The sequence below is a fragment of the Bacillus sp. 22475 genome (assembly GCF_052044835.1).
GTDB lineage: Bacteria > Bacillota > Bacilli > Bacillales > Bacillaceae_G > Bacillus_A > Bacillus_A cereus.
On record NZ_JBQENW010000005.1, the window covers coordinates 1 to 48,600 of the forward strand.

The window sequence follows — 48,600 nt, forward strand, 5'->3', positions numbered from 1 at the left end:
TTATCCGGTATTAGCCCCGGTTTCCCGGAGTTATCCCAGTCTTATGGGCAGGTTACCCACGTGTTACTCACCCGTCCGCCGCTAACTTCATAAGAGCAAGCTCTTAATCCATTCGCTCGACTTGCATGTATTAGGCACGCCGCCAGCGTTCATCCTGAGCCAGGATCAAACTCTCCAATAAAGTTAGTTTGTCTAGCATCTAAAAATAAAAATTGACGTTTCACGTTGTTTGTTTCGTTCAGTTTTCAAAGAACTACATTGTCGCTCAGAAGCGACTTTATCAATATAACATTTTGTTATATTTTCGTCAACAACTTTTTTCAATAAGTTGTTTTTCGTTTGTTTTGCTTGTTACCTTTCGTGGCAACGAATATAAATATACCAGTTTGATTATTAAAATGCAATAGTTTTTCTAATAAAATTTTTAACTTAGTAAAAAAGTATAAAAACAGCACATTTCTTCTATATAAATATAATTTCTCGCACCATCAAGATCTATTATACCCACACAACTCATACTCAAATAAAAAAGCTTTGGAGAAATCTCCAAAGCTTAGTCTTGTTTATGGCGCATAGCAGGGAATAATAATACATCACGAATAGATGGTGCATTTGTTAATAACATAACTAAACGATCAATACCGATTCCTAATCCGCCCGTAGGAGGCATACCGTATTCAAGAGCTTCGATATAATCATCATCCATCATGTGAGCTTCGTCATTACCTTGCTCACGCTCTTTTAATTGAGCTTCAAAACGTTCTTTTTGATCAATTGGGTCGTTTAACTCAGTGAATGCATTTGCATGTTCACGTGCAACGATAAATAACTCGAAACGATCTGTGAATCGTGGATCTTCGTCATTCTTTTTCGCAAGTGGCGAAATTTCTACCGGATGACCGTAAATAAATGTTGGTTGGATTAATTTATCTTCTACTTTTTGCTCGAAGAACTCATTAATGATATGACCAACTTCCATTGTATCCTTAATTTCTACATTATGTTCTTTTGCAAGCTCACGCGCTTCTTCTACACTCATCGGAGTCCAGAAATCCGCTCCAGAGTGTTGCTTAATTGCATCTACCATATGAAGACGTGTCCATTCTGGTTCTAGATTAATTTCATAATCACCATATTGGATCGTTGTTGTACCCAATACTTTTTTCGCAATATGAGCAACCATATTTTCTGTTAGTTTCATAATATCATTATAATCAGCGTACGCTTCATATAATTCAATCATCGTAAACTCAGGGTTATGACGAGTTGATACACCCTCATTACGGAATACACGGCCGATCTCATAAACTTTTTCTAATCCGCCCACAATAAGACGTTTTAAATGAAGTTCAATTGCGATACGCATATATAATTCCATATCTAACGCATTATGATGCGTAGTGAAAGGACGAGCAGATGCTCCACCCGCAATCGCGTGCATCATAGGCGTTTCTACTTCAAGATAACCGTTGTCATCTAAATATCTTCTCATTTCACGAATGATTTTACTACGAGTAACAAATGTTTCACGACTTTCCATACTTGTAATTAAGTCTAAGTAACGTTGACGGTATCGTTGTTCAACATCTTTTAATCCATGGTATTTATCCGGTAATGGACGAAGAGATTTCGTTAAAAGCGTAAATCCTGTTGCTTTTACTGAAAGTTCTCCAACGTTTGTTTTGAACACTTTACCTTCAATACCTACTAAGTCACCTAAATCTGCTGTCGTAAATAACTCGTACTCTTCATCTCCAACAGTATCTTTACGAACGTAAATTTGAACTTGGCCGTGTAAATCTTGAATGTGCGCGAATCCAGCTTTTCCTTTACCGCGTTTTGTCATAATACGACCAGCGATAGAAACCGTGATTTCTTTCTCTTCTAATTCTTCTTTAGAGAATTCTCCATATAGACTTACTAAGTCGGTTGTTGAATTTGTGCGTTCAAATCGTTTACCGAACGGATCGATTCCTTGCTCACGTAAATTATGTAGCTTTTCACGACGAACAAGCAATTGGTCGTTTAATTCTTCGTGGTTCATGTTATCCATGATATTGATATCACTCCAGCTCTATTAATTTTTACAATATATACAGTATAGCATTTTCTACTCAACTAGAAAAACTGCCAGCAACTAACTGGCAGTTCTTCTTTCTTTCACGTAATTATAGGAAGTGCGTAGAAGAATGTCAATCTTCTCCTTCCTCCTTATTAACCAACGTGAATTGTTTGTTGTTTCGCCTCTACTTCTTCTACAAATGCACCTAATACATTCGCAAGGTCTTCACGCGTGTTGCAAGTATTGATGCCATTACGCACACTCGCATTACCACGAACACCTTTTAAATACCAAGCCGCATGCTTTCTCATCTCTCTTACAGCAACATTTTCGTTCTTTAAATCGATAAGACGATCTAGATGCAACATACATACATCAATTTTCTCACGGACTGTTGGTTCCGGCATTAATTCACCTGTCTCTAAATACTTTACCGTACGATAAATCATCCATGGATCCCCAAGAGCTGCACGACCAATCATAACACCATCTACACCAATCTCATCAAGCATACGCTTCGCATCTTGCGGTGTTTCGACATCACCATTTCCGATAACCGGGATATTCACAGCTTGCTTTACTTGTTTAATGATATCCCAATCCGCTTTCCCTTCATACATTTGCACTCGCGTACGTCCGTGAACCGCCACAGCTTGTCCACCAGCACGCTCAACAGCTCTAGCATTTTCTATTGCGAAAATATGTTCTTCATCCCAACCGATACGCATTTTAACCGTAACCGGCTTTTCAACAGCATCTACAACCGCTGCTACCATTTCGTATATTTTATTTGGATCTAAAAGCCACCTTGCCCCCGCATCACATTTAACGATTTTCGGTACTGGGCAACCCATATTAATATCAATAATGTCTGCTGTCGTATATTTATCTACGTATTTCGCAGCATCTACAAGCGTTTTTTTCTCTCCACCGAAAATTTGTAAACTTAATGGTTTTTCTCTCTCATCGATATATAACATATCTAATGTTCTTTTGTTATTCAGTAATATTGCCTTATCACTTACCATTTCAGCACAAACTAAACCTGCACCAAATTCTTTCACTGTTAAACGGAATGCAGAGTTACACACTCCCGCCATCGGTGCTAATACAACCGGATTTTTCATCTCAATATTTGCAATCTTTAACAATCAACCTACTCCTTCCTGTACAATCACTTTGGCATTAATTCATCTATCGAAACATTTAATGCCTTAGCAACTTCTACTACAAAATCTTGAGAAGGCGATCTATTCCCTCTCTCAACCTCACCTAAAACAGATACAGATACCCCTAGTTCTTTAGCAAAACCTTCTTGTGTATAGCCTTTTAGCTTTCGAAAAGCACGAATGCGTCTTCCCCATTTTTCTGCTTCCATACCGTTACTCCCTCTCGCCTTTTCATTTCTTCTACTTGTGAACGTGAAATGTTTTGTTTTATGCCTTGATTAATCTCTAACAACGGAACGATAACAAAAGCTCTTTCAAACATCCGCGGATGCGGAACAATAAGATTCTCTGCTTCAATATTCTCTTGATTATAAAGTAAAATGTCAAGGTCGATAGTCCTCGGCCCCCACCTAATTTCCCTTTTTCTTCCTAGGTCATTTTCTACTTTTTGTGTTACTTTCAATAATTCTTGTGGTGATAAATTGGTAGAAATTTTTATAACTAAATTTAAAAAGCAACTTTGGTCAGTATAGCCAACTGGCTCAGTTTCATATACAGATGAAATATCATCAACCTGAATATAAGGATTTTTATTTAGAAACTGAATCGCTTCAGTTAGATACGTATAACGCTCTCCAATATTTGACCCTAATGCAATGTAAGCTATATTATTCATGGACGTTCTCTCGTAATTTCTACTGCTACAGCACGATAATGACCCGGTATCGGTGGATCCGGCTTAATTACCTTAATTGTACAGCGTGAAATACTTTCATATTGTTTTAATATATCTGCAGCAATATTTTCAGCGATACTCTCCACAAGCTTATACTTTCTATCCTCAACAACTTTTCTACATAATTCGAAAAGCTCTCCATAATTGACCGAATGCTCTAAGTCATCACTTTCCCCTGCACGCTTTAAATCCAACTCCACCGTTAAGTCAACTTTAAATCTCTGACCTAATTTATTCTCCTCTGGGAACACACCATGATAACCATAAAACTCCATATCATGGATATAAATTTTATCCAATTACCTTACCCCCTTACCAATCATCGCATCCATCATTTTAGCCATACGCGCCATTTCTTTCACATCATGGACACGAACAAACTCACAGCCCTTTTCAATACCAAGACAAACAGTAGCTCCTGTTCCCTCAAGGCGTTCCTCCACTGGCAAATCTAATACGTGCCCAATAAAGGACTTTCTCGAAGTACCTAAGAGAACCGGATAACCTAGCACATTTAACTGTTCTAAATTACGCATCGCCTCTAAGTTCTGCTCAGGTGTTTTAGCAAAACCGATACCTGGATCTAAAATAATATTCTCATCTCGAACACCAGCATTTTTAGCAATTTTAATACTGTCATACAAATCAGCAATCATATCCGCCATTAAATTACGATAATTCATATTATCGCGGTTATGCATTAAAATGATGGGTACATCATAATGGGCTGCGACTTCAGCAATTTTCGGCTCCGCCTTCGCTCCCCAAATATCATTAATAATATGAGCACCAGCCTCAATTGCTTGCTTTGCAACTTCAGCTTTATATGTATCGATAGATATAGGCAATTTTACTTCTTTTGAAACTGCTTGAATCATCGGGACAACTCGCTTTATTTCTTCTTCTACTGATACTTTAGCAAAACCTGGGCGAGTAGATTCGCCACCAATATCAATAATATGAGCACCTTCACCTTGCATTTCTTTTGCGTGACGTACCGCAGCATCTACCTCGTTGTAACTCCCACCATCAGAAAACGAATCTGGTGTTACATTTAAAATCCCCATAATTAATGTCTTTTCATTTAAATTCAATGTATATTCGCCGCAGCGTAAATCATAATCCCACTTCAAACTACACATCTCCTCTTCGTAATTCATTTCTGCTCCATAATTTCTCTCTTTGCATTCCATAAAGGTACATTAAACTTTTTGTAACCACTCCTACTTTACCCGGGAAATCCTGCGCTTCTATACGATAAAGCGGAACAATTTCTTGAATGGAGTTTGTTACGAAGACTTCATCTGCTGAAAGCAGCTCATCTTTTGTAAAGAAACCTTCCTTTACTTCTATATTTAATTCTTCAGCACTCTTTATAATAAACGCACGAGTGATACCATTTAAAATCCCTGTCTCTAACGAAGGTGTATATAAAACATCACCTTTCACAAAAAATAGATTCGAAACAATACCCTCTGCAACATAACCTGCTTCAGTAAGGAAAATACCTTCCTTGCTCACAACATTTCCAATTTCACGCTTCCCTAAAATATTATTTAAATAGTGATGAGACTTCAGGCGAAATGTCCCTTCCGGTGTATTTCGCACTTGTTTTAAAATAACACCTTCTTTTTCTACTACATCTTCTGGAGCTGTTAAAGGTTTTATAAAAACAATAACCGAAGGCTCTTCGTATATTTCCGTTTGTAATCCTATTTCATCTATACCCGCCGATACATTAAAACGTATATATGCATGCTTCAATTCATTCTTAGCGAGTAAATCTTTCAAAATAAGCATCACATCATTTTTTGTCATTGTCCATTTAATTTGCAATGTATCCAGCGCCTCTATTAAACGGTCATAATGATCATCCAATAAGAAAGGATGACCATTATAAATACGAAACGTTTCAAAAACTCCAAGACCATATAAATAACCATGATCATAAGGAGAAATTCTCGCTTCACTTGCTTCTACATACTGACCATTTACGTAAATTAACATAATGTCGCACTTGGACTGTATTTACGAATGAAATTCTGCAATAACTCTTTCCCATGAGAAGTCATAATAGATTCCGGATGGAATTGCACACCCTCTATCGGCAATGTCTTATGACGAAGTGCCATAATTTCCCCTTCCTCCGTCCAAGATGTTACCTCTAAGCAATCTGGTAACGTCTCTTTCTTAACAATAAGGGAATGATAGCGCGTCGCAGTAAACGGATTAGGAATATCCGAAAAAACCGTCTTTCCATCATGATGCATAAGCGAAGTTTTCCCATGCATTAATCGCTCTGCACGGACAACCTCTCCACCAAACACTTGTGCAATAGATTGATGCCCTAAACAAACTCCAAAAATCGGAATCTTCCCCGCGAAGTATTTAATAACTTCCATACTAATCCCCGCTTCATTAGGACTACATGGACCTGGAGAAATCATTAGAAAATCTGGTTTCATATTCTCAATATCTGAAATCGTCACTTCATCGTTACGTTTAACAACGAGCTCTTGTCCAAGTTCTCCAAGAAACTGCACTAAATTAAATGTAAAAGAATCATAATTATCAATCATTAATATCATTTCTCTCACCTAACCGTTTCTTCGCTACGTTCTTTTGCACGCCATAAAGCAATCGCCTTTTTTAACGACTCTTTATATTCATTTTCCGGATTTGAATCAATTACAATTCCCGCCCCCGCTTGTACATGAGCTTTTCCATCTTTAGCAAGAAGTGTTCTAATTACAATATTCAATTCTGTATCTCCAGAATAACCAATCCAACCGATTGAACCTGTATAAATCCCTCGGCGAACAGGTTCTAATTCCTCAATAATTTCCATTGTACGTATTTTCGGGGCACCAGTAATTGTTCCACCAGGGAATACAGCCTTCACTAAATCAAAAGCATCTTTATCTTCTTTCACCTCACCACGCACATTAGAAACAATATGCATAACATGTGAGTATTTCTCAATTACCATAAATTCATCTACTTCTACAGTGCCATATTTACAAACACGCCCTAAATCATTTCTTTCTAAATCCACAAGCATTACATGCTCTGCTCTTTCTTTTTCGTTCTCAATTAATTCTCTTGCTAATTCTTCATCCTCTTGCTCATCCGCGCCTCTAGATCTCGTTCCAGCAATTGGTCTTGTACTTACTTCAGTTCCTTGTTTCTTAATTAACAACTCTGGCGATCCACTAACAATTTGAAAATCCCCAAGCTCCAGGTAACCCATATATGGAGATGGATTAATTTCACGAAGACTTGTATAAATTTCTAGTGGATGCGTTTGTAAAGTTCTTTCTTGTCTCGTCGACAAGTTTACTTGGAACACATCACCCGCCCCAATATATTCTTGAATACATTCAACTGCCTTCATAAAGCCTGTTTCTGTAAAGGCAACCGCTTCATTTTTCTTTTTAGGACGTTCAAACGGCATAGTCACTTCAGGCACTTCTGCCACCCAAAGATCCTTCCATTCATTTAAACGTTCTTCCGCTTCTGCATGCTTATCTACATAATGTGTAATAATCCACAATACCTTTTCTTTTTGATCATAGACAAACACATCGTCAAATAATAAAAAGTATATATCGGGTATATTCAGATCATCCTCTGCAAGAGAAGGGAGTTTTTCGATATAACGGATACAATCATAACTAAAGTAGCCAATTGCACCACCTTGAAAAGGCGGGTACTCTGGATTGTAGTCTGTTTTCCATTTCTCCATATATTCTTGCATTAAATCTAATGGATTCCCTCTTTTTATTGTTTCCTTACCACTTTCACTTATATGTAACTTTTCACCCTTCCCTTGGATTACCGCTACCGGGTTTAAACCCACTATGTTATAACGACCGCCACGTCCACTTTCCAGCAAAATATGTTGCGGCTTATCCTGAGAAAGAAATTTATATTGCTTAAAGAAATCTAACTGATATGGAATAGAAAGCGCTAAAGATTTTCTTCGTTGCATATCAACACCCCGTCTTCTTTTATCCCACCCTCTTAGATGAACCAGCTCCAACTACATAAGTTATTTATATAGAGATTGATTATACTCGAAGGCTAGTGAAAATAATTTAATTATACTACCTCTTATTTTACATGAAGTTTTCTAGTCATTCACTCTTTTCCTATTTCCAATCCAAAAAGAAAAAGCATCCTTTTTCAAGGATGCTTTTTCAATCGCATTTAATTATGATTCAAATTGATAAAGTGGTGTACTTAAATAACGTTCACCGTTACTCGGGATAATAACAAGTACCTTTTTCCCTTTACCTAACTTTTTCGCAACTTCTGTTGCTGCATAAATAACTGCGCCTGAAGAGATACCAACTAAAATACCTTCCTCTTTAGCCACTCTTCTCGCATATTCAAATGCTTGCTCTGTTTTCACTTGAATAATTTCATCATATACTTCTACATCCAACGTCTCCGGAACAAATCCCGCCCCAATTCCTTGGATTTTATGTGGACCTGGTTTCCCACCAGATAATACTGGTGAATCTGCAGGTTCTACTGCATAAATTTTAATATCTTTATACGCTTCCTTCAGCACTTCACCAGCACCAGTAATCGTTCCACCTGTACCAATACCTGCAATAAACGCATCTAATTGGTCGCCCATTTGTTCAATAATTTCTGGACCTGTTGTTAAACGGTGAATTTCTGGATTCGATTGGTTTTTGAACTGTTGTGGTATAAAGTAGCCATGCTCTTTCGCTAATTCAGTCGCTTTACGAATTGCTCCACCCATCCCTTCAGGACCTGGAGTCAATACTAATTCAGCACCGTAAGCACGTAATAAATTACGACGCTCAATACTCATTGTTTCTGGCATTACTAAAATTGCATTATATCCTTTAGCAGCCGCTACCATCGCTAAACCAATCCCTGTGTTACCACTTGTTGGCTCAATGATTGTATCGCCCTCTTTTAACAATCCCTTTTTTTCAGCATCTTCAATCATAGCTAGTGCAATACGATCTTTAACGCTACTCCCTGGATTCATAAATTCTAGTTTTAAGTATATATCTGCGCTGTCTGATTCTACGATGCGGTTCAACTTAACGATCGGCGTTTTCCCGATTAATTCTGAAACTGATTGTGCCACTCGCATTCCTGTCACTCCTAACACCGAGTATTTTTATTGGTTTTATCTATATTTAGATTTTGTCAGAAAATTCCCTGTTTGTCAATCTATTCGGAGGGTTAATCCCCTTATTACAAATTCTCAATTAAATTTGTAATATCTTCTTTAGAGAACTTGTATCGTTCATTACAGAAATGACAATGAACTTCTGTTTCTTCTTCTTCTTCACGAATTTGCTCTAACTCTGTTTTACCTAAACTAATTAACACACTCTCAATACGTTCACGTGAGCACGTACAATTAAATTGAACATCCATTGTTTCTAATACTTTTACTTTATCTTCTCCAAGGACTGCATATAGTAGCTCTTCTGGAGAAAGACCTTGTTCGATCAATGTTGATACAGGCGGGATTTTTTGCAAACGATCTTCAATGAATGAAATTGTTTCTTCCTGTGCGCCCGGCATAATTTGAAGGATAAATCCACCCGCCGCTAATACGCTGTCATCTCCATTTACAAGTACACCGACACCAACAGAAGAAGGCGTCTGCTCAGAAACTGCGAAATAATACGTGAAATCTTCCCCTAGTTCTCCCGAAACGATTGGAGATTGACCGATAAACGGCTCACGCATACCAATATCTTTAATTACTGTTACAAACCCTTCTGTACCTACCGCTTGATATACACGTAATTTCCCTTGTTCCGTTCCTTCAAAATCAACATGTGGATTCGTTACGTAGCCACGTACATCCCCATTTGCATGAGCATCCACTAAGATAGGGCCAATCGGACCATTACCTTCTACCTTAATCGTTAACTTTTGATCACCTTTTAACATCGCACCCATCATTGTACCTGCAGTTAAAGAACGACCAAGTGCCGCCGAAGCTGTCCTCCATGTATCATGACGTCTTTGCGCCTCACTTACTGTATTTGTTGTACGTACACTATACGCACGTACTTCTCCATCAAACGCTAACGCTTTTACTAAATAATCTTTCATACTTATTTATTCACCTTTCTCATGCTGTAAATTTGCATTACGCTCATATAACATATACAAGCCTTTTAACGTTAAAAATGGATCTACAATATCAATTACATTCGATTCTTCTGAAATTAATTTCGCCAATCCACCTGTTGCAATAACTTTCGGTTCTTGTTTAGCTTCTTCTTTCATACGCTTAACAATACCTTCCACTTGTCCTACATAACCATACAGAATACCTGATTGCATCGCACTTACTGTATTCTTCCCAACAACACTGCTCGGTTTTGTAATTTCAATACGAGGAAGTTTTGCTGCCCTACTATATAAAGCCTCTGCTGAAATCATAATTCCTGGCGTAATAACTCCGCCCATATAATGCTTTTCTTCATTAATATAACAATATGTAGTAGCCGTACCAAAATCAACAATAATAAGTGGACTTCCATACAATTGGATTCCTGCTACTGCATTTACAATTCGATCTGCGCCTACTTCACGTGGATTTTCATATTTAATATTTAGCCCCGTTTTTATTCCAGGCCCTACTACAAGCGGTTTAATTTTAAAATATTTTTCACACATACGTTCTAAAGCGAACATAATTGGTGGTACGACTGAAGACACAATAATACCTTTCACATCTTCAAACGAAAGACCCTCATGATCAAGTAACTGTTTTACAAGCATTCCATATTCATCTTCTGTCTTATGACGATCTGTTTCCATGCGCCAATGCTGACGAAGTTCCCCCTCTTCAAACACGCCTAGTACAGCATTTGTGTTCCCTACATCCAATACAAAAATCATGTTCTCACCACTTATCTTATTTAATCTATATTTGTGTAGTATGTATAAAACTTATAAAAACATCATATCACACATACTTATATAATCAGCTTTCCTATCCTCATCATTTTACAAAAAGATTGCTCTCTATTTCAATTTTTAATACTAGTTTTACTTAAATTACTTTATCCACTAAGCTCTTAATAGTAATTAACAAAAATCTTAACAAACAAAAAAGGAGTGACGATAGTCACTCCTTCATTTCTTACTTATCTTCTTTATCTTCATCGTCTTTCTTCATATTGATGTTTACTTTCACATCATCTGAAGATGTTGGACGCTCAGGTAATCTGCCATAATCATATAAATGATTAATTTGCTCTGCGTCTAATGTTTCTACTTCAAGTAACGTTTTCGCGATAATATCAAGCTTATCTCGTTTTTCAGTAAGAATATGTTTCGCACGAGCATAACATTCTTTAATAATTGTTTGCATTTCCACATCAATTTCATGTGCGATTGCATCACTGTAGTTTTGTTCTGAATGGAAGTCTCTTCCTAAGAATACCTGACCACCTTGTGAGCTACCAAATTGCATCGGTCCAAGCTTATCACTCATACCGAATTCCGTAACCATACGTCTTGCAATACCAGTTGCACGTTGGAAATCGTTGTGAGCGCCTGTACTTGCTTCACCAAATACAATCTCCTCAGCTACTCGACCACCAAGTAAACCAGTGATTTTATCAAGCAACTCTGGCTTTGTCATGAAGTAACGATCTTCCTTCGGAAGCATTACCGCATATCCACCAGCTTGACCACGAGGGACAATTGTTACTTTATGAACGACATCAGCTTCATCAAGAACAACACCAATTACAGTATGGCCTGCTTCATGGAAAGCAACGATATTACGTTCTTTTTCAGAGATAACACGACTTTTCTTAGCTGGACCTGCAATAACACGATCCGTTGCTTCATCGATATCACTCATATCAATCTTCTTCTTATCTCGACGTGCAGCTACTAAAGCAGCTTCGTTTAATAAGTTTTCAAGATCCGCACCAGAGAATCCTGGTGTACGAGTCGCAATTGCTCTTAAATTAATATGCTCATCAAGCGGTTTATTACGCGCATGTACTTTCAGTACAGCTTCACGGCCATTTACATCTGGACGATCTACTGTAATTTGACGGTCAAAACGACCTGGACGTAATAACGCTGGGTCAAGAATGTCTGGACGGTTTGTCGCAGCAATGATAATAATACCTTCGTTTGCACCGAATCCATCCATTTCAACAAGTAACTGGTTCAATGTTTGCTCACGCTCATCATGACCACCACCAAGACCTGCGCCACGTTGACGACCTACTGCATCAATTTCATCAATGAAAATGATACAAGGAGCATTTTTCTTTGCATTTTCAAATAAATCACGTACACGTGATGCACCGACACCGACAAACATCTCTACAAAGTCAGAACCACTGATAGAGAAGAATGGAACGCCAGCCTCACCTGCAACAGCACGTGCTAATAAAGTTTTACCTGTACCTGGAGGTCCAACTAATAGGACACCCTTCGGAATACGGGCACCAACTTCAGAAAACTTACGAGGGTCTTTTAAGAATTCAACTACCTCGACAAGTTCTTGTTTCTCTTCATCCGCCCCAGCAACATCTCTGAAACGAACTTTTTTCTTTTCATCATTATATAACTTCGCCTTACTTTTCCCGAAGTTCATAACACGGCTACCGCCGCCTTGAGCTTGGTTTAATAAGAAGAAGAATAAAATGAAGATGATGACAAACGGAATGATTGAAGTAAAGAATGTTACCCAAGCACTTGTTTCTTCTGCTGGTTGATACTTAACTTCGGCACCTTTCGCTTTATCATTGATTTTCTTTTGTAATTCCTCAGTATTTGGTGCATAAGTAACAAATTGTTCTCCTTGGCTAGAGTTATTGAATTGTCCTTTTACCTCAAATACACCATTTTTCGGTTGAAGTTGCACATTACGCACTTCACCGCTTTCTAGTTTAGTAATGAATTTGTCGTAGCTAACTGATGTCGTTTTTTGTGTCGAACCATTAAAATAGCTCACGATTCCAATTACTACTAAGAATATCAGTAAATAAAAGATGGTATTACGGAAGATACGATTCATTCCTAACCTCCTCTCACGGCATAAACACTATAGTAAATCGTAACATAGAAAAACTTTCCTATACAATTGTAAAGCCTGTATTTAATTAATTTGAGTAAACGCTTGGTTTTAATACGCCTACATAAGGAAGATTACGGTACTGCTCTTTATAATCTAATCCATATCCTACTACAAATTCATGTGGAACAGTAAATCCAACATAATCCGCTTTCAGATCAACCTTACGGCCTGTTGGCTTATCTAATAATGTAACAATTTTTACAGACTTCGCTTTACGATATTTGAATAAGTCTACTAAGTAGCTTAGTGTAAGACCACTATCAATAATATCTTCGACGATTAAAATATCGCGCCCTTCTACAGAAGTATCAAGATCTTTTAAAATTTTCACTTCGCCTGTTGAAACTGTAGAGTGACCATAACTAGATACAGCCATAAAATCCATTTCAAGATATGTATCTGTTCTCTTTAATAAATCTGCCATAAATGGCATTGCGCCTTTTAATACACCAATTGCAAGAGGTACTGTGTTTTTATAATCCTCTGCAATAACTGCACCTAGTTCGCGCACCTTTTCTTGTATTTGTTCTTCAGAAATTAATACTTTTTCGATATCTTGATTCATCATTTCATTATCCTCCCGGAAGACTCCTTGCTTTTGTAGTGAATAATCATATATTTACCCTTCTTTGCCATCTCTTTCGAAATTGCAAATGCAGATCGCTTCAACAAGGGTACCCAAATAATGGTCCCACTTGCATCACAAACGACCGGCCATTCTTCTCTTTTTTCTTTTGGTACTTTCGCTTCGATAAAAATAGCTTTTATCTTTTTCGTGCCATCCATACCTTGTATTGACATGCGATCTCCATTTTCCCTAGAACGAATACGAAGTGGATAGGATATATCATTATACTTAGCAACAAATACTGTTTCATTCATGTTACTTGGTATATCTTCGCTCACCTCTGTTACAAATTCATCCCCGTTCAATAGTGTAATGGTCCCGGGTACTGATAAATCTTGCAAAAAAGGAGAGAAAGTTTCTTGTTTAAATCTAAAGCTACACTCCTCGTATGTGCGAACAATTTTCAAATCACCTGGAAAATCAAGTGAACCTGAAGGCTGTGTCCGCTTAAAAAACTCAATCACCTTGTCAATATGTATAGAAGAAAGAGAAGATGGAATCTTATATTCATAAAGATAGTTTAATATTAGTTGAATCCCTCTTCTTTGTAAAGGCATAGACATGGATTCAAAGGCAGGAATTGATAAGCTAATTTGTTTATCACTTTTTTTTGTAATTACTTTATTCATTTTCTCAAAAGCTAATTCCTGCAAATAAGCCTCATCCTCTTGCATCTGCACGCTAAATTTTTGGAATTTCTCATGCATTTGTGGATTTTCTTCTTTTAAGTGAGGAAGGACATATTTACGTAATCGATTCCTTGTATATACTTCCTTTTTATTACTCGGATCTATACGTGGAATTAAATTTAGCTTATTACAGTAATCAACAATTTCTTCCTTCGTTACCCCAAGTAACGGCCTAATTAAATATCCATTATGAAAAGGACGCTTCACTGCAATTCCTGCATATCCTTTCGGAGTACTCCCTCTTACAAGACGCATTAAAATCGTCTCTACTTGATCATCTCCATGATGTCCAAGAGCAACATATCTTGCATCATATTTCTTCATTATTCTTTCCAAAAATGCATATCTGCATTCTCTAGCAGCAACCTGTGCATTCATCCCATATTGCTGTTGATATTGTGATACATTAATCCTTATCGTTTCACAAATAATTCCCAGTTCTTCACAAAGGTCCTGCACAAACTGTAAATCCTCATGAGATTCATCACCTCTAAACATATGATCCACATGAGCTACTACAATTTCCAACTGTTTTTCCGCTCTTTTTTCTAATAAATAATATAAAAGGGCTAACGAGTCAGGACCACCAGAAACTCCCACAACAATTGTTGAATCATTCTTTAATACATCATGCTGCTTTACAAAGTCATCTACTTTTTCAACAAATGTATCTTTCAACTTCGCAATCACCTTTCATTAAACAAGAACAGCAACGTTAGTTACCTTGTCTATAATGGTACAACTTTTACAAACATTGTGCAAAAAAAAGATATACAAAAATTACATTTTTATCTTACATCCTCCGTGTATATTCATAAAATCAATAACATTACCTTTTCCCACAAAAAAACCTAGGTATTCACCTAGGTTTTTAAAATCAAATTATAGATAAATATTCCACTTACATTTTACTGCGCCTGCATTCCTACAATCGGAATCGTAGCCCACTTCGGCATATTTTTCTTCACTTTTGCCACTACAATAGTCATATCATCATTTATATAACCATCACAAGAGCGAATCACTTCTTCCATAATGATATCAGCAATTTCTTGCGGGTCTTCGGTTTGCAATTCTTTAATTTTCCGCTTCATCCACAATTCATGATTCTCTACATGCTGCGCCCCCTCAAAAATCCCATCGCTCATCATAATAAGGATATCGCCCGTTTTTAATTGTTCACCCACCACATCAACTTCAACATCTTCGATGATTCCCATCGGCAAATTACTTGCTTCAATTTTCAAAATATTATTTGCGCGTTTAACAAAACTCGGCGTTGATCCAATCTTCAAAAACCTAGCACTCGCATCCCGCAAATCTACCATAGCTAAATCTAATGTCGTAAACATCTCTTCTGTCGTTCTCAAAGAAAGAATTGAATTGATAGACTTAATAGCTATTTCTTCATCAATACCCGATTGGAGTATTTTTTGTAATAATTTCACCGTTTCCTTACTTTCCATATGAGCTCTTTGCCCATTACCCATACCATCACTAATCGCAAGTGCGTATTTACCAACACTTAAATCCATCATCGCATAAGAGTCACCCGAAACAAACCCACCGCCTTTGGCGGCTGTAGCCAATCCTGTATCAAGAGAATACGTCTTCGCCGAACCAAATGATATTAAACTATGGCCATTCGGATAAGAAGACTTTTCTTCATGTTTAACGACAATATTTTCTTTAAGGATATCCGAAAGCATCGGGGCAACTAACTTTTCACACTCACCATGTTCATTAGATGCAACTGGAATTAACATTTCAATATCAATACTTCCTCTATCTAAACAATAAATATCAACATGCTCTACTTCGACACCAAAATCACGGAACGCTTGCATAATCTGTTCTTCCTGCACTTGATGATTTTCACGCTCTCGTTGTATCTCCTTAGCAAAATCCTCCATAACCTTTGATACACCTAATAGTTGCTCGGCTACTATTCTACGATTTTCCTTCATTTGTTTTCGCAATTTTTGTCCCTCATAGAAGTGATCTAATTCACCCGCTACTAAATCCGTCACTTTTTTCCCTCTCACACAATGCTTGTCCCACTCACGAACTAATTTACGATTATGTTGCAGGGTTCCTTCTTCCGTTTCATTCATTATTTGTTTCATATAATCGTACGTTTTATCGAAATTCACTACCCAGCATTGATCCTTTTTAAAGCATGTTTGACATGTTTTCGCAGTAATTGTACTCAAAAACAAATCTGCTTCTGTCTCTTTATCTTCTTCCTCTACATACCCATATACAGAAAAGCTATTAGATAAAGCAGCAAATACATTTGCGAATTGGTTGATTTTGTTCGCTGTAACATCACGCATCCTTCTTAAATATTGTTGTTGATCTTGCGAATGCTCTTGTGTACCTGGCATAAATTTAGCAATACGATCCAAAACAAGCTTTGGCGTTAATAAGAAGATAGCAATCGCTACACCTGACTCAATTAAAGTTGTTACAATATTTGTCTGCTTGTCTACATATAATGTAATTAAGCTTGTCCCTATTAATAAACCTAAACTAACACCTAAACGCTTCCCTTCTTTTAACAACCCACCAAGCAATCCAGAAAAAGCAAGAAGGCTAAGCTGAGACAAACTAGAAACATTTGCTAAACTTAATATCAATCCTGTTACGACCCCCACTGTAGATCCTGTAGCAGCACCCGCAATAAATGCAAATACTAGTACTAAATACCTTGTAAAAATATGTTGAATAGAAGCATCATATACAAACCAATCTGTTGTACCCGTTAAAACAGATGCTAGTAATATAATCAAACAAACAATTTCTTCCGTCTCTAACGCCTGTTGTTTTCCTTTCCTTTCCACTAAAAGCGGGACACTTTGTAAAAATATCATAGTTAATACGAAACTAAGCCCAGCCTCAATGGTACTAACGAGTAAATCGTACATGGTGACAGTTTGTTGTGCAAAATATACAACAACTAAGTGTGCGGTTAATGCGGAGATAAATACTTGAAATGGAACAAGTCCAACGGTTTTACGTGTAAATCTACTAAAGAAGATATTATAAATGAAGAAAGTAAAGATAGATGCAAAAGTAAAAAACAAATTATCTATCGAGACTGAAAGAGCTCCTCCCATTAGAGCTAAAAATGCTAGCGGCATCTTATCCCGCTTCATAACATAAACAGCAGCAAAAAACGGTAGTGCAAACGGTAAAATATTTGTTAATATATATGCTCTTCCCAAAAGAAAACCAATAACAACAATAATAAATCCCCATCTAAAGAAAACTTGTTCAAATTTCATTCGCAACTTACTCGTCCACTTTATTCCTCCAAGCTGACCCTCATTCATTGCCAATGCACTTGTATTCATAGTATTCCTTCCTGCTTTAGGCATATTTTTAACACCACCTGCATAGTTTAATTACTGTCATTATAAAAGATGATTGTTGGGATTTTTGTCAAAACAACAGTTTTCACTTTTATAATCGTTCGACTTTTTATTCGAAATAACTCTACAGATATACACAGTATGTAAGTTATTCTTGATTTTTTAATTAAATATTCAGAAAATATAGGGTGATTTTGTAGAAGTGTTGTATGTCTTAATCCATTTAACAAAAAAAGATCATGCAAATTTGCATGATCTTTTTAGATGACCCGTACGGGATTCGAACCCGTGTTACCGCCGTGAAAGGGCGGTGTCTTAACCACTTGACCAACGGGCCGTTAAAATAAATATAGCGGCGGAGGGGATCGAACCCCCGACCTCACGGGTATGAACCGTACGCTCTAGCCAGCTGAGCTACACCGCCATGTCGTCGTATTTAACGGACAATTAGTATCTTACATCAGATCTTATTTAAAGTCAACACATCTTGAAAACTTTTTTAAAATATATTTTCACATATAAAAAAGCACCCCGAGCCATCACTCTGGGTACCTCTCTATATGTTAAAAACTAAACGGCCTTATTATCCGCGACGTGCGCCACGGCCACCACGTTTAGACTCTGTGTTACGCTTTAAAGAAGTTAAACGATCTTCGCTATCCTTTAAGAAGCGTGCCATCTTTTGCTCAAATGTTTCTTTTGGAGCTCGGTCGTTACCGCCACCGCGATTATCTCTGTTGAAAGAGCGATTATTACGTTGTGGACGTCCAGAACGTTGTTGATCACCACCGCGTTGGTATTCACCGCGTGGGCGATCTCCTTCTGTTTTTTCACGTTCTTTCGCTTTTTTGATAGATAAACCAATCTTTCCATCTTTTTCAACATTAATAACTTTTACTTCTACTTGGTCGCCCACTTTTAAGTGATCGTTAATATCTTTTACATAGTTATCAGCAACTTCACTAATATGAACAAGACCAGTTAAGCCTTCTGGCAGCTCCACAAAAGCCCCAAAATTTGTAATACCTGTTACTTTACCCTGTAACTTGCTGCCTACCTCGATTGACATAAAAAAAATGCTCCTCCTTAGTGGTTAAAAAGTCAAATTTTACTTTATTATATATAATCCTAAAATATAGTGTCAATAAGACATACTCTACTTCGAAACAGGAAAAATTATCTCCCCTTTACCAGAGAAGAAATAATCCCTTCTAGCAATCTTTAATACGTACTCTTCATCATTTAACTTTTGAACTTCGTCTTTTAGACTTTTTTCTTTATTCGTTAATGAATCCAGTTCTTTTTTCATGTCCTTAACTTTTGCTTCTTTTGCTTTAATGGAACTGTTTTGTTGATAAAACGTTACACTAATACTCGCAATAATTGTAAAAGTAAAGACAAGAAAAACCGCTAAACGGCGATAAAGTCGCTTCCTGTTCTCATCCGTTTGTATTATATGCTCTTTAACAGGATTTGGACTCTGTTTTTCGATTGTTCTTTGTCTCAGTTCCCTCATTTCCGAGGTCCCCCTAACTTCTTTTTTATACGCTCCCATATTTGGAAGATATGTCCCTTCAATTTTGCTATATATTGCAGGAACCCTATATGTTTCACTATAAAAAGTTTAACACGATTAGGGAGAAGTTTCCATATGAGCGAAGCAATAAATCGAACAGGCCAGAAAAAAACTTTCCATATGAAAAGTAATATCCAAATCACCATTTTCCATAACACATGTCCAATTGAAAGCAGTATACGAAATAAGAATAATATAAATGCAATAAATAGCTGCGCTATAATAATAACAGGTTTTATCATGAGTAGCTGTATAATTCGAACAAAAAAATATGTTGTTTGCATAAAAATATAGATGAGAAAATTTAACAGCTTCATGTATAGTGCTTTCAGTAAGCTTTGATATGCCGCAAAACCACATAATAATGCCAAAAACACATATATACGTAGTTCAGCTTCATTTACGAGAAGTAATACATAAAAGACGAATAATGCTTGGACAATCCAAAATAATATATCTTGTATAAATACAAGCCAACGTTTACGTTCTTGGCGCTTTAGAAAACGTTGATATGTATCTAAAGACGCTCCAATCCAAGCACCCATTCCAATCATTGAAAGCATTGTATACAACTGAATTGTTAGACTCATTTAAACAACTTACTAAAGAAACCTTTAGTTTTTTCCCCTTGATTTTCATCAATATACAACATCTCATTAACTTTCCCTTTAATCGACACAATACCTTTTTCTACATCTAAATTTTTCATTTGTAAATTTTGACCACGAATCGTTAAAAAACCCATTACGGTCTCTAGCAAAAACTCTTCGCTATCAAAACTCTCTACCTGCTTCACACCGGTAATATCAATTATACGCCTGCCACGCATAATAATGTCATGTTCTACAGAAACATTTTGTTGATTAGAAGACGTAGGTGAGTAACCATTATTCACGTAAATCCCCCCATAGGTTTTTACTAGCTAATAGTAATGTATGAAGGGATAAATGATTTTAGAACAAGCCTTCTTCCGCTTTTACTTTTTCTTCACGAACTAAGCTATACATATTTGCTGCATCTTCTTTTTTAGTTGTTTCTTTCAATTCATTTATTTTTACAGTCACTATTTTTTGACCAAAACGAATTGTTAATTCATCAGCTACTTTCACATCAGAACTCGCTTTTGCCACTTGACCATTAATAGATATTCTTCCTTGATCAGCTACTTCTTTCGCTAATGTTCTTCTTTTAATTAAACGTGACACTTTTAAAAACTTATCTAGACGCATATCAAATCCCCCTATTAACGCTCTGTTTGTTTCGCTTCTTCCCATAAAACATCTAACTGTTCTAATGATAAATCTTCCATCTCTTTATTCATTTCAGCTACTTTTGACTCCATGTATAAAAAACGACCAGTAAATTTCTCATTAGTTGAACGTAACGCCTCTTCTGGATCTATTTTGTAATGACGGGCTATATTAACAAATGCAAATAGTAAATCACCAAACTCACCTAGCATCTTTTCCTCATCCATGTTTGTAACTTCTTGTTGGAACTCTTGCCATTCTTCCAAAGCTTTCTCTATCATCGGCTGCACATCAACCCAATCAAATCCAACCTTACCAGCTTTCTTCTGAATTTCAAAGGCGCGTAGTAACTGCGGCAAACTTTTAGGAACGCCATTTAAAACAGATTCTTTCACGAATCCTTTTTCTTGTTTTTTAATTTCTTCCCAATTGGCAATCACTTCATCAGCATTGTTTACATCCGTATTTCCAAATACATGTGGATGGCGACGAACCATTTTTTCAGATAGAGTTCGAATGATATCATCTATAGAGAACCAACCTTCATCTTCTCCGATTTGAGCATGAAGCATAACTTGTAATAATATATCACCTAATTCTTCTACTAAGTGATCATCATCCTCTTCATCAATTGCTTCCAACACCTCATAAGCTTCCTCAATTAAATATTTCTTTAATGATTGATGCGTTTGCTTTTTATCCCACGGACAACCATTTGGACCACGCAGGTCTGCAATAATTTCTCTAAGAACATCAAACTGTTGATACAAGGACGCACGCTCCTGAACAGGTGGCACGTACACACTTGTTAAATTATTCAATTTCGTTTCATGATCTAACATGTACAACGGTACCTTCTTTACTTGTTCAAATGAAGTTCCTGCAGCTGTTACGATATACACTTCATAATCATCTGACAACATCTCCATTAATGTTAATTTCACATCAGATGCAACGAATGCATCATATACTTGGCAAAAGATTAAATGTTGACGTAATTCTAATTGCCCTCTTTCAAATGATGTAGCATCAAGTAATTGAAATCCTTCAATCGGATCAATTTTTAGGCTTGCAAACATAGGATCAAGGAAACTTTGTCCACCCTCAATTCGCACTTCAACATTTGAAACGTCTCCTTTTTCCAACAATAGCTGAACTGTTCTTTCTGCTACAAGTGGATGCCCCGGAACCGCATAGATAATTTCTGTACCTTCAGCTTGTTCTAGCAATTTATTCGCAATTGTTTCATATACAATTTCAAACGTATCATGTGCTTCATATACAGCATCAAAAGCCGTATATTGTATGCCTTCTTTCTCCAATTCTTCTATAACCGGATGTTCCTTCGTTCTAACAAACAGATGGTCTGCTTCTTTTATTTTTCGATATACACCCATCGTTAGCTGATCTAATTCACCAGCACCTAAACCTAAAACAGTAATGATTCCACTCACAACCTGTCACCTCTATCCACTCTTCTTCAATGAACCTTCTTTTTTCTCTTGCTTCATAACAGTTCCTAATTCTTTTTTTGTAAATACACGTAATTTTAAAATAAAAAACATATATGTCAATCCGCCGATGGCTACACCTAACAACGCTTCAAGCGTCGCGCTCGCTCTATGTTCCGTATCAATTACTAATCCAGACATCTGCAACACACGCGTGAACATCATTAATACAAACCCCATACAGATACCACTAATTACTACACCTAACATATTTCGCTTATTGATAAGTGACCCTGATACAGCTCTCATAAGCAACAAACTATTTAGTCCAGAAATTATGATTAACGCACATAAAGTCGCTAAGGCTGCCCCTTTCACACCAAAATAAGGCATGAATATATAATTTAACGCTAACTTTAAGCAACCTCCAAATACAACAAATAATGCTGGCTTAAATGTTTGTCCCAACCCTTGTAAAATAGAAGCCGTCGTAATTGACAATGAACTAAATAAAATAGATAAAGATAAAATAGATAAAACATCTGATCCATCACTATTTTCAAACAACATAATATTCGTAGGTTGAATAATACAAGTTAGTCCAATAGCTGCTGCAAATCCAATAACAAATGTTATTTTCATTGCTAACTTTACCTTTTCTTGAATAAAGGAAAGATCTCCTCTTTCCTTCGCCGCTGTAATAATTGGAATAAGTGATAACGAGAAAGAAGTCGTCACAACAGTACCTAATTGCATTAGCGGAATACTTCTATCATAAACACCCTTTAATACTTTTGCACTTTCAGCCTGTTCTCCCGCACCAATAAGTAAAGTGTACAAGGACATTGAATCAGCCATCTGTATAAAAATAAGCACTAAATTACTAACACAAATCGCTAACCCCTGCCAAAAAAGGATTTTAATTATCTTCCTTTTACCCTTAATTCTCGCTACACTTTTAAAAAATATGGAACGAAAATCTCGACGCATATACAACATAAGTACAATAATCCCAATAAGTCCACCCGCAATTGAGCCTAACATAGCCCCTGCACCAACTGTATATAAATCAAATCCGTGAGCAATTAGGAATAGCGATAAAAATACAATAATAGAAACTCGAATTGTTTGTTCTATTACTTGCGAAACAGCCGTTGGCATCATATTATTGAACCCTTGAAAATACCCTCTTGCTACAGACAAAAACGGCATCAATAAGAACGAAAATGAAATAACACGTAGCAACTTATCTAAGTGCATATCGCCCATAGCTATCGCGATTGTTTCGGCCCCAAAAAACAATGTAAAGAAACCTATAAAACCAATTCCTAATAAAAACCAAAAAGATACAGAAATAATTTCTTCTGCTTCTTTCTGTTTTCCCCACTCTAGTCGTTCTGCAACCATTTTTGAAATGATAACAGGAAACCCATAAGTAGCTAAAATTAAACAAAATCCATAAAACGGGTAAATTTGTTGGTAAATATAAAAACCAATATCCCCCGCTATATTTTGATATGGAATACGGTAAAAAGCGCTTAATACTTTTGTAACAAAACTTGCAATCGTTAATATAATAGCCCCACGCCAAAAGGCTTGATACTTCTTCGCTTCCATACAAGAAAACTCCTTTTTCTATTCTCACCTCTCGTATTATATCATAAAGAAAAGTACAAACTCCCTTACCACCACGGGTAATTATAGATCCCTACACGTTAAAAATATTCAACGAAAAAAGGTAGCAAAGCGCTACCTTCATTCAATATACATATATCTCCAAATAATTGATTTCTCAAAAAGAAAGATCATAATTAGGAAAGATTGCTACTTCTAAAATCAATATACCCTTACTGTTCCATTTGTTTCGCTAAGAAACTGGCAGCAGTATTAACCGCTTTATGCTCGATTTCGCTTATAATAGCTTCTTTTGAAAAAATAATGACAGCTCCAATTGGGTCTCCGTTTGCAACAATCGGTCCAACTGTATAAGAATGAACCTTTTCTGTTACACCATCGATAATGGAAATATCACTTTCGTCCGTCATAATAACAGACTTTCGTTCTTCCATCGTTTTTTCGATTAGATCGCCAACACTTTTATTTAAGTATTCTTTTTTCGATACGCCTGATACTGCGATGATAGAATCTCGGTCACAGACAAGCACATTATGTCCTAAGCTGTCATATAAAGCCTCAGCATATTCTTTTGCAAAATCACCTAGTTCACTAATTGGAGAATACTTCTTTAAAATTACTTCTCCATCGCGATCAACAAATATTTCTAGGGGGTCTCCTTCTCGAATACGTAAAGTTCTACGAATTTCCTTTGGGATTACTACCCTGCCTAAATCATCAATTCGACGTACGATTCCAGTTGCTTTCATTCTAATGCTGCCTCACTTTCTACTGATGATCAAAGTGGTGAATTTACCTGTTCATGTAAAAATCACCAACTGTTAGATATAGTATTTTACACATTAGTTCTTCTATGCACGTCGAATTGTATTTTTTTATCTTATTTTAGGCATTTATTACTTCTTTTTTCACATCTGGTAAGCCTTTTAATAAATTTTCAGCAATTGTTAACCACTTCGATGTCTCTAAGCCATTTGTTTTCATAACAATTTTCAATTGTGATCCTTCCATTCCTAGACCGATCATACGCCCAAAACCATTTCCGAGCATGAATAATTTTCCACCATCAATATTTTGACTTGCTTGTTCAGAAAACAGGAATGTTACTTCAAATTTATTCTGCTTAATTAACTCAATTTGTTCTTTCATTGCCAACACTTTAATATTTGCAATTTGTAATAAATAACCAACTTCTTGTGGGTAATCACCGAATCTATCGATCATTTCTTCCTGCAATTCTTCAATATCCTCAATTGCAGAAACACCTCTAAATTGTTTATACATCATAATTTTTTGCTTACTATCTGAAATATAAGCATCTGGTAAGTATGCATCTACCTCTAAGTCAATTTCAACATTAACTGTATTTTCAGCCCCATCTGTTCCTCTTCGCTGTTCAATTGCATCTTTTAACATTTGAGAATACAGATCAAATCCGACAGAATCAATAAACCCATGCTGTTCTGCCCCTAACAAATTACCTGCTCCACGAATAGATAAATCTCTCATCGCAATTTTGAAACCAGATCCAAGTTCCGTGAACTCTTTAATTGCTTGCAGACGCTTCTCTGCAACTTCTGACAGCACTTTGTCACGTTTATAGGCAAAGTATGCATATGCAACACGATTAGAACGTCCAACACGCCCACGAAGCTGGTACAACTGTGATAACCCCATACGATCTGCATCAAATACAATTAACGTATTTACGTTCGGAATATCTACACCCGTCTCAATAATTGTTGTACTTACAAGAACATCATGCTGTCCTTCTAAAAATGATAGCATAACAGACTCTAATTCACTTTCGTTCATTTTCCCATGTGCGTACGTTACGCGAGCATCTGGAACTAACATCGAAATTTCATCTGCTTTTCTTTCAATATCCTCTACACGGTTATATAGGAAGTAAATTTGACCGCCTCTTGCAAGCTCTCGCTCTATCGCCTCTCGCATTAATGCTGGATTATACTCTACTACATACGTTTGGACTGGGAAACGATTTTCTGGCGGTGTCTCAATAACAGATAAGTCGCGCACACCAAGCATAGACATATGAAGCGTCCGCGGAATCGGAGTTGCCGTTAATGTTAATACGTCAACATTCGCCTTCAATTGTTTAATTTTTTCTTTATGCGTCACACCAAATCTTTGTTCTTCATCAATAATAAGAAGCCCTAAATCTTTATAAGTGACATCTTTAGATAAAATACGATGTGTTCCGATTACAATATCTATTGTGCCATCCTTTAAGCCCTTAATCGTTTCATTTTGTTGTTTTCTCGTACGGAATCTACTTAATAATCCTATATTGATTGGATAATCTTGAAAACGCTCTCGAATTGTTTCATAGTGTTGCTGCGCAAGAATCGTTGTCGGTACTAAAATTGCAACTTGTTTTTCATCCATAATTGCTTTAAATGCCGCACGAATAGCCACTTCAGTCTTTCCATACCCTACATCACCACAAAGGAGCCTATCCATCGGGCGTCCGCGTTCCATATCTTTTTTAATCTCGTCAATAGAACGTAACTGATCCTCTGTCTCTTGATATGGGAAAGATGATTCGAACTCTTGTTGTTCTGCCGTATCTGGCGTATATGCATAGCCTTTTGAAGCTTCGCGCTCAGCATATAGTTTAATTAAGTCATCTGCAATGTCTTGTACAGATTTTTCAACTTTCGTTTTAACTTTTTTCCAATCATTCCCACCTAATTTGTAAACTTTCGGATCCTTACCTTCAGACCCTACATATTTTTGGACTTGATCAATTTGTTCGATTGGAACGTATAACTTATCATTACCTTGATATTTAATATTTAAATAATCTTTATGAACACCATTAATCTCTAATGTCTCAATACCTAAAAATTTACCTATACCATGATTTACGTGAACTACATAATCTCCAACTTTTAATTCCGAATAACTTTTAATACGTTCAGCATTCGATAACTTTTGTTTACGTTGTGATTTTTTAACTTTCTTATGGAAAAGTTCCTTTTCAGTAATGACAACAAACTTTTGCATCGGCATTTCAAATCCTGCATGTAAATCACCTACAGCAATTTGTAATCTTCCAGGCAGTAATATATCTGTACCTTCTACAATATCTGCCTCAATATCATAATCACTTAAAATATGTTGTAATTTTTTCACACGTTCATCATCTGTTCCAAGTACAACAGTCGTAAAATGCCCTTCATTCCATCTATCAATTTCTGTTTTTAACAAATTCATCTGTCCATGGAAATCTTGCATTGTTTTACATGTTACATTCACAATATTTTGCGGATGTGTGTGTGCGATATGACGCAAGAATAACGTTAAATATACAAAACTTCTTTTTTTATGATGAAGAAATCCCTCAAATGCGTGAGAGAAAGATAAATCTTGAATAATCGTTCCTTCACCAAGAAGTGATATATACCATTCCGCCTCTTCTGTTTCAAGATGTGATGCTGTTTCTTGAATACGTGAAATCTCATCTAAAATTACAACACCATCTTCTGGTAAATAATCTATCAGACTAGCAGGTTCTTTATAGAAAATAGATAAGTATTTAAACATCTGTTCTATACTTTGCCCGTTTTTCAACATCTCAATTTCATGACTTACCGTTTCAAGCACTGTAGTCTTTAATTTATCATCAGAAAGTTTTTGCATCGTCTTAGTCAAACCTTCTTCAAGATGCTGAATTCCTGATTTTAATTCTTCCTGCGAAAATAAAAACTCTGTCGCCGGACCAAACCTAACGCTTTCTTTTTTACCTTGAGAGCGCTGTTCATCCACATCAAATAATCGAATAGAATCGACTTCTGTATCGAAGAATTCAATACGAAATGGTAATTCTTCAGTTAAAGGATAAATATCTAATATTCCCCCGCGTAAACTGAACTCCCCTGGGGCTTCTACCATCGACTTACGTTCATAGCCAATATGATGTAAATTGTGCAAGAGCGCATCCAAATCAATCTCTTGCCCTAGATTGATTTCAACTTGCTTTTGCTTCCACAATTCTTTTATTGGTAAAAATCTACGCAATCCTGCCACTGGCGCTACAATGATTCCATTCTCTCCCGCAGCCAAGCGATTTAACACTTCTATACGTTGCGCCTTCAATTCTGGACTTGCAACCCCAATTTCCGATGCTATCAGTTCATTCACTGGATATAGCCACACATCTTTTTCACCAAGTAACGCCACTAAATCTTCATGTACTTTTTGTGCTTGGTATAAGTTATGTGTCACGATTAATTGTGATTTTTTTGTTTTTTTATATAAAGCCGCCATTAATAATGAACGAGAAGATGTTGCCATCCCTGATATAAGTTGTTCCTTTAACCCATCTTCTAATCCATTAATAACCGATTGTATCTCTTCATTTTTATAAAATTGCTCTAATAAACCTATCATTTTTAAAACTCCTCTCAACATAAAGAGCAAGTCATTCTATTTTATGCAAATATTTTGGAAAAGGAAAACAGAAAAATGCTTTGGACATGCCAAAGCGACAACATTTTATTGCAGAAATTTTTCATATTCATAATACTCAGGATAAGATGCGAGCGTTTCTTGACACGATTCACAAATTGTTTTTATATATATATTTCCATTCTCATGAAAATGAATCATCTCTACTACTTCTTGCTCTGTTAGTTGAAATAAAACGTCGCTATATACTTTTTCTGCGTTAATGGATCCTACATTACCTCCGCAGTGTCTGCAATAATAATACCCTTCCATACTAGCCTCCTAAAAATTCAATTACTACTAGTATGGGTAAAACAAAAGAGAAATATTCCCAATCTCATTTTTAACTATTGAAAGTATTCATGATTTGGAGAAAAGGCTTATTTAGCCACTCTTCACATGCATCCGCTGCTTTTTCAATAGAATGGTTAACATCCGGAACCTCTTCAGATGTAAAGCGTCCTAATACATAATCGACTACCTTCATTCCATTTTTCGGGCGATCAATTCCCATACGGATACGTTGAAATTCTTGTGTTCCTAGGTGCGAAATCGTTGACTTTACACCATTATGTCCACCAGCACTACCTTTCATGCGAAGACGCAATTTACCTACAGGAATGTCTAAATCGTCGTACATAACAACGAAGTCCTCAACATCAATTTTATAATAATCCATGAGTGGACGAATACTTTCCCCAGATAAATTCATATATGTTAGCGGCTTTAATAAGATTACCTTTTCTCCATTAACAAACCCTGCACCAAATACACCTTTAAATTTTTGTTCATTCAAAGAAATGTTCCAACGCTTCGCAAGTTCATCAATGGCCATAAATCCAATATTATGCCTTGTTAATTCATATTCTCTACCTGGGTTCCCAAGTCCTACTATCAATTTCATTCTTGTACCACTACTTTCTTTTTTCGATACGAAAAGACGTAACCAAAATTGGTTACGTCTCATTCTATCCAATTAATTGAATAATACACTCACAGATTCTTCTTCGTATACACGAATGATTGCTTCTCCAATTAATGGAGCAACTGAAAGTTCATGTACTTTGTCGATTTTCTTCTCTTCTGGTAATACGATAGAGTTCGTTACAACTAACTCTTTAATATTTGAATTTTGAATACGCTCAATTGCTGGGCCAGATAATACTGGGTGTGTACAGCAAGCATATACTTCAGAAGCGCCGTTCTCAACAAGAGCGTTTGCTGCTAATGTAATTGTACCAGCTGTATCAATGATGTCATCAATTAAAATCGCTGTTTTGCCTTCAATATTACCGATAATGTTCATTACCTCTGATACGTTCGGGCGAGGACGACGCTTATCAATAATAGCGATTGGCGCTTTTAGACGATCTGCCATTTTTCTTGCACGAGTTACACCACCATGGTCAGGAGACACGATTACGATATCTTTAAGACCTTTTGTTTCAAAGTAATCAGAAAGAATCGGTACACCCATTAAGTGGTCGATTGGGATATCAAAGAACCCTTGAATTTGTGGAGCATGTAAATCTAGAGTGATTACACGAGTTGCACCTGCTGTTTCAAGCAAGTTTGCTACAAGTTTCGATGTAATTGGTTCACGAGAACGCGCTTTACGGTCTTGACGCGCATAACCATAGTAAGGAATAACAATATTAATTGTTTTCGCAGATGCACGTTTTAATGCATCGATCATAATAAGTAATTCCATGATATGTTCGTTTACTGGGAAGCTTGTAGATTGAATAATGAATACATCGCAACCACGGATACTTTCTTCAATGTTAATTTGAACTTCTCCATCACTAAAACGATCAACAGAACATTTTCCTAGTCCTACTCCAATATGCTTTGCAATCTGCTCAGCAAGTTCCTTATTAGAGTTTAAAGAGAATACTTTCAAATTAGAATTTAGATATTGAGTCGACATCTAGATTAACCCTCCACATTATGATTTTTTCTTATTCAGCAATTGATCAACATAGTCTTCTTTGTTAACTTGACGTGCACGTGCTACCGATAATGCTTTTGATGGAACATTCTCTGTAATTGTAGAGCCTGCTGCCACATAAGCACCATCTTCAACTGTTACTGGAGCAACAAGGTTTGAATTACATCCAATAAATACCCCATTACCAATCACAGTTTTGAATTTATTCTTACCGTCATAGTTCACCGTAATTGAACCACAACCAAGATTCACGTCTTCTCCAACTTGTGCATCCCCGATATAACTCAAGTGTGAAGCTTTACTTCTATTACCAAAGACAGTTTTTTTGATTTCCACGAAGTTTCCAACGCGTACTTCGTCTCCAATAACTGAATCTGGGCGAATATGTGCAAATGGCCCAACCGATACTTCTGTACCAAGTTTACTATCATGTACAGTAGATTGACGAATTGTCGTACGATCTCCAATTTCACTATCGCGAATTACTGTATGCGGTCCAATTTCACAATCAGAACCAATTACAGTGTTCCCCTCAATAATTGTTCCTGGATGAAGAACTGTATCACTACCGATAATTGCATCAGCAGAAATATAAGTGTTACTTGGATCAATAATTGTAACACCATTTACCATGTTCTTTCGGTTGATACGGTTTTTCATAATAATTTCCGCTTGCGATAGAGCGACTCTGTCGTTAACACCTAACGTTTCATCGAACTGCTCTGTTTGATAAGCTGATACGATATGACCTTCATTTTTTAAAATCTCAATAACATCTGGAAGGTAATATTCACCTTGTACGTTATCATTTGAAACTTTAGAAAGTGAAGCAAATAAAGCCTTATTATCAAAACAATACGTACCTGTATTGATTTCTTTAATAGCTAATTCTTTCTCATTTGCATCTTTATGCTCAACAATCTTTTCAACATGACCATTCTCATTACGAACAATACGGCCATATCCAGCGGGTTCTTCTATGTACGCTGTTAGCACCGTCGCCATTGCTCCTGCTTCTTTATGTTGCTGAAGTAATGCTTCCATCGTTTCAGCAGTTATTAGCGGCGTATCACCACAAATAACTAAAGTTGTTCCTTCTTCATTTGCAAGTACACTTGCAGCTTGATCTACAGCATGTGCTGTACCAAGTTGTTCTGCTTGTAATGCAAACTCACTTACGTTTCCTAGCTGTTCTTGTACCATTTCAGCACCATGCCCAACAACCGTTACAAGTTTCTGCAATCCTAATTGAGATACTTGATCGACTACGTGTTGTACCATAGGTTTTCCACATACAGGATGCAGCACTTTGTATAGCTTAGACTTCATACGTGTGCCTTTACCTGCAGCTAGAATCACTGCAAATCTGTTTGACATATAGACCCTCCATCGCAACCTATTTATCCATTAAAGATATTATCCTAAATCATCATATATTTCAAGAAACACATTTTAACTATTAAATTTTACCATAATTCTTATAAGATGTTTTACTCTTTAGTATCTTTTTTAAGAAATAAGCTATACTATTTAAAATGATTTTGAAAAAATTAGTAGTTTCTTCTTTTTATGTTAATGAATTATGAAATTTTCAAATATAAAGCAAAAAAAAACAAACTCCTGTAAATGCTTACAGGAGTTTGCTACAAAATTATAAGGCTTTTCGTCAAAGCCCTTTTCATTCGAATTTTACGAAGCACCTGCTTCTTCAAACTCAACCTCTTCTAACTCGCCTAAACGATGATACTCTGTTAAAACCGCATCTTGAATTTTAGAGCGTGTACCAGAATTAATCGGATGTGCAATGTCACGGAACTCTCCATCTGGAGTACGTTTACTTGGCATTGCTACAAATAATCCATTATTACCATCAATTACACGAATATCATGAACAACAAATTCATGGTCCAAAGTAATAGAGGCAATTGCTCTCATGCGGCCTTCTGTGTTTACGCGGCGTAATCTTACGTCAGTCACTTCCATCTTGTGTTCACCACCCTTTTCTAAATAAGCGATATATTTGTATAAATTCCACAAATTTTCTATTTTCCCTTTAATTTTTTAAAAATTTTTAAGATAAAAATTTTTAATGTAGTTGAATATAGAGATTAGTGGAGGTTATCGCTTACAAAAGGTTACTTAACTAGGGCGATTACTTCAATTTCAACGGAAACATCTTTCGGTAATTTTGCTACTTGCACACAAGATCGAGCTGGTTTATGAGTAGAGAAATAAGAGCTATATACTTCATTCACAGCATTAAAATCATCCATGTCCTTTAAAAATACTGTTGTTTTTACGACTGTATCAAATGAAGCACCCGCTTCCTCTAATACCGCTTGTAAATTTTGAAATACTTGTTCTGTTTGTACTGTTACATCTCCTGTTACAAGCTCCCCATTTTCCGTTAATGGAATTTGTCCTGAGCTATAAAACATATTATTTACAATAATCCCTTGTGAGTAAGGTCCAATCGCTTGTGGTGCCTTGCTTGTTTGAACAACTTTCATACTTTTCACCCTTTTATTATTTATTTTACTCTTTAAAAATAGTGTACGAAAGGCAGTTTGTCCATCTATTTTATAATCTATAAATAAAATAAAAAAAGATAGAGCTATCTGCTCTATCTTTTATTCCGCCTCTACAAGCCCTTCATCAAATGGCGCAAGAGAATAATTCCCTTTTTCCACTTGAATCGTTTTTTCTTTCACATCAACTTCCGATAGACGAATTAATGATACAAAATTATTAATTAGTCGTTCTTCAATATCTGTGGATTCTACTAATACACCAATACCAACAACATTAGCCTTGAACTCTTCTAACATACTCATCATACCTTGAATTGTTCCGCCAGCTTTCATGAAGTCATCAATAATTAAAACATTAGACCCTTCTGGAAGACTGCGTTTTGCTAACGTCATTGTTTGAATTCGTTTAGAAGAACCCGACACATAGTTAATACTAACAGTCGGACCTTCTGTTACCTTATTATCTTTCCTTGCAATTACAACTGGTACATCTAAGTAATTTGCCACTGCATAAGCAAGTGGAATCCCCTTCGTTGCCACCGTCATAACTGCATCAATTGGTTGCCTAGCAAAAACAGAAGCAAACAAACGACCTGCGCCATTAATATGGCGAGGATTACTCAATAAATCTGTCATGTATAAGTAACCGCCAGGCAAAATACGATCTGGGTTTTCAAATAAGCCACAAAGCTCATCGATAATTAGATCTGCCTCTTCTTCACTTATATACGGTATATATTTCACTCCTCCTGCTGCTCCTGGTATCGTTTGCAATGTGCCGACCCCTTGTTGTTCAAACGTTTGCTTAATAATAACTAAATCTTCACTAATGGAAGACTTAGCCGATTGATACCTTTCAGCAAAAAAAGTGAGAGATACTAGCTGACGAGGGTTTTGTAGCAAGTAATAAGTCATATCGACTAACCTTGTACTTCTTCTAATTTTCATACTCTCACCTCAAATCACGAATATTCTAAACAAATCATAACGTATTATACGTCTTTATTCAAGCGTTTCTCGCTCTCCTAATAAACGTACCGCATAGACTTGTTCACAAAATCCTTTTAATCCGTTATAAATGCGATGCATTCGTGAATCATGGTGTACAAGTCCGAATACAGTTGGACCACTTCCACTCATTAATACAGCATCCGCTCCAAATCGCTTCATCTGTGATTTAATACGGGCAACTTCAGGATGCATTCCAAATGTTACATCTTCTAAAACGTTACCAACAGTATCACAAATTCCTTTATAATCACCAGAATTTATGACATCAACCATTTTATCTACATTTGGATGTGTAACTCGATTTAACTTTAAATTTCCATACACATCAGCAGTAGATACACCTATATGTGGTTTCGCTAAAATAACCCAACAAGAAGGCGGAGTCTTTATATGCTCAATTTTCTCTCCTCTTCCAGTGGCAATTGCTGTGCCTCCGTATACACAGAACGATACATCTGATCCAATTTCTGCGCCAAGCTCTGCTAACTCATCAATTGTAAGCCCTAAATTCCATAATTTATTAAGACCACGTAATGTCGCTGCTGCATCACTACTTCCACCTGCTAATCCAGCTGCTACTGGAATCGTTTTTTCAATAGTAATAGATACACCTTTTTTTACATTAAACTTCTCTTTTAATAATTTCGCTGCCTGATAAGCTAAATTTCGTTGGTCGTCTGGGACATACCGATTATGGGATAAAATTTCAATACGGTCTTCTGCTAATTCCGTTAGTTCTAGACGATCTGCTAAATCAATGGTTGTCATAATCATTTTCACTTCATGATATCCGTCTTGTCTTTTTCCCAGTACATCTAACGACAGATTAATCTTTGCTGGTGCTTTCACTAGTAGCTTCAATCTATTCACCCACTCTATGTACTCAATCTTTTATCGTTTATTTTACCATAAATTTATAGTAAGACGATGACACTTCCCTAATTATAACGAAAAGCATTCAGAATGAAACTACTTATGTAAAATGATGGCACCTTTTAGAGTACAAAAAGCCGAGGAATGTCTCCTCGGCTACCGTAGCATAGAAAGTATCTTACAACTACTGGTTTCGTTTCATTAATTGCTGTTCTGCAATTTCTATAGCACGTTTCACCATGTTACCAGCATCTTTCGCACGAATTCCGCCCCATCCTTCTTTCTGAACAACATCATAAAAGCCAAGCTCTTTTGCTAGCTCTTCTTTAAATTGGTTTGACATGACACCTCTTCGTCTACTCAATGCAGAGTCCCTCCTTATTTTGCTACGGTATAGTTAGTATGCAAAATAATATAGCTTTTCATTTATGGGAATATATGTAATGATATACGGATTATAAAATGACCTCATTATGAGGGTCTCCATAAAATGTTAACTCTACTGTCTCTGTTAAAACATCTGCATAACTATAAGATACACGTTGCAACGCATCTTCTTGTTGATCCAATTGTACAACAAAAACAGAACGGTATGTTTCTGCTAGTACACCTGATTGCTCCACAGTTTTTCTTCTTCCACTATTTGCTTTTAACATAAGTCGCTGTCCAAGATGGTGATCTAATTCGCTTTTAATTTCATCTAAACGTTTTGACATATACTTCGCTACACCTCGCTGTAATTTAGATTGAACACTTAAAACACGATATATCTATCCTAATTATTAACCGCGATTCACAGCTAATATCATCTTGCGTTTGAATAGATAGAAGAAATACTATATTGTAAAAGTATCATTACGTAGTCTGTACGTTCTTGCCTCTTTTTATCCAAATTCATTTAAATCCTTCCATACAAAAAAGCAAGATACATATGTACCCTGCTTACTCTTCGTAATGTTGAAAAGGTAATCCCGTTCGTAAAATCCCTCTCGTTTCAATTCCACCTAGTCCCTTTTCACCAGTAATTGTATTACGTACGACATCCCATACATTGACTCTCTCCATAAATGAAGTAAAACTAATTTTACCAACTACATATACAGGATCTAGTGCATGAATATTAATTCTAGATGGTGAACTAGCGAAATTGGCCCCTGCACGAATTAGTGCCTCAAAGTGCGATTGACATGCCCCAGCAAAAATAACAAGTTGATCCAATGATGGATATTTTTTTCGCACTTCTCGAACAGCCTGTACAAAATGCCTTGAATGCCTATATGCCGCTAAATCTCCCTTCACTCCTTTCGATTTTGTATATGCATCATGCCCCGTAATAACGAGAATGTCTGGGCGAAAGTGATCTATTAAGTCTACTACTTTTTCATGCATCTCCGTTTCTTTACAATGAATACCTTGTACAGGAACGCCAATTTTGTTATATAAGTCTAAGCACTTGCGCAAATATAAAGGGTCTCCATCTATATGCAATACACGTCCCGGCATTTGAAAATAATTCACCTCACTTGTGTATCCACCAGTTGAAGTATGTTCATGCCTTTGTTTCATTAACACATAATCTTGTTGAAACAAACGATACGTGCGCTCCATTGTTTCTTTCTCACGCTTCACCCTTTTTTTATGTTCTCGTTGATCTATACTAATTAAATCTTCAAGTGGCGCATCCGCCACCAGTCTAATTTCCTCTCCAAACAATATAGCTATCTCACCTTTTATTTCTATAATACGAAAAAGAATATCCCTCTTATGAGAATATCGTTCCACTAATTCTCCAACATGTAAAGCCATTCTCCTACCTCCAAACTCATTAGGCCATCTTACCTGTTTTTAAAATATGAATTTAGAGGGAGAAAGGTGACAAAAGGGACAGTTCAAGTTGAACTGTCCCTTTCATATTCTTATGATAATTTATGAAGAACCAATGCATTACTTAATGTTGCAAACTCTTCAATAGATAGCGTTTCGCCTCTTCGCCTTGGATCAATTCCTACTTCTGTTAAAATTCGATCCAATAATTCCTTATCTTTCGGGAAACCATTTAAATTATTTGATAAATTATTCATTAAAGTTTTACGGCGCTGTGCGAAACTTGCTCGTACTACTTCAAAGAAGAACGTTTCATCTGTCACCTCTACAACCGGTTTAGGACGCTTTAGAAGGCGGATAATTGCAGAATCAACGTTTGGCTGTGGTACAAACACTGTACGCGGTACAGTCATAACTGTTTCAACCTCTGTATAATACTGAATGGCAATCGATAAAGAACCATACTCTTTCGTTCCAGGTTTAGCAGCTAAACGATCTCCAACTTCTTTTTGCATCATAACAACAAATCCACGAACTGGTAACTTTTCTTCAAGCAATTTAAATAAAATTGGCGTTGTAATATAGTATGGCAAGTTAGCTACTACCATTACATCTTGCCCTTCTTCAAATTGCTCATTAAATACTTCATGTACATCCGCTTTTAGTACGTCTTTATTAATAACTGTAACGTTACCATATGGTGCTAACGTCTCATCTAAAATTGGTAATAGTCTTTGATCAATTTCAAAAGCCACTACTTTTTTAGCACGCTTCGCTAATTGCTCTGTTAATGCACCGATACCTGGTCCAATTTCAATTGCACCACTTTCTGAACCAATTTCTGCATGATCGACAATACGATTTAATACATTTGTATCAATTAAAAAGTTTTGTCCTAAACTTTTTTTGAATGAAAATCCATACTTTTCAACAATGTCTTTTGTACGATTTGGCGTTGCGATATCCTTCATTTTTTTTCCTCCTGTATTACTTGCTTATAAGCTTCTCCAAATGATTCCTTTGAAACTTGAAACATCTGTAATCGTTTATGTAACTGTTTTGCATTTGTATAACCAATCTTTAATAGCTTACCCATTCTTTCTCTGCGGCTCTTTGCCATTTCTCCGCCCACTAAGCCTGCATCGACTAAATCACTCCAACTAATTTCACTTGTATAAGCTTCCATTTCTTCATGTATATTCTCTAGAGCACGGCGAATCGACTCATTAGAAGCATGTTCGATCCCAACTCCCTTTTTCCTTTTAGCAAGCGCTTCTTCCTTCGGTAAAAAGGCATGCTTACAGCCGGGAACCTTGTCAGAAATAATTTTTCGAATACGCTCTCCAGGATAATCTGGATCTGTGAAAATAATAACGCCCCTTTTTTGCTGCGCTAATTTAACTTGCTCAATAACATGATCACCGATTGCTGAACCGTTCGTTTCAATTGTATCTGCATCAACAGCACGCTTAATCGCAACTGTATCATCTTTACCTTCTACAACGATAATCTCTTTTATTTTCATGCTTGCCTCCACACTCGTTTCGTCTCTACTTAGTAAAACAAAAAAATGACGACTTTTCCATTATTATTTTCCTCATTCTTATATTTTAAAAAATAGAATAGAAAAATCTTTGTTCTCTGTCCTTATTGTAACACTTCATCATTCACATTTATTTTCTTCATCACTTCTACTAGTGTTTTTTCAAAATAAAAAAGAACAGGTTTCCCCATTCTTTTTTATTCAACACCAAATAAAACTTTTGCATTTTTGGTTGTCATTTCTGCTACTTCCTCATAAGAAACACCTTTTAAATTCGCAATTTCTTCTGCTACGAGTTTTACATAACTCGGTTCATTTCGTTTCCCTCGAAATGGATGCGGCGTTAGATATGGACAATCCGTCTCTATTAACAATTTCTCTAATGGAATCTCCGTAGCAACCTCTTTCGGCTTTTTAGCGTTTTTAAATGTAACTGGTCCGCCTAACGAAATTAGAAAGTTCATATCAACACATCGCTCTGCTACTTCTACGCTGCCGCTAAAACAATGCATAATGCCTCCTACTTCAGCTGCATTCTCTTCTTCTAGAATATCAACAATATCTTGAGTTGCATCGCGATTATGTATAATAATCGGCAATTTCACTTTTTTCGCTAATGCAATTTGTTTACGAAATACTTCTTTCTGTATTTCTTTTGGAGACTTATCCCAATGATAATCTAAACCCATTTCTCCAAGTGCAACGACTTTAGGATGAGAAGCAAGTTCTTCTAACCAAGCTAAATGTTCTTCTGTCATGTCAATTGCATCAACTGGATGCCATCCAACCGCAGCGTAAATAAAATCATAGGCTTCAGCTAATTCCATCGCCTTTTTTATTGTTACTTCATCAAAACCAACAACAACTGTATAAGTAACTCCCGCTTCTTTCATTCGGGCAATAACTTCTTGCAAATCTTCTTCAAATTGCTCTGCATTCAAATGCGAATGTGTATCAAACAACATAATACATAACTCCTTTTATATTGAAATCAAGTTTATTCTACAAAAATAAGTTCTTTAATAACTTAACGATAACAATACTACAATCTTAATGCAAAAATAGAGAATGTAAAAAGAAAAAAGACGCTTCACACATGTTACACGTGAAACATCTCTTTTCTTGTCTTAATTACTTGATTTTTGTACCATTTGGTAGATTTTGGTCAATTGATGCTAATGACAATACGCCATTCTCTTCACCCGCTAAAATCATACCTTGCGATAATTCACCGCGTAATTTTACAGGTTTTAAGTTTGTTACACAAATAACCTTTTTACCTTTTAGGTCTTCTGGCGAATAGAATTTTGCAATTCCAGAAACAACTTGACGCTTTTCTGTGCCTAAGTCTAGTTGAATTTTTAACAACTTGTCTGCTTTTTTCACAGGTTCAGCAGATAGTACTTCAGCTACGCGTAATTCTACTTTAAAGAAATCATCAATTGTAATTTCTTCTGCCTTCGGCTCTTCTTCTTTTTTCTCTTCTACTTTAGGGGCAGAGCTTTTCATTTGTTCTTTAATGTACTCTACTTCCACTTCTATTTCTAAACGAGGGAAAATTGGGTTTCCTTTTTCTACTTTTGTTCCAGCTGGAATACAGCCAATTGTAGATAGACTTTCCCAAGATTTATGAGCCTCATCAGTAAGGCCAAGCTGAGCAAACATCTTGCTTGGTGCTACTGTTAAGAATGGCATAAGCATAATACCTGTTTGACGAAGTACTTCTGCTAAATGAGCCATTACAGAAGCTAACTTTTCACGATCATTCTCATCTTTTGCTAATACCCATGGTTGTGTTTCATCAATATATTTATTCGTACGACTAACCAATTGCCAAATAGATCCTAACGCTACAGAGAACTCCATATTCTCCATTGCTTCTTCTACTTTTTTCAAAGTATCTTGTGCAAACGCTACTAACGTTTCATCAAATTCTGTTACATTTGCTTTAAATGCAGGGATTTCTCCGTTAAAGTACTTATCAATCATAGCTACTGTACGATTTAATAAATTACCTAAGTCATTTGCTAAGTCGAAATTAATACGCTCCACAAATCCTTCTGGTGTAAATACGCCATCAGATCCAAATGGAACTTCACGAAGTAAGTAATAACGTAATGCATCCAATCCATAACGATCGATTAATGTAACTGGATCTACTACGTTTCCTTTTGACTTACTCATCTTCCCATCCTTCATTAAAATCCAGCCATGAGCAAAGACTTTCTTTGGAAGAGGTAAATCTAATGCCATTAAAATTATCGGCCAATAAATTGTATGGAAACGAACGATTTCTTTCCCAACTAAATGCACATCTGCAGGCCAGAATTTTTTATATTTCTCTTCATTTGCTGTTCCATAACCTAACGCCGTAATATAGTTAGATAATGCGTCAACCCATACGTAAATAACGTGTTTTGGGTTACCAGGAACACGAACTCCCCAGTCAAATGAAGTACGAGAAACTGCTAAATCTTCTAATCCTGGTTTAATAAAATTATTAATCATTTCATTTTTACGAGACTCCGGTTGAATGAAATGTGGATTATCTTCATAGAACTTTAATAGTCTGTCGACATATTTACCCATTCTAAAGAAATAAGATTCTTCACGAACAAGTTCTACATCATGACCACTATCTGGGCTTTTTCCTCCAACTACTTTGTCACCTTCCATAATTGGATCTACTAATTGGTGCTCTGTATAGAACGTCTCATCTTGTACAGAATACCAACCTTCATATTCATCAAGATAAATGTCACCTTGATCTACTAATTGCTTAAAGATTTTTTCGACAACATCTTTATGACGATCTTCAGTTGTACGAATAAAATCATCATAAGAAATATCCATCTTCTCCCAAAGCTCTTTAATTCCTGCAACAATATTATCAACATATGCCTGTGGCGTAATATTTAACTCTTCTGCTTTCTTTTGGATCTTCTGTCCATGCTCATCAGTTCCTGTTAAATAATGCACATTATATCCTTGCATACGCTTATATCGTGCCATCGCATCTCCTGCTACTGTCGTATAAGCATGTCCAATGTGTAATTTTCCACTTGGATAATAAATTGGGGTAGTAATATAAAAGGACTTATTTTCCTCTGTCATTGTTTTGGACCTCCCGAATAACCTCATATGTATTTATAAACAGTATATCAAAAACTCATATATAAAGTGAAACTTTAATCAGTGGGGTTTTTCTTCATCCTCACTGATTATTAGCCCACATCAATCGGGCTTTTACGAGCAGCCCGAATCTAACTTATCTTCTTTACTCCAACCTAATTTTGAATTTTGGGTCTTAATGCTCGATATCTTTATCATCTATTGCTCATATTTCAAAAAATATACAATCTCCACTTAAATTTGTTAATTTTTCAGAAAAAAACGTAAATAATTGTGGAATATCCTCTCAATCTATTATATATAAGAAATAAGAAATCTATAAATCTTTTTAAAAAATATAGAATTTAAGAATTGACGGAAATGTAAATGATTGGTATCATATGTCCATAGGGTATTTTGTCGAAAAATGACGAATCTAAAAATAGACTCGAAACTTATAAACTATTTATTTAGGAGGAAAAAAATTATGAAATCTACTGGTATTGTTCGTAAAGTTGATGAATTAGGTCGTGTAGTAATTCCAATCGAATTACGCCGTACTTTAGGTATTGCAGAAAAGGACGCTCTTGAAATCTATGTTGATGACGAAAAAATCATCTTAAAGAAATATAAACCAAACATGACTTGCCAAGTAACTGGTGAAGTATCTGACGGTAACCTTTCTTTAGCTGAAGGTAAAATCATCTTAAGCAAAGAAGGCGCTGAGCAAATCTTAAACGAACTTCAAGATTATATCGAAACAGCAAAATAAGCTTCTCAATTATGAGAAGCTTATTTTTTATCGACATGATAGATTTGATATACATCTCTTTTCGACAAATCTCGATCTTTAGCGACTGTTTTAATCGCTTCTTTTGAATTCATACTTTTTTCATTTATATAATGTTCAATATGATCATATACCGAAAGAGATTCCCACCATTGTTCTTCTGGAGCAGGTTCTTCTGTTGAACCAGCTACTAAAATACAAAACTCACCACGTACTTCATTTTGCTTCGTCCACTCAATTGCTTCTTCGATTGTTCCTCGAATAAATTCCTCAAATTTTTTCGTTAACTCTCGACATAATACAATCTCTCTATTTCCCAACACTTCCTGCATCGAAATTAAAGTATCATCTAAACGATGAGGTGCTTCATAAAACATCATTGTAGTTTGTACATAACGAAGCTTTTCTAACTCCATCTTCCGTTCCTTTTTGTTTCTCTGCAAGAAACCATAGAAATAAAACTGCTTTGTTTCAAGACCGGATGCAATTAATGCTGTAAGGGCTGCATTTGCTCCAGGAAGCGGAATTACATGATATTGCTCAGCTACTGCCTCAACGACAATATCGTAACCTGGATCAGAAATACACGGCATGCCAGCGTCACTAACAAGTGCTACATTCTTTCCATCCTCTAATTTCTCTAATAGTTTCTTCCCACTTACTTCTTTATTGTGCTCATGATAACTCGTGACAGGTGTTTCAATTTCAAAATAATTACAAAGTTTTTTCGTTTGTCTCGTATCTTCAGCAGCAATTAAATCAACTTCTTTTAAAATTCGGATTGCACGAAATGTCATATCTTCTAGATTTCCAATAGGAGTTGGTACTAAATATAAAACTCCCTTTTCATTTTGTTGAAAGCTTTTTTGTTGCCACATAGCGTTCTCCTTTTTGCATATATGCCTCTTTTTGTTTTCTCGTTAATTGCTTAAAGTAATACTCCGCTTGCATAGCTGTACGCTTATCATCGTGGGTCTCTACATATTTTAAAACGACAGGAAGCCTGACGCGTGTATACTTAGCCCCTTTGCCGCTATTATGAGTCTGAATTCTCTTTTCTATATGGTTTGTATATCCAGCATAATAACTTCCATCAGAGCACTCTACCACATAAAAAAAGTGCTTATTCTTCTCCATATAAAATTAAACGTAGCTCCTTTGTATATTCGTTATTGTTCTCATATACAACGAGAGGCGGTAAAATTTTCAAATCTGCATTTCCATCCTTAATTCCTTCAATTAACAATGTATTTGCTTCTTTTCCAACCTTAGGATAAACAAATTGCACACGCTTTGGTTCAATTTTATATTTACGCATTAATGTGACAATGTCGAGTAATCGCCCTGGACGATGTACAAACGCCACTTTCCCACCTTGTTTTACTAACTGACTACTTGCAGATACAACATCTTCTAATGTACACATAATTTCATGACGAGCTATCGCTAAATGTTCATTCATATTTTTCTCTGAAGTTTGAGGTGTTTGAAAATATGGTGGATTACATGTAACAACATCATATTGATGACGTCCGAGTTTCTCTGGCATATCTTTCAAATCTCCATGTACGAGGTGAATTCTTTCTTCCAGCCCATTATATTGAACACTTCTTACTCCCATATCATATAAGCGTTCTTGAATTTCCACACCAGTAATCTTTCCTTTTGTTCTTGTACTTAATAGAAGGGGGACAACTGCGTTACCTGTACACAAATCAAGTAAATTCCCCTTTTGAATTGGCACCCATGCAAAATCTGCCAGTAAAACCGCATCTAAAGAAAAATTAAATACTGATGGGCTTTGTATAATCTTCATGTCTTGCGCTAATAAGTAATCTAAACGTTCATCTTCATATAAATTCATATACTGCTCCTTTTCTTACCCTTAACCTACCCTATTTCATGTATAAAAAATTACCTTTCCAATTATAATTGGAAAGGTAATTTCACTTTTTATTTAAGAATGACAGACAGAACAAACAATCTCCCTCTTTACGTACACTTCCATAATGTAGATTGCAAATATGAAAACCTTCTTGATACAGTCTCGCTAAATTGTCATAGCCTTCACCAATATCTGTTTTCGGCTTCACTTCTTTACGTTTTTGAGTTTTTTGTTTTTCTTTATTCTGCACTTCTTCAAAACGGTGTCGCAAATTGTTATTTTCCATTTTTATATGCTGGTTTTCTTCCAACAACTCTGCAAGATGCTGTTTTAACTCTCCCAACTGTTTGTATAAATGTCCAATTTGCTCTTCCATACTAGAAACCGATTCAAAAATATCTTTTTTCTCCACAAGCACCCACCTCATTAATCTGTGGTTTGACTCGAAACGACCCCTTTATTCACTAACTCATCTAACGTATATTCTACTATCCGTTCCTTGTCTACTAGTTCCACTTGAATTAATCTTTCTAAAATATTTAATCCGATCACACGGCCAGTACCATGCGGGGTTTGTATACGTTGATCTAAATCAGGAAGTTGTTCCTTTGCTGCCTCATATTCATCATTCTCATATTTTAAGCAACACATTAAGCGACCACATAAACCAGAGATTTTTGCAGGATTTAATGATAAATTTTGATCCTTTGCCATTTTAATGGATACAGGTTCAAAATCTCCTAAAAAAGTAGAACAACAAAGCATACGACCACATGGACCAATACCACCTAGCATCTTCGCTTCATCACGAACACCAATTTGTCTTAGTTCAATTCTTGTTCTAAAAATTGCCGCTAAGTCCTTCACTAGTTCGCGGAAATCAATCCGACCATCCGCAGTAAAATAGAAAATAATCTTATTACGATCGAATGTATACTCTACATCTACAAGTTTCATATCAAGATTATGCTCTACTACCTTTTGTTGACAGACTTGATATGCTTCTTTTGCAGCATGTTTGTTCTCTTCAACAATGGTACGATCATTTTCATTTGCAATACGAATAACCTTTTTTAGCGGTAATACAACGTCGTTTTCATCAACTTGCTTTTTGGTAATAACTACTTTTCCGTATTCAATACCTCTTACCGTTTCTACAATAACAAACTCATTTTCAGAGATATCGAACTGAATTGGATCAAAGTAATATACCTTTCCGGCCTTCTTAAAGCGAACACCTACTACATCATACAAAACGGTCATCCCTCCTGCAACCGCAACACTAACTGTTCGAACACAAGCTGCGCATTTACATTAGCGTTGATTCTATTTTTTGCCTCTAATATATTAAAGAGAGCTGATACAATGCGCTTCTGAGCATAGGAAAACGATTCAAACATCTCTTTCTGCTCATGAAAAACAAGACGATCTTCTTCTCCAAGTTGAACATATAGTAAATCCTTATAAATAAGGAGTAACATATCTAACCCTTGCTGTAATTGTTCTTTCTCTCCAAAGTGTTTTCCCCATTTTTCTTGTACAAAAAAAATAGAGGTTTTATCTTTTTCGAGCGCTTCACATAATTTTATCACTAAAGCTCGTGCTTGTGCAAACCATTCATCACTACATAAAGCTAAAGCTTCATCAAAACTATTTGTGAGTTGAGCAGCAAGTGTCGATAAAGATGCTGTAATACCTTCTTCCTGTAATCTTCTAATTAAAGATTCTGTAGGTAACGGTCTAAACGTAACAACTTGGCAACGAGATAAAATCGTATTTAAAATTTGATGACTTTGTTCAGTAAGTAAAATAGCGGTTGTATCACTACTTGGTTCTTCTAAAAATTTCAAAAGTGTATTTGCCGCATTTGCCGTCATACGATCTGCGTGCTCAATAATATACAATTTTTTATTTGCCTCTAATCCTGTTTTTGAAAACTCTTCTTGTAAATCATGAATTTGCTGCTTCTTAATAGATAATCCGTCTGGTTTTACAATATGTAAGTTAGGGTGGTTACCTGAATCAATTCGCTTACAATTTGTGCATACATGACAGGGCTCTACTCCATTCCGCTGAGAACAGAGGAAACTCTTTGCCATTTGAATTGCTGTCGCAAACTTTCCCGTACCTTTCCCTCCCTCTAACAAGTAAGCGTGGGATATACGCTCTTTTGCAATGCTATTCATCAACATTTTTACACCGATGGGTTGTATAGCAGAAAGCTGCTCCCACGTCTTCATCATAATGCATACCTCACTTATTTCATTCTTTCCTTCTATTATAACAATTTATCTTCTATAATCTGAACAACTTCTTCTATAAGTTTTTCCATCGGCTGATCAGCATTTACCAATACAATACGATCCGAGAAACGTTCTACAACTTGTAAATACCCTTCGCGCACACGTTTATGGAAAGAGATATCTTCCATATCTAGTCGATTTACTTCACGTCCTGCATCTTTTTCAATCCGAGCCAAGCCAACCTCAGGCTCAATGTCTAGATAAATTGTTAAACTAGGCATACAGTCCTCTGTTGCGAAACGATTTATTTCAAATACCTTATCCATACCCAATCCTCTTGCATAGCCTTGATATGCTAAAGAGCTATCTATAAAACGATCACATAACACGAGATAGTTCTCATTAAGTGCTGGCATAACTTTTTCTACTAAGTGTTGTCTGCGCGCAGCAGCATAAAGAAGCGCTTCTGTACGTGCTTCCATCATCGTATATTCTTGTTTATGTAAAATCGTCCTAATGTCCTCAGAAATTGCAATACCACCTGGTTCCCTTGTCGCCATTACCTTTTGTGCTTTCTGTTCAAAATATGGCAATAAGCTTTTAATTAACGTTGTTTTACCTGAACCTTCTGGGCCTTCAATTGTTACAAATAATCCCTTCATCCTAAAACCTACTTTCTATATCATACACTTTCATATATTTCGTATTACCTTGAAAACGAGCTCCTGCTCTCTCTAAATACATAATTTGCTCTTTATGCTCTGAAGTAATTCTCTCTCCATACATAACCAATGGAATTCCAGGTGGATACGGAATCACCATTTCCGCCGCTATCATTCCAACAGCCTCTTCTATAGATACTATCTTTGTTCCATATCTTTCTAGTTGTTTATACGTATACGGCAAAGGAGAGAATTCACCTTTATAAGTATAACGAATAGATTCCCTCTTGTCTTTCACGTCATAATGTTGCAATGCTACTCGGATCATCTCTATAACCTTCATATACCCCTCATTTGCTTGCAGGGGTAAAATAAATAGGACATTGTACGGATCAGCCATCTCTGTATATATACCGACCTTTTCAAATACGGACTGTAATTCGTACCCTGATAACTGACAACGAGTTTGTACGGTAACCTTTAACTCGTCTTGCAACGGATATTCTAAAATGGCGATTTGGGGAATAGAACGTAACCGTTCCTTAAATCTCCGTAAAAACTCAACAATTTCACCATGACCTTCTTCTTTTATACGCGCCATTGTAAAGCGTGCTATATCCAAGGAAGCCATAATTGGATACGATGGACTACTAGATTGTAGCATACTTAAATAAGTAGTAACCTTCTCTTCGTCTACTAAGTGACTATTTATATGTAAATAGGAACCCATTGTCATTGCGGGTAATGTCTTATGTGCAGAATGCACTACAATATCTGCACCATATGTTAACGCTGATTTCGGGAATGGTTCTCCTAAACAAAGATGTGCCCCATGTGCCTCATCTATCAAAACAGGGATTTCATGTGCATGTGCAAAAGCGATGCTTGCCTCTAAATCCATCCCCATACCATAATAATTAGGATGCGTTAGAATGAGTGCTTTCGCATTTGGATATTTTCCAATTGCTTTATTAATAATTTCATTACGAACTCCCACTGGTACGTTATAAGTTTCATCAATCCATGGATCTAAAAAAATGGGATTTGCTCCCGCTAGTTTTAAACCATTAATAATTGATTTATGACAATTTCTTTGCACAAGAACAATATCATGTTCCCCACAACAAGACAAAATCATTGCTAAGTTCCCGACTGTTGAACCATTAATTAAAAAATAACTTCTCTTTGTATCATACACTTCAGCCAATAATTGTTGTGCCTCATCTATACATTCAAACGGACTATGCAAATCATCTAGTCCTGCTAACTCAGTTACATCAATAGATAGAATATCTTTAAACTCTCTTATTGCCTTCTGAGGGAAGTTTAAACCATTCTTATGACCTGGAACATGAAAGGACAACGGCCCCCTTTCTTTAAACTCGATTAACGCCTCATATAAAGGCATATGATTTTGATTCATCTACATCTCTTCCTTATTATTCATTCTCCATCTATTATACAAAACAAAAAAAATAATAGGCATATGCCTATTTAAAAATATGATACTTCTAATTTTCGAAGTTGCTTTAAATAATGTATATATTTCGGATCATCTGTCTCTGTATTCACCATATCCTTTTCACATTCATAACATATTAAATTATTATAAACATATATACCTTCTTTTCTTTTTGTCTCACAAACAATACAAACTTCACTTTGTAATTTCATAACCTTCCCTCCCTATTTAAGTGAACCTATTTTATACTTCTAATCCTTAACAATTTCCAGAAAAATATACACCCATCTCTTATATAATATGATTAACTCTTGGGCAACGTGTTTGTATTACCATTACTTCTTTCCCATTCTTTTTAACAATACAAAAAAACACAAGTCAAAAGACTTGTGTTTTTAGTTGCTTGGCGACGTCCTACTCTCACAGGGACAAGGTCCCAACTACCATCGGCGCTAGAGAGCTTAACTTCCGTGTTCGGTATGGGAACGGGTGTGACCTCTCTGCCATCATCACCAAACTATGAAGGCATATTCCTTCAAAACTAGATAACATT

The 48,600-nt window shown here is 36.2% G+C and carries 50 protein-coding genes, 2 tRNA genes and 2 rRNA genes; 1 reads left to right on the top strand and 53 read right to left on the bottom strand.

Annotation, left to right across the window (positions count from 1 at the left end; translation table 11 throughout):
- From ACTJJY_RS10110 to metG, 43 genes are all read right to left on the bottom strand, one after another.
- Positions 1 to 181 (bottom strand): 16S ribosomal RNA (locus tag ACTJJY_RS10110); the annotation flags it as partial.
- 372 nt (positions 182 to 553) lie between these two features.
- Complete coding sequence (gene lysS / locus ACTJJY_RS10115) at positions 554 to 2,053, bottom strand: lysine--tRNA ligase (RefSeq protein ID WP_000369686.1); 1,500 nt, start codon at positions 2,051 to 2,053, stop codon at positions 554 to 556.
- Positions 2,054 to 2,214: 161 nt separating this feature from the next.
- Positions 2,215 to 3,213 (bottom strand): tRNA dihydrouridine synthase DusB, encoded by a 999-nt coding sequence (gene dusB, locus ACTJJY_RS10120; protein WP_440605448.1) that lies wholly within the window; start codon positions 3,211 to 3,213, stop codon positions 2,215 to 2,217.
- Between the two features lie 23 nt (positions 3,214 to 3,236).
- Positions 3,237 to 3,440 carry a helix-turn-helix domain-containing protein gene (locus ACTJJY_RS10125; protein WP_000387030.1) on the bottom strand — a complete coding sequence of 68 codons (204 nt, stop codon included), beginning with the start codon at positions 3,438 to 3,440 and terminating at the stop codon, positions 3,237 to 3,239.
- Positions 3,392 to 3,907 carry a 2-amino-4-hydroxy-6-hydroxymethyldihydropteridine diphosphokinase gene (folK, locus tag ACTJJY_RS10130; RefSeq protein ID WP_440605449.1) on the bottom strand — a complete coding sequence of 172 codons (516 nt, stop codon included), beginning with the start codon at positions 3,905 to 3,907 and terminating at the stop codon, positions 3,392 to 3,394. Before folK ends, ACTJJY_RS10125 begins: the two co-directional genes overlap by 49 nt.
- Positions 3,904 to 4,266, bottom strand: coding sequence for a dihydroneopterin aldolase (gene folB / locus ACTJJY_RS10135; protein WP_000358062.1), 363 nt, complete (start codon positions 4,264 to 4,266; stop codon positions 3,904 to 3,906). The genes folK and folB overlap by 4 nt, the downstream gene beginning before the upstream one ends.
- Complete coding sequence (gene folP, locus ACTJJY_RS10140) at positions 4,267 to 5,127, bottom strand: dihydropteroate synthase (protein ID WP_002103948.1); 861 nt, start codon at positions 5,125 to 5,127, stop codon at positions 4,267 to 4,269.
- On the bottom strand, positions 5,102 to 5,974 hold the full coding sequence (pabC, locus tag ACTJJY_RS10145; protein WP_440605450.1) for an aminodeoxychorismate lyase: 873 nt from the start codon (positions 5,972 to 5,974) through the stop codon (positions 5,102 to 5,104). The genes folP and pabC overlap by 26 nt, the downstream gene beginning before the upstream one ends.
- Complete coding sequence (gene pabA / locus ACTJJY_RS10150; RefSeq protein WP_440605451.1) at positions 5,968 to 6,555, bottom strand: aminodeoxychorismate/anthranilate synthase component II; 588 nt, start codon at positions 6,553 to 6,555, stop codon at positions 5,968 to 5,970. Before pabA ends, pabC begins: the two co-directional genes overlap by 7 nt.
- A gap of 5 nt (positions 6,556 to 6,560) precedes the next feature.
- Positions 6,561 to 7,958, bottom strand: a complete 1,398-nt coding sequence (gene pabB / locus ACTJJY_RS10155) for an aminodeoxychorismate synthase component I (protein ID WP_440605452.1) — start codon at positions 7,956 to 7,958, stop codon at positions 6,561 to 6,563.
- A 222-nt stretch (positions 7,959 to 8,180) separates the two neighbouring features.
- Positions 8,181 to 9,104, bottom strand: a complete 924-nt coding sequence (cysK, locus tag ACTJJY_RS10160) for a cysteine synthase A (RefSeq protein ID WP_001261712.1) — start codon at positions 9,102 to 9,104, stop codon at positions 8,181 to 8,183.
- 104 nt (positions 9,105 to 9,208) lie between these two features.
- The gene (gene hslO / locus ACTJJY_RS10165; RefSeq protein ID WP_000656367.1) at positions 9,209 to 10,084 is read right to left on the bottom strand and encodes a redox-regulated molecular chaperone HslO; all 876 of its coding nucleotides are present in this window, start codon (positions 10,082 to 10,084) and stop codon (positions 9,209 to 9,211) included.
- A 6-nt stretch (positions 10,085 to 10,090) separates the two neighbouring features.
- Positions 10,091 to 10,879 carry a type III pantothenate kinase gene (locus ACTJJY_RS10170; RefSeq protein WP_000578365.1) on the bottom strand — a complete coding sequence of 263 codons (789 nt, stop codon included), beginning with the start codon at positions 10,877 to 10,879 and terminating at the stop codon, positions 10,091 to 10,093.
- Between the two features lie 244 nt (positions 10,880 to 11,123).
- A complete protein-coding gene (ftsH, locus tag ACTJJY_RS10175; RefSeq protein ID WP_001079669.1) occupies positions 11,124 to 13,025 on the bottom strand; it encodes an ATP-dependent zinc metalloprotease FtsH in 1,902 nt (633 codons plus the stop codon).
- Positions 13,026 to 13,110: 85 nt separating this feature from the next.
- Complete coding sequence (hpt, locus tag ACTJJY_RS10180; protein WP_000981846.1) at positions 13,111 to 13,653, bottom strand: hypoxanthine phosphoribosyltransferase; 543 nt, start codon at positions 13,651 to 13,653, stop codon at positions 13,111 to 13,113.
- Entirely contained in the window at positions 13,650 to 15,080 is a 1,431-nt protein-coding gene (gene tilS, locus ACTJJY_RS10185) for a tRNA lysidine(34) synthetase TilS (RefSeq protein ID WP_440605453.1), read from the bottom strand. Before tilS ends, hpt begins: the two co-directional genes overlap by 4 nt.
- A gap of 230 nt (positions 15,081 to 15,310) precedes the next feature.
- The gene (gene spoIIE / locus ACTJJY_RS10190) at positions 15,311 to 17,782 is read right to left on the bottom strand and encodes a stage II sporulation protein E (RefSeq protein ID WP_340719516.1); all 2,472 of its coding nucleotides are present in this window, start codon (positions 17,780 to 17,782) and stop codon (positions 15,311 to 15,313) included.
- A 259-nt stretch (positions 17,783 to 18,041) separates the two neighbouring features.
- Positions 18,042 to 18,113: transfer RNA gene (locus ACTJJY_RS10195), tRNA-Glu, on the bottom strand.
- Positions 18,114 to 18,126: 13 nt separating this feature from the next.
- Positions 18,127 to 18,200, bottom strand: a tRNA-Met gene (locus tag ACTJJY_RS10200).
- A gap of 159 nt (positions 18,201 to 18,359) precedes the next feature.
- Complete coding sequence (locus ACTJJY_RS10205) at positions 18,360 to 18,845, bottom strand: S1 domain-containing RNA-binding protein (protein WP_000021451.1); 486 nt, start codon at positions 18,843 to 18,845, stop codon at positions 18,360 to 18,362.
- Positions 18,846 to 18,932: 87 nt separating this feature from the next.
- Positions 18,933 to 19,292, bottom strand: coding sequence for a cell division protein DivIC (divIC, locus tag ACTJJY_RS10210; RefSeq protein ID WP_001208739.1), 360 nt, complete (start codon positions 19,290 to 19,292; stop codon positions 18,933 to 18,935).
- Positions 19,289 to 19,942, bottom strand: coding sequence for a spore cortex biosynthesis protein YabQ (gene yabQ / locus ACTJJY_RS10215; protein WP_440605454.1), 654 nt, complete (start codon positions 19,940 to 19,942; stop codon positions 19,289 to 19,291). Before yabQ ends, divIC begins: the two co-directional genes overlap by 4 nt.
- A complete protein-coding gene (gene yabP, locus ACTJJY_RS10220) occupies positions 19,939 to 20,247 on the bottom strand; it encodes a sporulation protein YabP (protein ID WP_001059104.1) in 309 nt (102 codons plus the stop codon). Before yabP ends, yabQ begins: the two co-directional genes overlap by 4 nt.
- A 58-nt stretch (positions 20,248 to 20,305) precedes the next feature.
- Positions 20,306 to 20,581, bottom strand: a complete 276-nt coding sequence (locus ACTJJY_RS10225; protein WP_001234876.1) for an RNA-binding S4 domain-containing protein — start codon at positions 20,579 to 20,581, stop codon at positions 20,306 to 20,308.
- A 14-nt stretch (positions 20,582 to 20,595) separates the two neighbouring features.
- Positions 20,596 to 22,056 carry a nucleoside triphosphate pyrophosphohydrolase gene (gene mazG / locus ACTJJY_RS10230; protein ID WP_440605455.1) on the bottom strand — a complete coding sequence of 487 codons (1,461 nt, stop codon included), beginning with the start codon at positions 22,054 to 22,056 and terminating at the stop codon, positions 20,596 to 20,598.
- A gap of 12 nt (positions 22,057 to 22,068) precedes the next feature.
- Positions 22,069 to 23,670 (bottom strand): putative polysaccharide biosynthesis protein, encoded by a 1,602-nt coding sequence (locus ACTJJY_RS10235; RefSeq protein ID WP_440605456.1) that lies wholly within the window; start codon positions 23,668 to 23,670, stop codon positions 22,069 to 22,071.
- Between the two features lie 230 nt (positions 23,671 to 23,900).
- Positions 23,901 to 24,437: a stage V sporulation protein T gene (spoVT, locus tag ACTJJY_RS10240; protein WP_000648306.1), complete on the bottom strand. Its 537-nt coding sequence runs from the start codon at positions 24,435 to 24,437 to the stop codon at positions 23,901 to 23,903.
- A 136-nt stretch (positions 24,438 to 24,573) separates the two neighbouring features.
- Positions 24,574 to 28,104, bottom strand: a complete 3,531-nt coding sequence (gene mfd / locus ACTJJY_RS10245; RefSeq protein ID WP_440605457.1) for a transcription-repair coupling factor — start codon at positions 28,102 to 28,104, stop codon at positions 24,574 to 24,576.
- A gap of 105 nt (positions 28,105 to 28,209) precedes the next feature.
- Entirely contained in the window at positions 28,210 to 28,434 is a 225-nt protein-coding gene (locus tag ACTJJY_RS10250) for an anti-sigma-F factor Fin family protein (RefSeq protein ID WP_000399438.1), read from the bottom strand.
- A gap of 70 nt (positions 28,435 to 28,504) precedes the next feature.
- Positions 28,505 to 29,065, bottom strand: a complete 561-nt coding sequence (gene pth, locus ACTJJY_RS10255) for an aminoacyl-tRNA hydrolase (protein ID WP_440605545.1) — start codon at positions 29,063 to 29,065, stop codon at positions 28,505 to 28,507.
- 72 nt (positions 29,066 to 29,137) lie between these two features.
- Positions 29,138 to 30,091: a ribose-phosphate diphosphokinase gene (locus tag ACTJJY_RS10260; RefSeq protein WP_000107420.1), complete on the bottom strand. Its 954-nt coding sequence runs from the start codon at positions 30,089 to 30,091 to the stop codon at positions 29,138 to 29,140.
- Between the two features lie 18 nt (positions 30,092 to 30,109).
- Entirely contained in the window at positions 30,110 to 31,489 is a 1,380-nt protein-coding gene (gene glmU / locus ACTJJY_RS10265) for a bifunctional UDP-N-acetylglucosamine diphosphorylase/glucosamine-1-phosphate N-acetyltransferase GlmU (protein WP_000071039.1), read from the bottom strand.
- Positions 31,490 to 31,801: 312 nt separating this feature from the next.
- The gene (spoVG, locus tag ACTJJY_RS10270) at positions 31,802 to 32,095 is read right to left on the bottom strand and encodes a septation regulator SpoVG (protein WP_000454041.1); all 294 of its coding nucleotides are present in this window, start codon (positions 32,093 to 32,095) and stop codon (positions 31,802 to 31,804) included.
- A gap of 152 nt (positions 32,096 to 32,247) precedes the next feature.
- Complete coding sequence (locus ACTJJY_RS10275; RefSeq protein WP_000869823.1) at positions 32,248 to 32,622, bottom strand: RidA family protein; 375 nt, start codon at positions 32,620 to 32,622, stop codon at positions 32,248 to 32,250.
- Between the two features lie 120 nt (positions 32,623 to 32,742).
- A complete protein-coding gene (purR, locus tag ACTJJY_RS10280; RefSeq protein ID WP_000702466.1) occupies positions 32,743 to 33,591 on the bottom strand; it encodes a pur operon repressor in 849 nt (282 codons plus the stop codon).
- Positions 33,592 to 33,645: 54 nt separating this feature from the next.
- The gene (ispE, locus tag ACTJJY_RS10285) at positions 33,646 to 34,515 is read right to left on the bottom strand and encodes a 4-(cytidine 5'-diphospho)-2-C-methyl-D-erythritol kinase (protein ID WP_000772104.1); all 870 of its coding nucleotides are present in this window, start codon (positions 34,513 to 34,515) and stop codon (positions 33,646 to 33,648) included.
- Positions 34,516 to 34,711: 196 nt separating this feature from the next.
- Positions 34,712 to 34,891 carry an acid-soluble spore protein SspF gene (gene sspF / locus ACTJJY_RS10290; RefSeq protein ID WP_002094215.1) on the bottom strand — a complete coding sequence of 60 codons (180 nt, stop codon included), beginning with the start codon at positions 34,889 to 34,891 and terminating at the stop codon, positions 34,712 to 34,714.
- Positions 34,892 to 34,982: 91 nt separating this feature from the next.
- Positions 34,983 to 35,243 carry a biofilm formation stimulator Veg gene (veg, locus tag ACTJJY_RS10295; protein WP_000044347.1) on the bottom strand — a complete coding sequence of 87 codons (261 nt, stop codon included), beginning with the start codon at positions 35,241 to 35,243 and terminating at the stop codon, positions 34,983 to 34,985.
- 226 nt (positions 35,244 to 35,469) lie between these two features.
- Positions 35,470 to 36,333, bottom strand: coding sequence for a sporulation peptidase YabG (yabG, locus tag ACTJJY_RS10300; protein WP_001173734.1), 864 nt, complete (start codon positions 36,331 to 36,333; stop codon positions 35,470 to 35,472).
- A 110-nt stretch (positions 36,334 to 36,443) separates the two neighbouring features.
- Positions 36,444 to 37,322, bottom strand: coding sequence for a 16S rRNA (adenine(1518)-N(6)/adenine(1519)-N(6))-dimethyltransferase RsmA (gene rsmA / locus ACTJJY_RS10305; protein WP_440605458.1), 879 nt, complete (start codon positions 37,320 to 37,322; stop codon positions 36,444 to 36,446).
- Positions 37,319 to 37,876 (bottom strand): ribonuclease M5, encoded by a 558-nt coding sequence (gene rnmV / locus ACTJJY_RS10310; protein WP_000692837.1) that lies wholly within the window; start codon positions 37,874 to 37,876, stop codon positions 37,319 to 37,321. The genes rsmA and rnmV overlap by 4 nt, the downstream gene beginning before the upstream one ends.
- A gap of 215 nt (positions 37,877 to 38,091) precedes the next feature.
- A complete protein-coding gene (locus tag ACTJJY_RS10315) occupies positions 38,092 to 38,859 on the bottom strand; it encodes a TatD family hydrolase (protein WP_071731619.1) in 768 nt (255 codons plus the stop codon).
- Positions 38,860 to 39,025: 166 nt separating this feature from the next.
- Positions 39,026 to 41,008 carry a methionine--tRNA ligase gene (gene metG / locus ACTJJY_RS10320; RefSeq protein WP_000134131.1) on the bottom strand — a complete coding sequence of 661 codons (1,983 nt, stop codon included), beginning with the start codon at positions 41,006 to 41,008 and terminating at the stop codon, positions 39,026 to 39,028.
- 484 nt (positions 41,009 to 41,492) lie between these two features.
- Here metG and ACTJJY_RS10325 point away from each other — a divergent pair, with 484 nt between their 5' ends.
- Complete coding sequence (locus tag ACTJJY_RS10325) at positions 41,493 to 41,777, top strand: AbrB/MazE/SpoVT family DNA-binding domain-containing protein (protein ID WP_000843036.1); 285 nt, start codon at positions 41,493 to 41,495, stop codon at positions 41,775 to 41,777.
- 20 nt (positions 41,778 to 41,797) lie between these two features.
- On the opposite strand, the gene rsmI is transcribed toward ACTJJY_RS10325, so the two are convergent.
- From rsmI to rrf, 10 genes are all read right to left on the bottom strand, one after another.
- Positions 41,798 to 42,673 carry a 16S rRNA (cytidine(1402)-2'-O)-methyltransferase gene (gene rsmI, locus ACTJJY_RS10330; RefSeq protein WP_000267820.1) on the bottom strand — a complete coding sequence of 292 codons (876 nt, stop codon included), beginning with the start codon at positions 42,671 to 42,673 and terminating at the stop codon, positions 41,798 to 41,800.
- On the bottom strand, positions 42,642 to 42,932 hold the full coding sequence (locus tag ACTJJY_RS10335) for a GIY-YIG nuclease family protein (protein ID WP_000414350.1): 291 nt from the start codon (positions 42,930 to 42,932) through the stop codon (positions 42,642 to 42,644). The genes rsmI and ACTJJY_RS10335 overlap by 32 nt, the downstream gene beginning before the upstream one ends.
- On the bottom strand, positions 42,919 to 43,659 hold the full coding sequence (locus ACTJJY_RS10340) for a tRNA1(Val) (adenine(37)-N6)-methyltransferase (RefSeq protein WP_440605459.1): 741 nt from the start codon (positions 43,657 to 43,659) through the stop codon (positions 42,919 to 42,921). Before ACTJJY_RS10340 ends, ACTJJY_RS10335 begins: the two co-directional genes overlap by 14 nt.
- An 82-nt stretch (positions 43,660 to 43,741) precedes the next feature.
- Entirely contained in the window at positions 43,742 to 44,092 is a 351-nt protein-coding gene (gene yabA, locus ACTJJY_RS10345) for a DNA replication initiation control protein YabA (RefSeq protein ID WP_000412063.1), read from the bottom strand.
- A 14-nt stretch (positions 44,093 to 44,106) separates the two neighbouring features.
- Positions 44,107 to 44,934 carry a PSP1 domain-containing protein gene (locus ACTJJY_RS10350; protein WP_440605460.1) on the bottom strand — a complete coding sequence of 276 codons (828 nt, stop codon included), beginning with the start codon at positions 44,932 to 44,934 and terminating at the stop codon, positions 44,107 to 44,109.
- A 5-nt stretch (positions 44,935 to 44,939) separates the two neighbouring features.
- A complete protein-coding gene (gene holB / locus ACTJJY_RS10355; protein ID WP_000978578.1) occupies positions 44,940 to 45,923 on the bottom strand; it encodes a DNA polymerase III subunit delta' in 984 nt (327 codons plus the stop codon).
- Positions 45,924 to 45,958: 35 nt separating this feature from the next.
- The gene (gene tmk, locus ACTJJY_RS10360; RefSeq protein ID WP_000677218.1) at positions 45,959 to 46,585 is read right to left on the bottom strand and encodes a dTMP kinase; all 627 of its coding nucleotides are present in this window, start codon (positions 46,583 to 46,585) and stop codon (positions 45,959 to 45,961) included.
- Between the two features lies 1 nt (position 46,586).
- On the bottom strand, positions 46,587 to 48,008 hold the full coding sequence (locus ACTJJY_RS10365) for an aminotransferase class I/II-fold pyridoxal phosphate-dependent enzyme (protein WP_440605461.1): 1,422 nt from the start codon (positions 48,006 to 48,008) through the stop codon (positions 46,587 to 46,589).
- Positions 48,009 to 48,079: 71 nt separating this feature from the next.
- Positions 48,080 to 48,259 carry a sigma factor G inhibitor Gin gene (locus ACTJJY_RS10370; protein ID WP_000776279.1) on the bottom strand — a complete coding sequence of 60 codons (180 nt, stop codon included), beginning with the start codon at positions 48,257 to 48,259 and terminating at the stop codon, positions 48,080 to 48,082.
- Positions 48,260 to 48,448: 189 nt separating this feature from the next.
- Positions 48,449 to 48,564, bottom strand: a 5S ribosomal RNA gene (gene rrf / locus ACTJJY_RS10375).
- Positions 48,565 to 48,600: the final 36 nt, after the last annotated feature.

What these genes read in the sequence shown, in the direction of transcription:
- lysS (WP_000369686.1), bottom strand. Translation starts at nt 2,053, where the DNA reads ATGGATAACATGAACCACGAAGAATTAAACGACCAATTGCTTGTTCGT.
- ACTJJY_RS10125 (WP_000387030.1), bottom strand. Translation starts at nt 3,440, where the DNA reads ATGGAAGCAGAAAAATGGGGAAGACGCATTCGTGCTTTTCGAAAGCTA.
- folK (WP_440605449.1), bottom strand. Translation starts at nt 3,907, where the DNA reads ATGAATAATATAGCTTACATTGCATTAGGGTCAAATATTGGAGAGCGT.
- folP (WP_002103948.1), bottom strand. Translation starts at nt 5,127, where the DNA reads ATGAATTACGAAGAGGAGATGTGTAGTTTGAAGTGGGATTATGATTTA.
- pabC (WP_440605450.1), bottom strand. Translation starts at nt 5,974, where the DNA reads ATGTTAATTTACGTAAATGGTCAGTATGTAGAAGCAAGTGAAGCGAGA.
- pabA (WP_440605451.1), bottom strand. Translation starts at nt 6,555, where the DNA reads ATGATATTAATGATTGATAATTATGATTCTTTTACATTTAATTTAGTG.
- pabB (WP_440605452.1), bottom strand. Translation starts at nt 7,958, where the DNA reads ATGCAACGAAGAAAATCTTTAGCGCTTTCTATTCCATATCAGTTAGAT.
- cysK (WP_001261712.1), bottom strand. Translation starts at nt 9,104, where the DNA reads ATGCGAGTGGCACAATCAGTTTCAGAATTAATCGGGAAAACGCCGATC.
- hslO (WP_000656367.1), bottom strand. Translation starts at nt 10,084, where the DNA reads ATGAAAGATTATTTAGTAAAAGCGTTAGCGTTTGATGGAGAAGTACGT.
- ACTJJY_RS10170 (WP_000578365.1), bottom strand. Translation starts at nt 10,879, where the DNA reads ATGATTTTTGTATTGGATGTAGGGAACACAAATGCTGTACTAGGCGTG.
- ftsH (WP_001079669.1), bottom strand. Translation starts at nt 13,025, where the DNA reads ATGAATCGTATCTTCCGTAATACCATCTTTTATTTACTGATATTCTTA.
- hpt (WP_000981846.1), bottom strand. Translation starts at nt 13,653, where the DNA reads ATGATGAATCAAGATATCGAAAAAGTATTAATTTCTGAAGAACAAATA.
- spoIIE (WP_340719516.1), bottom strand. Translation starts at nt 17,782, where the DNA reads ATGCCTAAAGCAGGAAGGAATACTATGAATACAAGTGCATTGGCAATG.
- ACTJJY_RS10205 (WP_000021451.1), bottom strand. Translation starts at nt 18,845, where the DNA reads ATGTCAATCGAGGTAGGCAGCAAGTTACAGGGTAAAGTAACAGGTATT.
- divIC (WP_001208739.1), bottom strand. Translation starts at nt 19,292, where the DNA reads ATGAGGGAACTGAGACAAAGAACAATCGAAAAACAGAGTCCAAATCCT.
- yabQ (WP_440605454.1), bottom strand. Translation starts at nt 19,942, where the DNA reads ATGAGTCTAACAATTCAGTTGTATACAATGCTTTCAATGATTGGAATG.
- ACTJJY_RS10225 (WP_001234876.1), bottom strand. Translation starts at nt 20,581, where the DNA reads ATGCGTCTAGATAAGTTTTTAAAAGTGTCACGTTTAATTAAAAGAAGA.
- ACTJJY_RS10235 (WP_440605456.1), bottom strand. Translation starts at nt 23,670, where the DNA reads ATGGAAGCGAAGAAGTATCAAGCCTTTTGGCGTGGGGCTATTATATTA.
- spoVT (WP_000648306.1), bottom strand. Translation starts at nt 24,437, where the DNA reads ATGAAAGCAACTGGAATCGTACGTCGAATTGATGATTTAGGCAGGGTA.
- mfd (WP_440605457.1), bottom strand. Translation starts at nt 28,104, where the DNA reads ATGATAGGTTTATTAGAGCAATTTTATAAAAATGAAGAGATACAATCG.
- ACTJJY_RS10250 (WP_000399438.1), bottom strand. Translation starts at nt 28,434, where the DNA reads ATGGAAGGGTATTATTATTGCAGACACTGCGGAGGTAATGTAGGATCC.
- pth (WP_440605545.1), bottom strand. Translation starts at nt 29,065, where the DNA reads ATGAAATTGATAGTAGGACTTGGGAACCCAGGTAGAGAATATGAATTA.
- ACTJJY_RS10260 (WP_000107420.1), bottom strand. Translation starts at nt 30,091, where the DNA reads ATGTCGACTCAATATCTAAATTCTAATTTGAAAGTATTCTCTTTAAAC.
- glmU (WP_000071039.1), bottom strand. Translation starts at nt 31,489, where the DNA reads ATGTCAAACAGATTTGCAGTGATTCTAGCTGCAGGTAAAGGCACACGT.
- spoVG (WP_000454041.1), bottom strand. Translation starts at nt 32,095, where the DNA reads ATGGAAGTGACTGACGTAAGATTACGCCGCGTAAACACAGAAGGCCGC.
- ACTJJY_RS10275 (WP_000869823.1), bottom strand. Translation starts at nt 32,622, where the DNA reads ATGAAAGTTGTTCAAACAAGCAAGGCACCACAAGCGATTGGACCTTAC.
- purR (WP_000702466.1), bottom strand. Translation starts at nt 33,591, where the DNA reads ATGAAAATTAGAAGAAGTACAAGGTTAGTCGATATGACTTATTACTTG.
- veg (WP_000044347.1), bottom strand. Translation starts at nt 35,243, where the DNA reads ATGTCAAAACGTTTAGATGAAATTAAAAGCGAATTAGATCACCATCTT.
- yabG (WP_001173734.1), bottom strand. Translation starts at nt 36,333, where the DNA reads ATGGCTTTACATGTTGGAGAATTAGTGGAACGATATTCTCATAAGAGG.
- rsmA (WP_440605458.1), bottom strand. Translation starts at nt 37,322, where the DNA reads ATGAAGGATATCGCAACGCCAAATCGTACAAAAGACATTGTTGAAAAG.
- rnmV (WP_000692837.1), bottom strand. Translation starts at nt 37,876, where the DNA reads ATGAAAATAAAAGAGATTATCGTTGTAGAAGGTAAAGATGATACAGTT.
- ACTJJY_RS10315 (WP_071731619.1), bottom strand. Translation starts at nt 38,859, where the DNA reads ATGTTGTTTGATACACATTCGCATTTGAATGCAGAGCAATTTGAAGAA.
- metG (WP_000134131.1), bottom strand. Translation starts at nt 41,008, where the DNA reads ATGACAGAGGAAAATAAGTCCTTTTATATTACTACCCCAATTTATTAT.
- ACTJJY_RS10325 (WP_000843036.1), top strand. Translation starts at nt 41,493, where the DNA reads ATGAAATCTACTGGTATTGTTCGTAAAGTTGATGAATTAGGTCGTGTA.
- rsmI (WP_000267820.1), bottom strand. Translation starts at nt 42,673, where the DNA reads ATGTGGCAACAAAAAAGCTTTCAACAAAATGAAAAGGGAGTTTTATAT.
- ACTJJY_RS10335 (WP_000414350.1), bottom strand. Translation starts at nt 42,932, where the DNA reads ATGGAGAAGAATAAGCACTTTTTTTATGTGGTAGAGTGCTCTGATGGA.
- ACTJJY_RS10340 (WP_440605459.1), bottom strand. Translation starts at nt 43,659, where the DNA reads ATGAATTTATATGAAGATGAACGTTTAGATTACTTATTAGCGCAAGAC.
- holB (WP_000978578.1), bottom strand. Translation starts at nt 45,923, where the DNA reads ATGATGAAGACGTGGGAGCAGCTTTCTGCTATACAACCCATCGGTGTA.
- tmk (WP_000677218.1), bottom strand. Translation starts at nt 46,585, where the DNA reads ATGAAGGGATTATTTGTAACAATTGAAGGCCCAGAAGGTTCAGGTAAA.
- ACTJJY_RS10365 (WP_440605461.1), bottom strand. Translation starts at nt 48,008, where the DNA reads ATGAATCAAAATCATATGCCTTTATATGAGGCGTTAATCGAGTTTAAA.
- ACTJJY_RS10370 (WP_000776279.1), bottom strand. Translation starts at nt 48,259, where the DNA reads ATGAAATTACAAAGTGAAGTTTGTATTGTTTGTGAGACAAAAAGAAAA.